This is a genomic window from Psychrobacter coccoides (assembly GCF_017498085.1).
Taxonomy (GTDB): Bacteria; Pseudomonadota; Gammaproteobacteria; order Pseudomonadales; family Moraxellaceae; genus Psychrobacter; species Psychrobacter coccoides.
The window spans coordinates 81,704-139,374 of record NZ_JAGBKM010000003.1; the positions used below are offsets into that span (position 1 = coordinate 81,704).

General features: G+C 45.6%; 43 protein-coding genes and 1 other RNA gene. 23 read left to right on the forward strand and 21 right to left on the reverse strand.

The window, feature by feature from the left end:
• The first annotated feature begins 125 nt into the window (after window positions 1-125).
• On the forward strand, window positions 126-302 hold the full coding sequence (locus tag J3492_RS02805) for a hypothetical protein (RefSeq protein ID WP_207989624.1): 177 nt from the start codon (window positions 126-128) through the stop codon (window positions 300-302).
• 52 nt (window positions 303-354) lie between these two features.
• Here J3492_RS02805 and J3492_RS02810 read toward each other — a convergent pair whose 3' ends face one another.
• A complete protein-coding gene (locus tag J3492_RS02810) occupies window positions 355-1,035 on the reverse strand; it encodes a YoaK family protein (protein ID WP_207989626.1) in 681 nt (226 codons plus the stop codon).
• Window positions 1,036-1,156: 121 nt separating this feature from the next.
• Entirely contained in the window at window positions 1,157-1,963 is an 807-nt protein-coding gene (locus tag J3492_RS02815) for an enoyl-ACP reductase FabI (RefSeq protein ID WP_207989628.1), read from the reverse strand.
• 284 nt (window positions 1,964-2,247) lie between these two features.
• Here J3492_RS02815 and folE point away from each other — a divergent pair, with 284 nt between their 5' ends.
• On the forward strand, window positions 2,248-2,856 hold the full coding sequence (gene folE / locus J3492_RS02820; RefSeq protein WP_207989630.1) for a GTP cyclohydrolase I FolE: 609 nt from the start codon (window positions 2,248-2,250) through the stop codon (window positions 2,854-2,856).
• Window positions 2,857-3,120: 264 nt separating this feature from the next.
• Here folE and J3492_RS02825 read toward each other — a convergent pair whose 3' ends face one another.
• The 10 genes from J3492_RS02825 to ffs form a co-directional block, all read right to left on the reverse strand.
• Window positions 3,121-4,833, reverse strand: a complete 1,713-nt coding sequence (locus J3492_RS02825; RefSeq protein ID WP_207989632.1) for an ABC transporter ATP-binding protein — start codon at window positions 4,831-4,833, stop codon at window positions 3,121-3,123.
• A gap of 1 nt (window position 4,834) precedes the next feature.
• Complete coding sequence (locus J3492_RS02830; RefSeq protein ID WP_207989635.1) at window positions 4,835-5,908, reverse strand: ABC transporter permease; 1,074 nt, start codon at window positions 5,906-5,908, stop codon at window positions 4,835-4,837.
• Window positions 5,909-5,911: 3 nt separating this feature from the next.
• On the reverse strand, window positions 5,912-6,982 hold the full coding sequence (locus J3492_RS02835) for a microcin C ABC transporter permease YejB (RefSeq protein ID WP_207989637.1): 1,071 nt from the start codon (window positions 6,980-6,982) through the stop codon (window positions 5,912-5,914).
• A gap of 42 nt (window positions 6,983-7,024) precedes the next feature.
• Complete coding sequence (gene gloB / locus J3492_RS02840; protein ID WP_207989644.1) at window positions 7,025-7,804, reverse strand: hydroxyacylglutathione hydrolase; 780 nt, start codon at window positions 7,802-7,804, stop codon at window positions 7,025-7,027.
• A gap of 236 nt (window positions 7,805-8,040) precedes the next feature.
• Window positions 8,041-9,873 carry an extracellular solute-binding protein gene (locus tag J3492_RS02845; RefSeq protein ID WP_424108375.1) on the reverse strand — a complete coding sequence of 611 codons (1,833 nt, stop codon included), beginning with the start codon at window positions 9,871-9,873 and terminating at the stop codon, window positions 8,041-8,043.
• A 390-nt stretch (window positions 9,874-10,263) separates the two neighbouring features.
• Complete coding sequence (gene serC / locus J3492_RS02850; protein WP_207989648.1) at window positions 10,264-11,373, reverse strand: 3-phosphoserine/phosphohydroxythreonine transaminase; 1,110 nt, start codon at window positions 11,371-11,373, stop codon at window positions 10,264-10,266.
• Window positions 11,374-11,568: 195 nt separating this feature from the next.
• Window positions 11,569-12,483, reverse strand: coding sequence for a hypothetical protein (locus tag J3492_RS02855; RefSeq protein WP_207989650.1), 915 nt, complete (start codon window positions 12,481-12,483; stop codon window positions 11,569-11,571).
• A gap of 121 nt (window positions 12,484-12,604) precedes the next feature.
• Window positions 12,605-15,547 (reverse strand): M48 family metalloprotease, encoded by a 2,943-nt coding sequence (locus J3492_RS02860; protein WP_207989657.1) that lies wholly within the window; start codon window positions 15,545-15,547, stop codon window positions 12,605-12,607.
• A 33-nt stretch (window positions 15,548-15,580) separates the two neighbouring features.
• Window positions 15,581-16,177, reverse strand: coding sequence for a LemA family protein (locus J3492_RS02865; RefSeq protein ID WP_207989659.1), 597 nt, complete (start codon window positions 16,175-16,177; stop codon window positions 15,581-15,583).
• A 223-nt stretch (window positions 16,178-16,400) separates the two neighbouring features.
• Window positions 16,401-16,497: signal recognition particle sRNA small type (gene ffs, locus J3492_RS02870), an RNA gene on the reverse strand.
• Window positions 16,498-16,910: 413 nt separating this feature from the next.
• Here ffs and J3492_RS02875 point away from each other — a divergent pair.
• Complete coding sequence (locus tag J3492_RS02875; RefSeq protein ID WP_207989661.1) at window positions 16,911-17,630, forward strand: SIMPL domain-containing protein; 720 nt, start codon at window positions 16,911-16,913, stop codon at window positions 17,628-17,630.
• Window positions 17,631-17,677: 47 nt separating this feature from the next.
• Here J3492_RS02875 and J3492_RS02880 read toward each other — a convergent pair whose 3' ends face one another.
• The gene (locus tag J3492_RS02880; RefSeq protein ID WP_207989663.1) at window positions 17,678-18,460 is read right to left on the reverse strand and encodes a DUF4124 domain-containing protein; all 783 of its coding nucleotides are present in this window, start codon (window positions 18,458-18,460) and stop codon (window positions 17,678-17,680) included.
• 239 nt (window positions 18,461-18,699) lie between these two features.
• Window positions 18,700-20,109, reverse strand: coding sequence for a type I glutamate--ammonia ligase (gene glnA / locus J3492_RS02885; RefSeq protein WP_207989665.1), 1,410 nt, complete (start codon window positions 20,107-20,109; stop codon window positions 18,700-18,702).
• A 681-nt stretch (window positions 20,110-20,790) separates the two neighbouring features.
• On the opposite strand from glnA, the gene J3492_RS02890 reads away from it, so the two are divergent.
• The 4 genes from J3492_RS02890 to J3492_RS02905 all read left to right on the forward strand — a co-directional run bounded on the left by J3492_RS02890 (window position 20,791) and on the right by J3492_RS02905 (window position 24,505).
• Window positions 20,791-21,414 carry an anthranilate synthase component II gene (locus tag J3492_RS02890; protein ID WP_207989667.1) on the forward strand — a complete coding sequence of 208 codons (624 nt, stop codon included), beginning with the start codon at window positions 20,791-20,793 and terminating at the stop codon, window positions 21,412-21,414.
• A gap of 242 nt (window positions 21,415-21,656) precedes the next feature.
• The gene (gene trpD, locus J3492_RS02895; RefSeq protein WP_207989669.1) at window positions 21,657-22,760 is read left to right on the forward strand and encodes an anthranilate phosphoribosyltransferase; all 1,104 of its coding nucleotides are present in this window, start codon (window positions 21,657-21,659) and stop codon (window positions 22,758-22,760) included.
• A 66-nt stretch (window positions 22,761-22,826) separates the two neighbouring features.
• Window positions 22,827-23,696: an indole-3-glycerol phosphate synthase TrpC gene (gene trpC, locus J3492_RS02900; RefSeq protein ID WP_207989671.1), complete on the forward strand. Its 870-nt coding sequence runs from the start codon at window positions 22,827-22,829 to the stop codon at window positions 23,694-23,696.
• Between the two features lie 80 nt (window positions 23,697-23,776).
• The gene (locus tag J3492_RS02905) at window positions 23,777-24,505 is read left to right on the forward strand and encodes a Smr/MutS family protein (RefSeq protein ID WP_207989674.1); all 729 of its coding nucleotides are present in this window, start codon (window positions 23,777-23,779) and stop codon (window positions 24,503-24,505) included.
• 128 nt (window positions 24,506-24,633) lie between these two features.
• Here J3492_RS02905 and J3492_RS02910 read toward each other — a convergent pair whose 3' ends face one another.
• Window positions 24,634-26,451: a mechanosensitive ion channel family protein gene (locus J3492_RS02910; RefSeq protein WP_243453065.1), complete on the reverse strand. Its 1,818-nt coding sequence runs from the start codon at window positions 26,449-26,451 to the stop codon at window positions 24,634-24,636.
• 598 nt (window positions 26,452-27,049) lie between these two features.
• Between J3492_RS02910 and J3492_RS02915 the strand changes: the two genes are divergently transcribed.
• The 10 genes from J3492_RS02915 (at window position 27,050) to J3492_RS02960 (ending at window position 43,662) form a co-directional block, all read left to right on the forward strand.
• Complete coding sequence (locus tag J3492_RS02915) at window positions 27,050-28,963, forward strand: TonB-dependent receptor plug domain-containing protein (RefSeq protein WP_207989679.1); 1,914 nt, start codon at window positions 27,050-27,052, stop codon at window positions 28,961-28,963.
• A 306-nt stretch (window positions 28,964-29,269) separates the two neighbouring features.
• Window positions 29,270-30,694, forward strand: a complete 1,425-nt coding sequence (ahcY, locus tag J3492_RS02920; RefSeq protein WP_207989681.1) for an adenosylhomocysteinase — start codon at window positions 29,270-29,272, stop codon at window positions 30,692-30,694.
• Window positions 30,695-30,702: 8 nt separating this feature from the next.
• The gene (locus tag J3492_RS02925) at window positions 30,703-31,554 is read left to right on the forward strand and encodes a methylenetetrahydrofolate reductase (protein WP_424108376.1); all 852 of its coding nucleotides are present in this window, start codon (window positions 30,703-30,705) and stop codon (window positions 31,552-31,554) included.
• Window positions 31,555-31,790: 236 nt separating this feature from the next.
• On the forward strand, window positions 31,791-32,678 hold the full coding sequence (locus tag J3492_RS02930) for a 16S rRNA (uracil(1498)-N(3))-methyltransferase (protein ID WP_207989684.1): 888 nt from the start codon (window positions 31,791-31,793) through the stop codon (window positions 32,676-32,678).
• Between the two features lie 318 nt (window positions 32,679-32,996).
• Entirely contained in the window at window positions 32,997-34,709 is a 1,713-nt protein-coding gene (locus J3492_RS02935) for a sensor domain-containing protein (RefSeq protein WP_207989686.1), read from the forward strand.
• Window positions 34,710-35,111: 402 nt separating this feature from the next.
• A complete protein-coding gene (locus tag J3492_RS02940; RefSeq protein ID WP_207989688.1) occupies window positions 35,112-36,905 on the forward strand; it encodes an acyl-CoA dehydrogenase C-terminal domain-containing protein in 1,794 nt (597 codons plus the stop codon).
• A 251-nt stretch (window positions 36,906-37,156) separates the two neighbouring features.
• Entirely contained in the window at window positions 37,157-37,579 is a 423-nt protein-coding gene (locus J3492_RS02945) for a CopG family transcriptional regulator (RefSeq protein ID WP_207989690.1), read from the forward strand.
• A gap of 55 nt (window positions 37,580-37,634) precedes the next feature.
• Window positions 37,635-38,948, forward strand: a complete 1,314-nt coding sequence (locus J3492_RS02950) for an extracellular catalytic domain type 1 short-chain-length polyhydroxyalkanoate depolymerase (protein ID WP_207989692.1) — start codon at window positions 37,635-37,637, stop codon at window positions 38,946-38,948.
• Between the two features lie 275 nt (window positions 38,949-39,223).
• A complete protein-coding gene (locus tag J3492_RS02955; RefSeq protein ID WP_207989694.1) occupies window positions 39,224-41,008 on the forward strand; it encodes an acyl-CoA dehydrogenase C-terminal domain-containing protein in 1,785 nt (594 codons plus the stop codon).
• Window positions 41,009-41,196: 188 nt separating this feature from the next.
• Complete coding sequence (locus tag J3492_RS02960; protein WP_207989696.1) at window positions 41,197-43,662, forward strand: site-specific recombinase; 2,466 nt, start codon at window positions 41,197-41,199, stop codon at window positions 43,660-43,662.
• 196 nt (window positions 43,663-43,858) lie between these two features.
• Here the strand turns inward: J3492_RS02960 and J3492_RS02965 are convergent, their stop codons facing one another.
• Both J3492_RS02965 and J3492_RS02970 read right to left on the reverse strand, forming a co-directional pair.
• Window positions 43,859-44,731 carry a DMT family transporter gene (locus J3492_RS02965; RefSeq protein ID WP_207989698.1) on the reverse strand — a complete coding sequence of 291 codons (873 nt, stop codon included), beginning with the start codon at window positions 44,729-44,731 and terminating at the stop codon, window positions 43,859-43,861.
• A gap of 14 nt (window positions 44,732-44,745) precedes the next feature.
• Window positions 44,746-45,450 carry an SDR family oxidoreductase gene (locus J3492_RS02970; protein ID WP_207989700.1) on the reverse strand — a complete coding sequence of 235 codons (705 nt, stop codon included), beginning with the start codon at window positions 45,448-45,450 and terminating at the stop codon, window positions 44,746-44,748.
• A 122-nt stretch (window positions 45,451-45,572) separates the two neighbouring features.
• Here J3492_RS02970 and J3492_RS02975 point away from each other — a divergent pair, with 122 nt between their 5' ends.
• Window positions 45,573-46,448, forward strand: coding sequence for a LysR substrate-binding domain-containing protein (locus J3492_RS02975; RefSeq protein ID WP_207989702.1), 876 nt, complete (start codon window positions 45,573-45,575; stop codon window positions 46,446-46,448).
• Between the two features lie 148 nt (window positions 46,449-46,596).
• Here the strand turns inward: J3492_RS02975 and J3492_RS02980 are convergent, their stop codons facing one another.
• The 3 genes from J3492_RS02980 to pdxA all read right to left on the reverse strand — a co-directional run bounded on the left by J3492_RS02980 (window position 46,597) and on the right by pdxA (window position 49,610).
• Window positions 46,597-47,433 carry a symmetrical bis(5'-nucleosyl)-tetraphosphatase gene (locus J3492_RS02980; RefSeq protein ID WP_207989704.1) on the reverse strand — a complete coding sequence of 279 codons (837 nt, stop codon included), beginning with the start codon at window positions 47,431-47,433 and terminating at the stop codon, window positions 46,597-46,599.
• 80 nt (window positions 47,434-47,513) lie between these two features.
• Window positions 47,514-48,377 (reverse strand): 16S rRNA (adenine(1518)-N(6)/adenine(1519)-N(6))-dimethyltransferase RsmA, encoded by an 864-nt coding sequence (gene rsmA, locus J3492_RS02985; RefSeq protein WP_207989707.1) that lies wholly within the window; start codon window positions 48,375-48,377, stop codon window positions 47,514-47,516.
• A gap of 141 nt (window positions 48,378-48,518) precedes the next feature.
• Complete coding sequence (gene pdxA / locus J3492_RS02990; protein WP_207989709.1) at window positions 48,519-49,610, reverse strand: 4-hydroxythreonine-4-phosphate dehydrogenase PdxA; 1,092 nt, start codon at window positions 49,608-49,610, stop codon at window positions 48,519-48,521.
• A gap of 557 nt (window positions 49,611-50,167) precedes the next feature.
• Here pdxA and dnaB point away from each other — a divergent pair.
• The 3 genes from dnaB (at window position 50,168) to argF (ending at window position 53,992) form a co-directional block, all read left to right on the forward strand.
• The gene (dnaB, locus tag J3492_RS02995; RefSeq protein ID WP_207989711.1) at window positions 50,168-51,571 is read left to right on the forward strand and encodes a replicative DNA helicase; all 1,404 of its coding nucleotides are present in this window, start codon (window positions 50,168-50,170) and stop codon (window positions 51,569-51,571) included.
• 233 nt (window positions 51,572-51,804) lie between these two features.
• Window positions 51,805-52,911, forward strand: coding sequence for an alanine racemase (gene alr / locus J3492_RS03000; protein WP_207989714.1), 1,107 nt, complete (start codon window positions 51,805-51,807; stop codon window positions 52,909-52,911).
• Between the two features lie 157 nt (window positions 52,912-53,068).
• Window positions 53,069-53,992 (forward strand): ornithine carbamoyltransferase, encoded by a 924-nt coding sequence (argF, locus tag J3492_RS03005; protein ID WP_207989716.1) that lies wholly within the window; start codon window positions 53,069-53,071, stop codon window positions 53,990-53,992.
• Window positions 53,993-54,313: 321 nt separating this feature from the next.
• On the opposite strand, the gene rpiA is transcribed toward argF, so the two are convergent.
• Window positions 54,314-54,973, reverse strand: a complete 660-nt coding sequence (gene rpiA, locus J3492_RS03010) for a ribose-5-phosphate isomerase RpiA (RefSeq protein WP_207989718.1) — start codon at window positions 54,971-54,973, stop codon at window positions 54,314-54,316.
• 483 nt (window positions 54,974-55,456) lie between these two features.
• Between rpiA and ilvA the strand changes: the two genes are divergently transcribed.
• Together ilvA and J3492_RS03020 are read left to right on the forward strand one after the other, a co-directional pair.
• Complete coding sequence (ilvA, locus tag J3492_RS03015; RefSeq protein WP_207989720.1) at window positions 55,457-57,010, forward strand: threonine ammonia-lyase, biosynthetic; 1,554 nt, start codon at window positions 55,457-55,459, stop codon at window positions 57,008-57,010.
• Window positions 57,011-57,085: 75 nt separating this feature from the next.
• Complete coding sequence (locus tag J3492_RS03020; protein WP_207989723.1) at window positions 57,086-57,526, forward strand: RNA-binding S4 domain-containing protein; 441 nt, start codon at window positions 57,086-57,088, stop codon at window positions 57,524-57,526.
• Window positions 57,527-57,671: the final 145 nt, after the last annotated feature.

Genomic DNA, 57,671 nt, shown 5'->3' on the forward strand with positions numbered 1-57,671 from the left:
CGATATTAAATAAAACGGATACGTTATTTCATAATGACTTGTACTTGCTACGATCAATATTAAATTAATATGTCCTAGAGTTATCTGTATTGACAGTCATCTAAAATCATAAACAGGAGTATCTTATGCCACGTAATAAAGTTGACTCAACCACCAAACTTGCCCCTAAAGACATCAACCAAGACGGCCTTGCTGAAGAAGATCAGCAGCGTACTGATGACTCTGCTCTTGATATGATGCAAGAGATGCATGGGCATGAAGAGCACAGTGATGACGAACTTGAAGAAGATGACGATAATTAAACTGATACTAAAAACGAGCTCATAAGCGCTTATCTATCCTCTGGTAAGCGCTTTATTGTTTTGGTTTGCGCATTTCAGGCAGATGCTCTGACGCAGAATTATAAATAAATGCAGCCAATAATACGATGGTAATGGGTACAAAAAAAGCCCCATAGCCAACTCTAGCATACAAAAACGCACCTACGACGCCGCCGCCACAAAAGCAGTACCAAATAATGGCTTGAAAACCAAGCGTGGGCTTACTAATCGAGCGCCCTGCTAACCAATTACCGATTGCGGCGCCCATATCTGACGTTAAACCCGTTAAATGCGTGGTACGAATCACAGCGCCACTATATGTTGCGACCATAGCGTTTTGTAACCCACAAGCCATAGCGGCTGCCAACTGCCCTAAATAATCATGCTGCTGATACAATAGATAGCTGATGAGTAACAGCGCCGCCTCAATATACAACGCACGGCCGTAGCTCCTGCCAAGCTTTAAGGAGCGCTGGCCAATCACAAAGCCACTGAGTATCGCTCCTGCTAAAAAGGACAATAATGCAGCACCAATAAACAGTATACTGCTGACATCAAAATGAGCCAAAGCGGCGGCAAACAAACTCACATTTCCGGTGACATGTGAGACAGACAGTCTAGTAAACCCCATAAGCGCCGCTGTGTTGACACAGCCTGCACTAAATGCCAGTACTGCCCCACCCCAAAATATCCACCTTGGAAGCTTGTTTATCATATGCGTGGCCCAAAACCCCATGATCAAAAAAGCAATTAGTATAACCAAAAAAGACAGCCTTTTGGCTGCCTTTCTTATAATTCGATATGTTATGAAGCATTACCTGTCAGCCTAACTGACGTTACTTAGGGTCATCAAGCATCATCAGCTGCTCACTAATGGCAACCGTATTAAAGCCTGCATCAACAAACATAATCTCACCGGTAATACCAGAGGCCCAAGGTGACAGCAAAAACAGCGCAGCGTTGCCCACTTCGGTCTGAGTAATATTGCGCTGTAGCGGTGCTATCTTTTCGCTGATGTCCAGCATCTTACGAAACGACTTGATACCACTGGCAGCGAGCGTACGGATAGGACCAGCTGAAATGGCATTCACACGAATGCCTTCGCCGCCCAATGACGTCGCCAAGTAGCGCACACTGGCCTCTAAGCTGGCTTTGGCCATACCCATGACATTATAATTAGGTAGTACTGAAATGCTGCCTTCATAAGTCAAAGTCAGCATAGAGCCATTACGCATCGCGAGCAGCTCACGGGCCGCTTTCGCCAGCGCTACAAAGCTATAGCTTGAGATATCATGGGCGATATGACTGCCTTCACGAGTCGTCGCACTGGTAAAGTCACCATCAAGCTGATCCATTGGGGCAAAGCCAATCGCATGTACCACCCCATCGATACCATCACCCCAGTGCTTATTGACTTGCTCAAAACAAGCAGCAATAGAGTCATCAGAGGCGACATCACATTTCAGCACTAAGTCTGCCTCAAACGCTTCTGCGGCCATGTCGACACGCTTTTTAATCTTATCGTTTGGATAGGTTAAGATTAAAGAGGCGCCTTCACGATGCAGCGCTTCGGCAATGGCCCATGCGATAGAGAGTTTGCTGGCGATACCAGTGACGACAAAGCGTTGTCCTTGCAGTAGCATAATATTTCCTTGTTGACCGATCGGATGTATGCCTTATACATTCGAGATAATAAATAAATACTGCCCCATAGCAGCAGAATAATCAGATGACTTATTATACACGAATCAACTTAAGTAAACAGTCGTAAACTCATGACATTTTACAGCGCCTGCCACCCTCAGCTAAATATTTAGTACTGAGTACAGCAGTATTAAACTGAGCCGATTTCGAGTATAATCACATCCTTTCAAAGCTTGCACATTTCTTGCACCCTGCTTGCACATTTTGGATGGCTGCCACACTTATGAGTAATACCCCAATAATCACATCAGAAACCACACCAAATCACCAACAAAGTATCGAATCTTATCGTCAACTGATCGCATCGACTGGCGAGAGTTTATTGCGTCCAGGCCTCGTAGATACGCCTATGCGGGCGGCAAAAGCCTTTGGGCATCTGACTCAAGGCTATCAGCAAAACCTAGATGAAGTCGTCAATGACGCCGTATTTCCATCGACCAATCGTGAGCTGGTCTTGGTACAAAACATTGAATTTTATTCATTATGCGAACATCATATGCTGCCTTTTCATGGCATTGCCCATATTGGCTATCTGCCTGATGGGCAGGTGCTCGGCTTATCTAAGTTTGCCCGTATCGTCGATATGTTTGCTCGCCGCTTACAGATTCAAGAAAACCTAAGTGAGCAAGTTGCCCAAGCCATTATGGACGTCACGGGCTGCCGCGGTGTGGCCGTGGTCATGGATGCTTCGCACATGTGTATGATGATGCGTGGCGTCAGCAAACAGCACTCTACCACTCGTAGCACAGCGATGCTTGGTGAGTATATGCATGACAATCAGGCACGCAATGAGTTCTTAAATGCTGTACCTAAGCGCCAGCCAGCGTTTTAATCCCTGTCTACTTATAGTCGATGCACTTTAAAAAGAACATAGCGCTACTGGGGTGCTTTCTGTTCAAAATATAGGTTGCGCAGCCTCTAGGGAGAGCAGCACGCAAGTAAAATTTATACCAGTAGCGCGTTTAAATCCATAACAGTTTTACATTCAGCTGACTATAATACCTCTGAACCCGCTTTGACGATAACACCCCATCAGCATCCCCTCAAAGGCGTACCAGCGTCCTTGTTTTTAAATGTATGACAGTTTTGACTCAAGCTAGGTGACACTGGCCTGCAATAGCTGCTTGGCATACGGATGCTCTGGGTGGTCAAAAACCTCTTCAGTACGACCATACTCAATACATCTGCCTTCTTTTAGCACCATGATGTGCTGGCACAGGGCACGCACCACTTTTAGATCATGACTGATAAACACATAACTGAGCTGTAGTTTTGCTTGAATCTCTCGTAGCAAACTGACCACAGTAACCTGTGTGCTACTATCAAGTGCAGAAGTTGGCTCATCTAATATCAATAGGCTTGGCTGCATGATTAGCGCACGGGCAAGCGCCACCCGCTGACGCTGACCGCCTGATAGCTCATGCGGATAGCGCTGGGCAAACTCACTCGGCAGATGCACTGTCGCTAAGCTCTCTATGACAGCGCTTTGACGTGTTTTTTTATCGACACCTTGAACCAACAGTCCTTCTTCGATGATTTGCATCACAGTCATGCGTGGGTTGATACTGGCAAAGGGGTCTTGAAACACCATTTGGATTTGTGAGCGAAATTGGCGGCGTTCTTTGTTGGACAGTGACGAGATGTCTTGACCGTTGACGATCACCTGACCATTGACACGAGCTTGATTGCTCAGCAGCTGAGTTAGCGCGAGGGCGATGGTGGTTTTGCCTGAGCCGGACTCACCCACGATGCCGAGCGCCTGTCCTTTTTGTAGCTGCATGTCGACATGACTTACGGCATCAAACCAACGTTTGGTAGCGCCAAAGAGGCTTTTTTCTATCGGAAACTGCACTTGTAAATGACTGACTTGCAATACGGTCGGTTGCTGACTTTGGTCATCCCCCCATAAATCTAGCGCTTGCCCAAAGTCTTGGGCTATGAGCGAGCGGGTATAGTCGGCTTTGGGTTGACTGAATACCGCTGCGGTTTGCCCCTGCTCTATCGTTTGTCCTTGACGCATGACGATGACTTCATCACTGTAGCGCCTAACCAAATTAAGATCATGGCTGATGAGTATCATCGCCATATTATGCTGACGCTTAAGGTTATTAAGTAGCTCAAGGATTTCATGCTGCAAGGTGACATCCAGTGCAGTCGTTGGCTCATCAGCGATGAGGATATCCGGCTGCTGCGCCAATGCCATGGCAATCATCACCCGCTGACGTTGTCCGCCTGACAGCTCATGTGGATAGCGATTTAGTTTATCAGCCGGATCAGTGATATTGACATCATTCAGTAAAGCGAGGCTCTTTTCATGCCAGTGCTTTTTGGCGACGCCGCTCAAATGCAAAGATTCGGCGATTTGCTTAGCGACGGTGTGGAGTGGATTGAGTGCCGTCATCGGTTCCTGAAACACCATACCGATGCGCTGCCCACGGATAGTGCGTAGCGATGCTTCACGCTGTTTATCCCTGATGGTCGATTGAGTAGATTGGGTGATAGGCAAGTGGATCATGCCAGCAGTTTCTGCGAGCTCTACTTCTCCTGTCACAGTCAAACTATCAGGCAACAGACCCAGTAACGCTAGGCTAGCAATCGATTTGCCAGAGCCTGACTCGCCGACGATGGCCAGTGTCTGAGCCTGTCTGAGCGTATACGATAACTCATCCACTAAGGTGACCCCTGTGGCAGTGACGATTTTTAGCTTATTTACCACCAGCATGGGTTGGTTGTGGCCACTACAAGCATGGTTATCTGTCCTGCTGGGAGCAACATCGATCAGGGTATTGTGTACGGTCGTTATGGTCATATTAAGAACGCCTCGGATCAAAGGCATCACGCAGCGCTTCGCCAACAAAAATAAGTAGAGACAAAATCAAAGTCAAGCTGAAAAACCCTGACAGCGCTAACCAGGGGGCATCGAGATTATTTTTGCCTTGTACCATCAACTCGCCCAGCGATGGTGAGCCAGGCGGTAGGCCATACCCTAAAAAGTCTAGCGCCGTTAAGGCGATGATATTGGCAGTCAAAATAAACGGTAGCTGCGATAAGCTAGACGCTAAAGCATTGGGCAGAATATGCCTGAGCATAATGCGTCGGTCTGAGACCCCAAGGTTGCGAGCGGCTCGCACATAATCAAAGTTACGGGCCCGTAAAAACTCCGCCCGTACCAAACCAACCAAGCCCATCCAACCAAACAACAGCATCATGGCAAACAACACAAAAACACTGGGACTAAACAAGCTGACTAAGATAATAATCATAAACAGCTGCGGCATACCGCCCCACACTTCCATAAAGCGCTGCCCCGCCAGATCCACCCAGCCTCCATAATAGCCTTGTACTGCTCCCACAATGATGCCAATCATGGCGCCTGCTAGCGTCAAGGCGATACCAAACAGTAGCGATATTCGCATGCCGTACAGTATTCGGGCCAGTACATCACGACCCAGATCATCTGTTCCCAGCCAGTTTTGACTATTGGGCGCTGCCGGATAAGGGATACCCAACTCTACGTTTGGGGTCTGATCAGCAAAGGGAATCAGCGGCATGACATAAAAACCCTGCTCATTAATTAAACGTTGCACGGCAGGATCTTTGTAATTGGTTTCAGTCTCAAACACCCCGCCAAAAGTGGTTTCGGGATAGGCTTTTAGCACAGGAAAATAGTAATCGCCTTGATACTGTACCAACAGCGGCTTGTCATTGGCAATCACGTTGGCTGCCATACAAATGACAAATATCAGGACAAAAACAACCAGTGATATAACCCCAAGACGATTGCGACGAAAGCGGCTTAGGCGTGCCTGCCAAATAGGGTTTAGGCGACGTTTTTTTTCTAGTGAAACAGAAGGTGCGGTTGAAGGTAATGGGTGACTTGACATTAATTAGCGCCCCTCAAAATCAATACGAGGATCAATGAGGTGATAACTCAAATCACTGATTAATTGTAATAACAACCCGACCAAGGTAAAAATAAACAGAGTGCCAAATATCACGGGATAATCTCGCTGCTGAATGGCCTCAAAACCAAGTAGACCTAAACCATCAAGCTTAAAGATAATCTCAATCAGAAAGTTACCCGCAAAGAAAATACCGACAATAGCCGCTGGAATCCCAGCGATGATAATCAGCATCGCATTACGAAATACGTGACCGTACAACACTTGACGCTCGCTCAAGCCCTTAGCACGTGCAGTAAGCACATACTGCTTACCCAGCTCCTCCAAAAAGCTAAACTTAGTCAGATAAGTCAAACCTGCAAAACCGCCAACCGTACTTGCCAGCAGCGGCAAAGCCAGATGCCAAAAATAATCTTTTACCTTACCCAAGGTACTTAACTGATCAAAGTTCTCAGAAGTCAGTCCTTGTAGCGGAAAGAGATTCCAGTAGCTACCACCGGCGAAGAACACCAGTAATATAACGGCAAAGACAAATACAGGTATCGCATGACCAATGGCCAGCAGCATGGCAGTGGCTTTATCAACTCCCGAGCCATGATGCATGGCTTTATAGACCCCCAACGGTATCGCTATCATATAAATCAGCAGCGTACTCCACAGCCCAAGCGAGATCGACACAGGTAGCTTTTCAATAATAAGATCGGTCACGGATTGACCTTTAAAAAACGACTCACCAAAATCAAGCTGGGCGTAATTCTTTAACATCAACCAAAAACGCTCGGGGGCGGACTTATCAAAGCCGTACTGAGCATTGATTGCTGCAACCATCTCCTCAGATAAGCCTCGTGTGCCTTGATAGGTGCTGTCATTGCCGCCAGCACTGCCTGCGCCGATATGACCACCAAGCGCATTGTCTTTTGCGCCTTGCTCGATAAGCGCCAACTGCTGCTCGACAGGGCCGCCGGGTGCGGCTTGGACAATGACAAAGTTCGCCAGCAATATCAAAAATAGCGTCGGTAATATCAGCAGCAATCTTTTTAAGATATAACGACCCATAATGACAGCTTCCTAGTTTAATCAAGTATGACAGCGTAGCGGTTAGAAGTTATCTTTTAGCTCACGTAAGGCAGCAAATACAGTCAACGGCTTGTCATCATCGATAGCAACCTGTGATTTTACACCTGCGATGACGGTCGGTTCTTGCGTGCGTAAAAACACATTGACTGCACGCTCATGCGCTAAGGTGACAGGCAGCGTAGGAACGCCTTGAGCCGTCTGCGCTTCTGCCTGTGCTAGCGTCTGCTGCATCACTTCATTGGCGGGCTCAATCGTTAGGCCAAAACGCAGATTGCTGGCGGTATATTCATGTGCAGGATACAGCAAGGTCTCAGCTGGTAGCCTGTTTAAGCGCTCAAAGCTGTCATGCAACTGCTCAATCGTTCCGGTAAAGACACGTCCACAGCCGGCACTAAATAGCGTGTCTCCACAAAAACAATGCTTTTGCCCATCGATATCTAATATATAAGCCATGTGACTGGCCGTATGACCCGACACATCCCATACTTGCGCCGCACAGCCCCAAGCACTGACTGTACTGCCGTCTTTAATCGTCTGGTCTTCATCTACTGTGTGCTCGCCATGGGCGACCAGATGTGTCATCGGATAAGCTTCTTGCAGCTCTGCGACCCCGCCGACATGATCATAATGATGATGCGTGGTCCATATTGAAGTCAGCTCTAGCTCATTGTCTTCTAAGTAGGTAATGACAGGCTCAGCTTGACCGGGATCGATAACAATGGCTTGTTTATTGCCTTCGTTGATAAGCGTCCAAATATAGTTATCATTAAATGCTTTAATTGGGTGAATACGAATACTCATATTAAATCCTTACTTGTCATTGTCTTTATCGCTACTATTTTGTTTGTCTGAGCGCTTTTAGGGCTTGTCCTCATTTTAAAAATGGAGATAAAAATGAGATAAATTGCCGCCAAACAAGGAAAATAGCGCAGATAATATCGGGATATTACCTAGCTATTTAACGCTGTTTGGCAAGATTTAGCCATTTTTAGCCCATTTAGGTATCCTTCGATTGAATTGAGGACATGCCCTAGTCATTACTGTCTTAAGTAGCTATCTATGCGTGCTTCTGCTTGTTTATCAACCCACCAATAGTCGATACCGACGGCATTGGTTGGTAGTTTTTTAGTATGACGGTATTGATTCCAATAAGCGACATTGGTCCCAGATTTGCCATATAACGGCACAACATAGTGCCCTGCTCGCAGCAGTCGATCAAGCACCTTGGTATACAGTATAATCTCGTCACGATTCTCAGCGTCGCCTAGCGCCGCTACAACCTCATCGATGACAGGGCTTTTGATACCGGCTGTATTTCTATTGCCAGCTTCATCAGCGGCACTACTGCCCCAAAATGCCGCTTGTTCAGCCCCCGGTGATAGGCTTTGGGCAAATACATCCACCACCATATCATAATCAAAGCGGCGCATACGCTCATAATATTGTGGCCCGTCTACTTGGCGTAGGGTCGCATCGAACCCCAAGCGCTTGAGATTACGAATATAAGGCAGTAGCACTCGCCCCATGGTCTCACCTGTCATCAGCATCTCAATCCGTGCAAGCTGTCCATTGGGCTGATACAGTTTCATGTCATCATAGTAAAACCCAGCATCGAGCAACAGCCGCCTTGCTTTTAGCAGTCCATCACGATTAAAACCACTGCCATCGCTGGTTGGCAGCTGCCATTTCGCCAATACTGCACGGCGCTGTATCGGTTCAAGACTAGGCAACAAAGGGGTCAGCACCTGCATCTCAGCAACAGATGGCGTGCCCGTAGCGGCAAGCTCTGAGCCATGAAAGAAGCTTTGAAGGCGCTCATATTGATTGTGAAATAGCGTTTTATTCATCCATTCAAAGTCATAAGCGGCCGTCAAAGCTTGGCGTACGCGAATGTCTTGAAACAATGGTCGGCGCATATTCATGACCAATGCTTGCATCGGTACGGGGTTTTGACTGCTGATGCTTTCTTTATTGATAAGGCCCGCCTTTACTGCTGGGAAGTTATAACCCGTTGCCCAGTTAGAGGCTTTGTTTTCTGGACGAAAGCGATACTGACCAGATTTAAAGCCTTCAAAAGCAATCTCATCACTTTGATAATAGACAAACTTAATCCTATCAAAGTTATATCTGCCCCGATTAACCATCAAATCACGTCCCCAATAGTTGGGGTCACGTATATAGTTGACCGAGCGCCCCGCATCGACCCGACCTAGCTGATAAGGGCCGCTACCCATCAATGGCGTTAAGCTGATCTTTTCAAAGTCAGCCTCGATAGAAGATTTGGCAAACACTGGAAACTGTCCAACGGTGAGCAAGATCTCTTTGTTATCAGCAGAAGCAAATACAAACTTCACCTGATGCTCGTCGATGACTTGTACCTCTTGGATATCGCTTAAGTAACTGCGAATATACATCGGTCCTTTAGTCAGAATGGCATCATAAGTGGCTTTGACATCATGGCTGGTCACAGGCGAGCCGTCCCAAAATCGAGCCGCAGGATTGATATGATAGACAATCCAGCTGGTGTCATCAGGGTCATAAGTCACCTTGCTTGCCAGCTGTGGATACATGGTAAAGGCTTCATTGAGTGAGCCTGTCATTAAGGTATCATACAGATAGTCGGTACCGACCATCGCCACCCCCGTGGTCATCCATTTATTGGCCGCATTAAAAGTGCCACGTGCGTCCAGTGAGAGCGTGCCACCTTTAGGCGCCTGTGGATTGGCATAAGGCATAAAAGGCACGTCAATATACTCAGTCGGACTATTATGACCAAGCGCCGTCGTGGTAATAGGTGCGGCTATGCTGGCTGGGATCCAACTGATAGCAACAGCAAACAATACCGCATTTAGCATGGCATTTTTTATTATCATGAGCCTATTCTAACCCTCTATAGTCGATACACTCTAAACATGTCATAGCGTTACTGGGATGCTTTCTGTTCAAAATATAGGTTGCGCAGCATCGAAGGTACGCAGCACGCAAGTAAAATCTATACCAGTAGCACGTTTAAATCCATAACAGTTTTACATTCAGCTGACTATATAACACCACTCTTTTGGGCAGCAAAAATTGAAGTGTTGACTAAAAAATAGCCATATCGCAAAATTTTATCATAACAAACTTCAGTTTTTTAACCTAGCGGTTTGCAGTGTTTAGATTGCGACCGGCGGCACGATTGGTCTGCGCAAACGCCAATACTCATAAAAAAAGACGCAACTTGTAAGAGCGGCGTCTTTTATTTCCAAGCCTATGATGACTTAAGCATGCTTCTTTTCAAACGCAATCATAAAGTCCACTAGCTTTTGTACCCATTCAAGCGATACGGCGTTGTAAATACTGGCACGCATGCCGCCCACATCACGATGACCTTTTAGATTCATTAAACCTGCTGCCTCTGACTCTGCTAAAAACACCTTGTCTAGGCTGCTGTCGGCCAGCGTAAAGGGCACATTCATGATAGAGCGATATTCAGGTGCCACTGGGTTGTTATAAAAGCTGCTGTCATCAATCGTCTGATACAGCAAATCCGCCTTTTGCTGATTCACTTTATAAATGGCTTCAACCCCGCCCTGCGCTTCCAACCAATCAAACACCAACCCTGCCAAGTACCAAGAGTACGTCGCTGGCGTGTTTGACATGGATTCTTTTTCGGCCTGATGCTCATAATTCATCAGCAGCGGGCACCATTCGCTCGCCTGCCCCAACAAGTCTTCACGAATAATCACAATAATAAGACCGGCAGGGCCGATGTTTTTTTGCGCACCGGCGTAGATCATGCCAAACTTCGACACATCTATCGGTTGTGACAATATGCAAGAAGACATGTCGGCTATCAAGGGCGCATTCACCTGTGGCGGCTCAAATATCTGTAGACCATGAATGGTCTCATTGGCACAGTAGTGAAAATATGCCGCATCTTCACTAACGCTCCAATCACTTTGGGCAGGCACATCTGTAAAATTACTGTCTTTACCAGTAGCGACCTCATTAACTGTACCAAGACCTAGGTCGGCATAACGTTTGGCTTCTTTGACCGCTTTACCAGACCAAGCCCCTGTCGTTAGATAATCTGCACGCCCATCCTTTAATAGGTTCAAAGGTATGGCTGAAAACTGTAAGCTGGCGCCCCCTTGCAAAAACAACACTTTATAATTATCAGGAATATCCATCAATGAGCGCAATTTAGCTTCAGCGTCTTCGGTGATGGCCACATATTCCTTACTGCGGTGGCTCACTTCCATCACTGACATGCCCCGTCCTTGCCAGTCGAGAAGCTCGTTTTGCGCACGCTCAAGCACGGCGGTCGGGATGGTGGCAGGTCCTGCTGAAAAATTGGGAACACGGTTAGCGGTGGCATTAGTCGTCATAGTCTTTATCCTAAATATGATGAAGTCATCGTTGTTATACCTGACTTTCAACTGCTTATACTACGTTGAGAGTCAGGTTTGTTTTATAAGCGTTAACGGCGCAGTTTTGAACCTGCAGCTGTAAAACCCTTGTATGGCAAGTCATCTTTTTTTTATCGGTTTTAATACCTATATATGTAAGCTTTGGCTTGAGCTCTAACTCGATATCTGCTCCCACAGTTGCCGCTTAAGATGACTATCAGCAAGCATCTCATCCAATGTGGGTACAGCTGTCAGCTTAGGGTGTTCAAGACCTTCAGGCAATGCTGTTAGTGCTGCCACTTGGCTGTCTTCGCTGCGAGATATTTTAAATACATAACCTGCAAAGCTGGCATTGGCCAACTCAGCGGTGTCCATGCCAGCGCAGATAGGAAATGATGTCGTCTCACAGGCGATAGATAGCGCTTGGGTGATGTTGTGCCATAGCTTCTGACTGGCTTGATCCAACACCTGAATATCGACCAATATGACCCAGTTGCCGTAGCGCCCACCCTGCAGATCAAAAGGCGCTACTTTTTTGGCATCCATATCAAGATCATGCTTGGGCGGCTGAGCAGATGGTGTCGCTGTTACCGTATCCACCAGCGGTGCAACGGCCTGTTTGATGGCTTTTGATGCCTGTTGGCGCTCATCTGGTGCGTCATTGGCGCCGTGATTGCTCAAGCTATCAAAATTATAGCTTACTGGACTTGTTGATGTTGGGCCACGGGCGGTATAGCCATCACTGTCTGCCGTCTCATCGGGGTGGACTACTGTATGGCTCTCGAATTCATAAGGCTCAGTGACACTTTCAGGGGTATTACTTAATGTGTCAGGTAACGCACGAGATGCATGCTCATGGCTTGGGTGTTGACTGCTTGTATGACTGTCGCCTTGATTGGATGAGTGTGCTTGGTGGTCATTCACAGTAGAATCAATAGCAGCAGAGGCTATATCAGCTGTAGCTATGTCGCTTATAGTGAGTGTCGCAGTATCAGGACGCACCCATTGATCGATGCCCATCATCGCTAGGATTTGGCGCTGCTGCTTACGGCGTTGCAGTATAATTAGCGGGTCTTGGATATCACTCATGCGGCTCTACTACCCTACTTATCTAAAAATGAGTTTACCGTTTTTGTCAACACCATCCCTTAACAACATCAACAACCCGTTAAGGCATTGACGCAGGACGATCATCAGTCCATATATCGCATCAAAAAAGCTGACGCACACCCAGCCAGCACTCTGAAAGCATCATGAGACAGTCGTATTCATCTTGACTGATTATCGTATCGTGTAACATCACGGTATGCAATGTACCTAGCCATTGCCGATACTTATTATAGTCCATTTGCCAGTCATACGGTGGCTTCTGTCGACAATTCTCTTTAAATGGCGTCTCTTTAGTCTCAGCCTTGACTGCAGGTATAGTATTAATAACAGCCAGCAGCTGTACGCTGTTCAGACGTTGTGCGGTCAATAGTAGCCAGTGTAGATTGACATCACTGACGATCGCCAAATCAATATCAATCAGGCGTGCATGTCGGCGTAAATCTGTCACATAGTGCGCAGCGCTGTCATTATGATAACCGAGCACCGAGCTATAGACCCGGTTATCTGCGGCCAATACCATCTGACCTCTGACATCTTTTGACAATCGATAAGCAAGCAGCGTCAATATGACCCTATGGGCCCCATCAAGGCCATCAAAAACCTGTCCTGAAGGATCAAGCTGCACCCATATGTCATCCACGCCTGCCTTTAATAATGGCTGCCACATTGACGGCTGCTCGGTACAATCATCACCTAACACCTCTGCAAGCACAGGCAATAACTGCTGCAACTGCAGCGCCTGCCATAGGGGTAATATTGATGAAGGCTGATGCGTTAAGCGTGGTGCATGACTCACAGCAGTCGGTACTGATGGCGCATTAACCTTTGAAGGTTTTTGGTCTGCTAGATTATGGGCAAAGCCGAGCGTCAAATCAGAGGACAAATGCTGGCGAAACAATTCTAAGATACCTTGTTGATAGCGCAGCAGCATCGTGCGGCATCGTTGTTGCTGCTTATAGGATTGCTGAGCTTGACTGCTGTGGCTGTGCTCACTTTTGAGACGTAACTCATTGATAGTACTTTTTGATAGCTTATGCTGGCGTAGTTGTTTGAGGGCAAATGCTATCAAAGCGCTGTCCAACCGCCGATCTAGACGGGCCACTTCTATTAACAGCTTAGAATCTATAGTGTGTGCTAAAACCTGCTGGCTTCTGACCGTATCTGCTTTTAGACGAGCTTCAGTGCTGTTAGTAGATACGCCATTATCTGTCATACCCATCCAAATATCTTGTAGATCATAAGTCGCAACTGTAGACAGCGCATGCCATTGATGACACAGCATCACCGCCTCAATCAGCGCCTGTACTCCTAATGGGTGATGACTGTGATTGAGTATACATTGTGATAGTGTGACCTTTGTTAGATCGTCAACGCTTATCAAAACTGCGGATGGCAAATCACTATCAGGCGCTGCTTGCCATGGTTTTAGCAGCTGATAAGTACCCCTGTCTTCTAGCTGTACCTGCAAACGCCCATCGATAACTACATCTTCCTCTACGACAAATTCAAGTTCTGCATCTGAAGCTTTATTGTCAATAATTTCATGAGTACTCTCGTTGCTCCTATTATCGGCAGAGTAATGAGCAGATGCGGGTTGAGCTTTGGATATATGAGACTGAGCTGTAACCGTTTCTTTTTCGCTGCTTAGGCTATTTGTTGTTATTACACCCCAATCACCCAGCCGACGCTGCTCATATATCTCTTTTATTTTTTGTTGATTAAGGCGTTTTTCTCGTGCCACCTGTACAGCGAAATCATGATAAGCATTGGCACTGATGGCGCTCATACGCTCGCTTAAGCTAGGATGGGTGGCAAACCACGAGACATCACCTAGATCAGCCCCACTACTAGCAAAGAAGAAATGACTTAGCCCATTGATGTCAGCGATACCTGTCAAGCGTGAGCCAAGTGCATCTTGATGGATGGCCTTTAGGGTTTCGATAATCGCAGGCGAGCGAGTCAGCTGCACGCTGGTGGCATCAGCGAGCAGCTCACGCTGACGGTTAAAGCTGTGTTTTATCAGCTGTGCACTGGCCATACTCGAAAAGCTCAGCCCGTGTAACATTAGAGTCCAGACACTACGTGGCGCTTGCCGATCTATGACAGGCCCGCCATGTGACCATCTCGATTGACGCTTCGCTGATGACTGCTGAGCCTGACTCTGGGTTTGCCAGTATGCCACCCACTCACCATGTGTGGTAAAGCTTGCTGTTTGGCTTTCAGTGCGACGTGCATGATGGTCAATAGAGCCTTGTGACAGATAAGGCGACAACGTGCCTCGACTTACTGATCCAAAAGCACCATTAGAACGATTGCTGTGATTATGATGGTGACGACTGCTCGTGCCGATGGGATCACTCCAGTCATATAATATTTGTAAGCCGGCTAACACCACCATCAGCTGTAAATTAAACTTGGCATCACCATGCAAAATATGGCCATACTCATGACCGATAAGCCCATATAGGGCGTCATCAGAAAGCTTATCTAGCGCACCTTGTGTCACCACCAACACCATATCTTGGCTATGACGACCCGCCACAAAGCCGTTGATACCCTGCTCATCAGGCAGCACATAAAGAATCGGCAGTGGTAAACCTGATGCGATCGCCAACTGCTGAGCGATTTCATAATAACGCCGATACACCGGCGGAAAGTCTCGCTCATCACGTACCGCTATATGGTGGTCACTAAAGCGCACTTTTGGGATAGGCTCATGCTGATGAGCAATGCTGTGACTGTGCGCCCATACGTCTTGGCTCTGATCGATAAACAGACGTACCGCCCCTACACGCTGAGCGATCGCTCGACCACCAGCTCTCAAACGTCGATACTCCAAATAACTCCCACCGACAAAACTTGCCAATATCCAAACAACGACCAGTACCAGCGCCCAATAATATATACCACCTGTAAAGACCGTGAATAAAAGCCAAACGACAGCGAGCGCCACTGCCATATGCGCAAGGACAATAAGAAAAAACAGTCCATAAAGCAATAGGCTGCGCCGCCTGCGTATTCGCTGTTCAGCAAAAAAATCCATCAGCTTATCTCACTAGACTCTACGGTTACAACTTTAAGCCATATCAACGATGGGCGCTTGAGCAATGACTTCTCTATCTTCAAAAACCAGTGGGCTGAGAGGACGAAAACCAAAGGTAGTACTCACCAAGTTGTTGGGGAATATCTCCCGATCGTTATTGTAAAACATGACGCTGTCGTTATAGTGCTGACGGGCGAAGCCGATGCGGTTTTCGGTATTGGCCAGCTCATCCATCAGCTCTTTGATCATACTGTCTGCCTTTAATTCAGGATACGCCTCCACCACCGCTGAAAACTGCCCTAAAGCTTGAGACAGCATACTTTCTGCTTTTGCAAACAACGCCATATGCTCAAGCGAGTCTGGCTGATGCTGATTGGCGTCTTGCAAACTTTGGGCATGATTACGGGCGCTAATCACACGAGTCAGCGTTTCTTCTTCATGCGTCAAATAACGTTTGGCGGTCTCCACCAAGTTTGGAATCAAATCATGGCGACGCTTGAGCTGCACATCTATCTGCGCAAAACCGTTTTTTGCTTGATTACGTGACCGTACTAACTTATTGAATATCGATACGCCAAACACCACTCCCAATACAGCAATAATGATGAACAGCCAAACAAACATTTTCATAATAACACCCCAAAAACTTTTAGATGAATCGCCTTTATATTTTATACCTATGTTAACAAAGGTTGCTGTATTGTATTTTAACCTATATTTATAGCTTAAAACGTGAAAATCAGACAAAATACAGACCAAAAAAAACCCTTTATAAAAAAGGGCTAAAAATACATCTCGAGAATCTTTAATCTAATATAAAGGTGTTATCCAGTTTTTGGACAAAAAAAAGCGACTCCATCAGCACATCCTCGGCACACATTGGATCTATTACCGTTGCTACCTTCCGGTCCTGGCGGGATTCATAGTACAATGTTGCGAGGCTACCAATGGAGCCACCAGAGAAGATTATACAAGAATTTTTTGGTATTACAACCCCTAGCGCAAAACAGTTTGATTTATGGGATAAAGAACCCTGTAACTTAAGTGACAAAATTCTCACAGCAGCACGTCTAACTTTTGCTATTTTAGTTAAAGTGGGCTGAATAAAATGAGCATCAACCATAAGCTGAGCATGAGCATGAGCATGAGCATGAGCATGAGCATGAGCATGAGCATAGTCATATCAGTATAAAAACAAGCTCATCACTATAGTCAAGGAACTTTAAAATCGCTACCAGGCGATCGACCGCAGATAGTACACTAAGTACATCTAGGGTGGGTTATACCGTAGCGGTTTAAAAGTGCGCCGACTATCTATCCCCTCATATAAATATTAATAATATTATTCCCTTAGGAGACATTGATGAAAACCACTTTATTTAATAAAGCCACCTTAGCGACTGGGACAGCTGCTTTACTGCTGACGATGATAGGCAGCAGTGCGCACGCTGAGCCCACAGGCTACAATCAGCTGACGTTTCAGACAGAAGTAAAAGAAGAGGTTCAAAACGATGAGGTGCGTGCCAGCATGTATAAAAAAGCACAAGCCACCAATGCTAAAGCACTGGCCACGACACTTAACACCGCTATCAATAATGCTATGAAAATCGCCAAGCGCTATCCTAGCGTGACGGTTAGTACAGGCCAGCAGCGCACCTACCCTCGCTATGATAAAAACGATAAGATCATTGGCTGGACTGGACAAGCCAGCATCGACCTAAAAAGCACCGACTTTACCGCAACCAGTCAGTTGATTGCCGACCTACAAGAAACACTGGTGATGCAGAATTTAAACTTTGGGGTCTCAGATGATAAAAAAGACGCCCTTGAACAAAAGCTAATGGCCGAAGCTTCACGCGCCTTTCAACAACAAGCCAAAAACCTAACTCGTGCTTGGGATGCCGACGGCTATCGTGTGGTCAATGTCAACCTAAATACAGGCAGCAACTACCCTCGTCCCATGTATAGCAGTATGAACATGAGAGCAGAGGCAGCGGATGCCTCAGTCCCTAATCAAAGCTTTGAGTCGGGCAACAGCACTATCTCTGTCACTGCCAATGGGACGATTGAGCTGAGCAAGTAGCTTCTGAACAAATAATTTTTGAGCCAGTTATTTAAGAGCAGTTCAGGCTAGCGTGCAACTTTTTTAGCAAAAGCATCGTTAGTCACAGGTTGGCTGTGCTCTGTTTTTTGCTCATCATTGTCTTTTTGCTGCAGTTTGAGTATCAATTTTTGGTGCCAAGGCAGACGCTCATAAGCCAAAAGCTGTTGGGCAATTTTTTGATTGTTTTGCAGGGTTTGTGTGTTTTGAATGACATAAACCGTCTGCTCGACTTGCGCAAGCGTTTGCTCTGCCTTATCTTTAACGATGGCCTGAATGCTGTGTGCACCTGGCATGATATCTACGGTGGCGATCGAGGCGCTAAGCCCTTGCGCTACCTCTGCATCATCTAAATAAATAACCACCCTATCATCAGCTTGTAGCGCAGGTTGTATTTGCAGCTTTACGTCGATGCTTTGTGCGGGTCGGCGATAGGCACGCTCTTCACTCGGTTCGGTCATGGTCAGCTGATAATTTACGCTCTGTATGTCGGTGGTCGAGGTGCTTTCTATCGATTTCGTCACGGCTGCGGACGTTGTCATTGGCATCGGTTCTGACGCAGTATGATGACTGGTCACATCCGTTTGACTGACGTGCTTGCCAGACTTCTGCTCGTAGTTTTGCGGACGGTCGGTAAAGGTCACATGGCCGGTTTTTTCATCGACGACTTTGTAGATAGGCGCAGCATGGACCATAGGAGCACAAAGGCTCGCTATACCGATGACCAAACCTAGCCATGGCCCGGTTAGCTTATGCTTGTTCAGTGGCAGTATGGGCCAGTTTTTTATTGCTGTTTGGCAAGTTGGATACATAGTCAGTCAACCTAATCAGTGCTTATTATTGATCAATATAATGTTATATATGATAATACTACAAATACCATTATGCGGTATTTAACTTATGAAATCAGTAACTCTGTCCTAAAAAACTGATGACAAAATCTGATGATCACCCCTACCCCACTGTGTTTTTGGAAGCACAAAAAAACCAGCTAAGCTCAAAACTTAGCTGGTTTTGTGACACAAAACAATAGCGTGTTTTAACGATACAACTAGCAGCTATAGTACAAGTCAAACTCAACGGGATGTACGGTGACATTCACACGTCGAACCTCTTCTTCTTTTAGCGCAATAAACGCTTCTAGCATCTCTTCAGTGAACACATCACCTTTTAATAAGAATTCATGATCATCACGCAATGCTTGTAAAGCAACTTCTAAGTTTTCTGCAACCGTTGGGATTTGTGCTTCTTCTTCTGGCGGCAGGTCATACAGGTTTTTGTCAGCAGCATCGCCTGGGTGCATTTTGTTTTGGATACCATCAAGGCCAGCCATCAGCAGCGCAGCAAACGTGAGGTAAGGGTTCGCCGCTGGATCTGGGAAGCGTGCTTCAACACGTACCGCTTTTGGACTGCTAACGTGTGGAATACGAATCGATGCTGAGCGGTTTGATGCTGAGTAAGCCAGCTTAATTGGCGCTTCATAATGCGGTACCAGACGCTTATAGCTGTTGGTCGATGGGTTGGTAATCGCATTTAAGGCACGGGCGTGCTTGATAATACCGCCGATAAAGTAGAGCGCCGTCTCAGACAAACCCGCATACTCGTCGCCAGAAAAGGTATTAACGCCATCTTTTGAGATGGACATATGGACATGCATACCTGAGCCGTTATCGCCAACGACAGGCTTTGGCATAAAGGTGGCGGTCTTGCCAAACTGATGCGCCACATTGTGTACCACATATTTTAGCTGCTGCACTTCATCGGCTTTACGTACTAAAGTGTTGAATGCCACACCAATCTCGGACTGACAAGGGGCGACTTCGTGATGATGTACCTCGACACTGCCCTCACCAATGATCTCTTCGATACGCTCACACATGACAGAACGCATGTCCTGCGAACTGTCGATTGGTGGTACTGGGAAATAAGCGCCCTTCACACGTGGACGGTGCCCCATGTTGCCCCACTCATAGTCATTGTTAGTCGACCAAGCGGCCTCTTCAGCGACAATCTTGTGACTAACACCTGACATCTCAACCGACCATTTTACTTCGTCAAAGACAAAAAACTCAGGCTCAGGACCGAAGTAAGCGGTGTCACCGATACCCGTTGATTTCAAATACTCTTCAGCACGGCGAGCGATAGAGCGTGGATCACGGTCATAACCTTGTAAGGTTGATGGCTCAATGATGTCACACGTGACTACCACAGTAACAGAATCAAAGAAGGGGTCAATAAAAGCCGTCTCTGGATCAGGACGTAAGATCATATCTGACGCTTCGATGCCTTTCCAGCCAGCGATAGAGGAACCGTCAAACATTTTGCCATCTTCCATGACCTCTTCATCTACGCTATGTGCCGGAAAGCTGATGTGCTGCTCTTTACCGCGAGTATCGGTAAAGCGAAAATCAACCCATTTGGCATTCGATGATTCGATAAGATCCAATAATTTATTCGACATGAATAGTCTCCGTTGTGGTTATGATGTTATGACAGTTTAAGGTGCTATACGTACACCGTGCTGGCGCTATTTTAGCAATATCTGAACCATAATGCTGAACTGATATCCGTTTAGTGCCTGTCGATGGCTATCAGCGCTTACAAAAAACAGGGTGCAATCGGTATGCCAAAATATCTGCGTAAATGCTTTTCGTCAGCTGTATCTTTGTTATGAGCTTGATAACTATCAATAAAATTGGATAAAACACCATTGCCAATCAGTAACGCTTAACATTCATGCACGATAACACGCCTTTATCTGGATAATTTTGCACCAGATAAGTGCAAACTATTTTTTGTTGCACATAATTGGTGCAATACAATACTTCTAGTAGTTGACTGAATAAAGACTGTTACAGACCTCTGCTATTGTCTCTTTTGTCAGATAAGACGTTGACAGCGCATTGTTGACAATAGTATTAATGAGCCAAAGCCAGTCTGCGTCTCATTTTAGTATCGATTGGCGTATGACATCGGTTATCTGGTACATTTGATTGCGTTTGTCGTTTTGCAAATTTGCTACGGTGCAAAATAGTGTTAAGATACCAAACTTAACGCTTATCGCTGTTTGGCTATAGCCGCAAGCGTATACGACAGTGAACCTACATTTAAAACATCGCCACTTCAATAGGTTGAAACCATAATGATTCTGATGATCGATAATTACGACAGTTTTACGTACAATATTGTACAGTACTTCGGTGAATTACAGCAGGACATCACCGTCTGGCGTAACGATCAGGCCACTATCGAACAAATCAAAACCTTAGCGCCTGATATCATTGTCATTGGTCCAGGACCTTGTGATCCAGATCGTGCTGGTATCTCATTAGAGATAATTGACACCTTTAAAGGCGTCATTCCTATCTTAGGGATTTGCCTTGGTCATCAAGCGATTGGCCAAGCATTCGGTGGCAAGGTGGTCAAAGCTGGCGCAGTCATGCATGGCCGCCTATCTGACGTTTATCATAATGGACAAGGCATGTTTGCTGACTTGCCCAATCCATCAAAAGCCACTCGCTATCACTCCTTAGTGATTGACAAGCACAGCATACCTGATTGCTTTGAGATAACCGCTTGGACACAAAACGCAGACGGTAGTATTGAAGAGGTTATGGGGATACGCCACCAAAGCTTTGCTATTGAAGGTGTGCAGTTTCATCCTGAATCTATCCTGAGTGAAGCCGGCTATCATTTGCTAAATAACTTTTTGCAAACCCACAGATTGGCAGTATTAAGCTCAGAGGAGCTACCACAGGTGGGCTAACTATTGAGCCACCCTAAATCGCTATAGTCGATACTAAATAAAATGGATACGTTACTTAATAATGCGAAACTGGTATAAATTTTTCTAGCTTGCTGTGCCTACGCCGACAGAGGCTGCAAAACCAACATTAAAAAACTAAGCATCCCAGCTCCGCTGTATCTTTTTCATATTAGACTGACTATAACACTCATCCAAACATATACCGATAAATACAAGAGATAATAACAAGCGAGACCATAATAATGACTACTATGACGCCAGAGGATATTGCGCAACTTTCTGATGAAGACATACACAAGCACCTGACCACAGCATTAAGCAGAATTTTTCAAAACATCGACTTGACCTTTGATGAGATGTATCAAGTCATGCTGATTATTATGCAAGGCAAATGTAGTGACGCCATGATGGGTGCTATCTTAACGGGTCTACGCATGAAGGGCGAATCTATCGACGAGATTACTGCATCAGCCAGTGCCATGCGTGACTTAGCAGCCAATATTACCCCCAAGGACTGTCACTATCTGGTCGATATCGTTGGTACTGGCGGTGACGGTGCCAACTTGTTTAACGTCTCTACCGCCTCAGCCTTGGTGGCTGCTGCTGCTGGGGCGCAAGTCGCCAAGCACGGTAACCGCGGTGTCTCAACCAAGTCTGGCAGCTCGGACTTGCTCGAGCAAGCAGGCATCAGTCTGGCGCTCAGTCCAGAGCAAGCCAAAGCATGTATCGAAAATGAAGGCATTGGCTTTTTGTTTGCGCCCAATCATCATAGCGCCATGCGCTATGCCAACCCTGTACGCCGCGAATTAAAGTCACGTACTATCTTCAACATATTAGGCCCACTGACCAACCCTGCCAATACGCCCAATCTGGTTATTGGGGTCTTTACCGCTCAGCTGTGTGAGCCACTGGCCAAGGTAATGAAGAACTTGGGCGCACGTCACGTCATGGTCGTCGGTGCCAAAGATGGCTTGGATGAAATCAGCCTAGCGACTTCAACGACTGTTGCTGAGCTAAAAAATGGTGAGATATCTGTCTATGAGCTGATGCCAGAAGACGCCGGTATAGAATCGCAAACGCTTATCGGGCTTGATGTTGACTCGCCTGCGCAAAGTCTTGAATTGATTCGTACGGCGCTATCAGGCGAAGACACTTACGATCGCTCAGTACTCAAAGCTCGTGACATGATTGCCCTCAATGCAGGGGCAGCGATATATACGGCTGGGCTTGCCAGCAACTATCCTAATGGCGTGAGCCGAGCGCAAAAGATTATCCAAAACGGCGATGCGCTCGCCAAGCTCGAGTCTTTAGCGCACTACACCCAGCAGCTGGCGCAACACACTTAAGTTTTTCATACAGCTATCGCCCACTGACTTTTGACCTTTTACCTTTAGACACATTCGGACACCAGTATGGCCCATTCAGATATACCCTCAGTACTACAACGCATTGTCAAAACCAAACAAGAGGAAGTACAGACTGCTCGTGCAGCACTGTCTCTTGAAGACTTACAAGCAAAAGTCGCTGCTGATAGCAAACCACGCCGAGGCTTTGCCGCAGCTCTACGAGCTGCCAGTGATCAAAAAAGCGGTATTGGCATTATCGCTGAGATAAAAAAAGCCTCACCTTCTAAAGGCATCATCAATCATAACTTCGCCCCAGCACTATTTGCTCAGCAGTATGAGCAAGCGGGAGCCAGCTGCTTGTCGGTATTGACCGATCGTGATTACTTCCAAGGTGATGACAGCTATCTTATTGCCGCATCTAATGCCGTCAGCTTGCCTATACTGCGTAAGGATTTTATGATTAATGAGTATCAAATATATCAATCTTATCTGATGGGTGCAGACTGCATACTGCTTATTATGGCGTGTCTTGATGATCGTCAAGCACATGAGCTGCATGCGCTTAGTATTGAATTAGGCATGGATGTATTGATCGAAGTCCATACGCAGGCGGAGCTTGAGCGTGCCCTAAAACTCCCACGCTCAGCGCATAACATCTACGGTATTAACAATCGTGACCTCAATACCTTTGACGTTGACCTGCAAACTACGCTCAATCTAAAGAACTTTTTGCTCGAAGCATTGGCTACTGATGCTGATGACACAGAGAAAAAACCACTTATCGTCACCGAAAGTGGGATTCGTAACAGTGATGATATTATCTTGATGCTAGATCAAGGTATTCAACACTTTTTGATCGGTGAGCAGTTTATGAAGACCGACCACCCTGGACAAGCGTTACAATCCTTACTTGCAGGCGCAGCAACAGACGAGTAAAGTAATTAAAAATGACGTTAGGAGCCGTATAGCCCTTATTGTTCACAACCCATTCATCAACCAACGATACCTTAACTTTTATGTCAAACTCTCTATTTTCTAAAGAAATGCAAGACCAGCTCAAAGAGCTTAAAGGCCAACTCAGCAAAGGGCGTGATACCAACTCGCCTGATGGTGAAAACCAAAAGCCAACAGAACCTGTATCACTACCGACCCAAAAACAGGTCAAAAAAACAGTCAAGCAGCTAGACAGTGAACATATCGATGACGATAAAGTCTTGTTTATGCAAGCCATGCACGGTGTCAATCCACTAGAAGACAAGAACGTACGCTCACCAGTAAGCAGCAAAAAAACCAAACCAGATGCTGCCACATTATCTAAGCGTGCGGCGGCTCAAGGTGGCGATGAAACAGATCTGGGTGCGGGTTTGTCAGATATGCAAGCGCTACTCAATCCTGTCGCTGGTGAGGCGTACTTGTCTTATAAGCACCCTACCCTGCAAAACAAGATTTTTGATCAACTCAAAAAAGGCCAGTTCCGTTGGTATGATGCGGTCGATATTCATGGCTGTACCATTGAAGAGGCTCGTGTGGCGATGACACAGCTACTGAGCCAAGCCAAAGCAAACAATGAGACAGTGGTAAAAATCGTCCACGGCAAAGGACAAGAAGCCATTTTAAAAACGTGCGTGAATGGCTGGCTACGTCAAATCCCAGAGGTGCTAGCGTTTTGCTCTGCACCGCCAAAGGACGGTGGTAATGGCGCTGTATTGGTCTTACTAAAAAAACGTAAAGCAGAAAGCAAGTAGTCTTTGTTGGGTTAAAAGTTGAATTAAAAAAAGGCCTGAGCTCTGTATGATACAGTGCTCAGCCCTTTTAGTGATTAGAGCCTGTTCAATGGCTTTTTATGATGTCATTATGAGCACCTCAACACGCCCTATGGCTGATTCCAAATAGACAAGTTAATGTTTTTGGTGACACGGCGAAACTTTCTTTTTGCCAAAGTATAGTTGCGAGATTTTTTTCTGTGTGTTTTTCGTCGTACTGCCTTGACCGCTTTAGGTTGAGGCTCTCCCTCTGAGGTACTGGCGTCTTCTGGCGACTCTGTAGGCGCATCATCACTGTGTTCGGTAGCGTCTGATGCCTCATCGATCGCATCAAGAGCCTCATCTTGATCATTGTTTTCTTTAGCATCATCAGCTTTACCCTGCTCAACGATCAGCTGCTGTGTTGGTAAGGCATGCTCGACTTTATACTTTTTCACTTTGTTTAATATATCAACCAACAAGGTGTCTTGTTTGCCATAAAACTCTATAACATCAACAGAATTGACGTAAGCCCTCAGTTGAATAACATAGCAGTCTTGACGCAGCTCTAAGATATTGGCCTGATTCCACTCTTGGTTGGTCAGCTCATGCTCCTTTAACAACTTATCTAAAGCACCTACCATTTTAAACACTTCGTCGATATCAGCGCTCCGCTTGATATACAGCATATGCAAAAACTGAAACATATCACGTGAGGCGAAGTTTTCAATTTGCATAGATGAAAAGTCCCCATTGGGCACAGTCACCACAGTACGGCTCAGTGTACGCACCCGTGATGAGCGAATACCGATATCGATGACTGTACCTTCTTGATCACCAAACTTACAGTAGTCACCAATCCGTACGGGAGAATCAGCCACCACCACCACACTACCGACTAAGTTTTCGATGGTTTTTTGTGCACCCAACGCCAATGCTAAACCACCCACCCCTAATGCGGCGATACCAGTGGTCAAATCAAAGCCTAAATTGCCAAAAATAACAATGACGGCAAATATTAATAATAGCGCCTTTACAATCTTACGTAGCAAACCTAAGATCGATACTCGTTCAGTGTAGTTCTTTCTATAGCTTAGATTGACCGCACGGGTAAATATGGCATCAATTACCCGCAAGAGCAGCCAAGTGACGGCCAGCCAAGACGCAATCTCAGTGATGCGATTGATCGGCTCACGTATGGTGACTGACACGCCAGCAGAGACCATAATCTCAGAGAGCATCAATGCCATCACCACCACGGTAAAAGGCAAGATGACTTTATTTGGTAGTGGCAAAGGGACACCGCGCACCCGTGGATAAGCGATTCTGAGTAAATGATACGCCAGCCACACCACAATATAAGTCAGTACAAACACACCGACAATCATGATGATCGCAGCCGCCAAGTCTGCCAGCTGATAGCCAAATAGCTTTTTGCCTTCTAGAGAGTCAATGCTATAACGTGATACCAGAGTCGGCTCGGTATTTTCGATGACCTCTGGTACTAGGCTGAGCGTCTCGGAAGAAAACTGCCAGTATTGCTCACCTTGCTGTGAGACGACACGCTCAAGTATCAGCGGTATGCTGGTGTCACCCACCTTGATACGGCCGACATTCTCTTGACTGGGCGGCAGCTGATCGGTCAAATTACCTTCCTGTGCATTACTGATCTGTAGATCAGGTTGAAACCGCCCACCAGCATCAAGCGCTTGCTTGAACTGGCGTACTGCTGTGGTTGGGTTATCGGACTTGGATAAGTTTAGATAATTACTTGCCAGCAGATAGTCGTTTTCGCCTAGCGCACTGATAAACCCTTGTACCGTCTGTCTTGGTGTATCTCGGCCAAACGAGTCTGGTATCGATTCGCGTACGACCTCGCCACTATCATCATTATTATTAAGGCCTAACGCACTCACTTCAGCAGCAATGGCGGTGTTTGGTAAAGCCATGCTGCATACCAGTACTACTAAAAGCGCAGTTAGCATTAGCGGTACTTTTATAAATGGTATCAATACTGATGGCGCTGTACTGGGGTTAGAATAACGCTGGATAGACAAATCAAACCTCTTAGCTGTTGTATAGTCAGTTGAAAAAAACTGTCATAAGTTCAAAAGCGCCACTGGTATAAATTTTACTTGCGTGCTGTTATTACAGAGGCTGTGCAACCCATATTCTCAAACTAGCATCCCAGTGGCGCTGTAATGCTTTTAAATTGAATCTGCTATGGTGTGGCCACTACTCATAAAACCTGCTTATGATAACAATTATTTATCTCCCTAGTGGCTTTGATTGCAGGTTTTTATAGCCATACTTGTGCTTCCTTTTTACGTTTAGTTTGCAACAATCATAATAAACCGCTGACATAAATAACAGTCATATCAGTGCTCAAATCCATGGATGGCAATTCGTCATGAAAATAACTCAGCTTACCGTGAAGAAACATTAAGTTAAATGAGTTTATAAAGGGGCAACTTTTATAGATAATAAGCCCTGCTTTACTCGTTTGTTTCTTTTGGTAATTCTGGCTTATTAATTCTTGGATGCTTTATGACCTTTTTACGTTCTTCTTCGACCATTTATCTTCGCTTAAGTATCTTAAGCGCATTGGGACTATTTGCTGCTAATACTGCAATGGCAACTACTGCTAATGCCAGCGACCTGCCTCAAGTCGAGCTTGATAAAATTGTGGTCACTGCGACACGTACACCAACTAAAATCAGCAATACCATCGCCCAGACTCGCGTCGTCGATAGCGAAGAATTAAAGCGTTATCAAGGGCAAACGGCATTAGAGGTTCTCAAGCGCCAGCCGGGATTTAGTATAAAGCAAGATGGTGGTATGGGTAGTAGCAGTAACTTTTATCTACGTGGTTATGATAGCAAGCGTGTATTGATATTAATTGATGGCATACGCTATGGCTCAATGTCAACCGGTCAGCCTGCTTTAGCTTTATTACCGACCGACCAGATTGATCGTATTGAAATATTATATGGGGCATCAGGCTCTAGTATCTATGGCGCTGATGCCATGGGCGGTGTCATTCAAATATTTACTAAAGGTAATGATGTTGCGCAAACTAACTTTTCTGTGACCGCTGGTGTTGGTTCAAACGACCATTATGTCTATGGTGCAGCCGCTCAGTTTGCCAATGAAGCAGGTGCTAAACTCAGTCTCTCTGCCAGTCGTAACCAAACCGATGGTATCAGTGCTATTAAATACCAAACAGGTAATAACAAGGACGAAGATGGCTTTGAAAGTAACAACTTTGCTATCAATGCTAGCGTGCCTTTAACTGAAAGTGTCAGTATCGGTGCCACTGGTCTATTTGCCAAGTCAACCTCTGAATTTGACGACTATACCAATAAGCCTAACGCAGAAATCGATCAAGAAAATGGTGCAGTATCAGCGTTTTCACAATATGAAAATGATAAGCTGACAGTTAGATTATCGGCAGGTCAGAGTTTGGATAAGCTTGATAATAAGGTTGGTGATGCGTTTGAAACCAAACAAAAACAAGCAAACTTACTCAGTACTTATCTCTTACCGTCAGGACAACTACAAGCGGGGGCAGAATGGTTAAAGCAGAAAGTAGATATTACTGATAATACACCTAATAACGGTAACGACACTTACAAAATAAACGACCGTACTATAAAAAGTGGCTTTATTGGTTATCAGCTCAACAAAGACACTTATGATCTGCAAGCCAACGTTCGTTATGATGATAACTCACAGTTTGACAACGAAACGACCTATAGTTTAGGTTACGCTGTAAGATTGGCACCTAGTTTACGTCTTGGTACCAGCTTTGCCACTGGTTATAGAGCACCGTCACTTAATGACTTATACATCGAAAGTAGTTATTATGTCCCAAATGAAAATTTAGAAGTCGAAAAAAGCAACAACTTAGAAGTGTTTATCGAATCCAATAGTGAGTTCCAAACCACTCGTCTAACAGGGTTTAACAGTCGTGTCGATAATCTAATTAACAATGCTTATGATCCAGCGACTTTCAAATACCAAGCAACTAATATTGATGCAGCAAGATTATCAGGCTATAGCCTTACGTCAGATTGGCAACTCAGTAATGTTTTATTTGGTGGTCAATATACTTATACTGATGCAGAAGAACGTTCAGGCGAGAATAAAGGCAAGCAGTTGGCTTATCGTCCCGAGCATACTGGACTTATCTATGTAGGCTACCAAGCTTTAGACTTTGACGTTCGCGCCGAAGCAGAATATGTTGGCAAGACTTATAATGCTCCTGATAACAGCACCTCTATAGACAGCTATACGTTATTTAATATTAGTGGGAACTATTATATCAACCCAAATCTTACGCTGAGCAGCCGTATTGAGAATTTAACCAATGAAGACTACACAACCAACGAAGGTTTTGGCACTCGCTATAACCAAAACGGCACCAACTTCTTTACCTCACTTACCTATAACTGGTACTAATCTTACTTAGCAGCACTCAAAACTTAAGTTGTAAATAATTAAGGCTATCGATTGATAGCCTTTTTTGTGCCAGTAAATATCATAAACACTTACTATTTATATCATCCAATAGTGACAATCAACGCCTCATCTATTACAATATCCCTCCCGAGAGGTGTTGCACCGCTGCTGATATTAAGCTGCGTTAGGCTCGGAAAGTTGTCAAAGACCTATTCAGTATAGGGTAATCAAAACCATCTTTGACAGCACAAACAACGGCACCTGCGTTTTTATTCTTTTTATCATCATCAACGATAGGAGCATATTATGGACGCAGTGTCGAACATTCCATCTGTCCATACGATCGACCCCACTTTCACTGACTATAAAGTTGCCGACATCAGTCTTGCTGACTATGGTCGCCGTGAAATCACCCTTGCCGAAGCCGAAATGCCTGCCCTCATGGGTTTGCGTCGTCGCTATGAAGCTGAGCAGCCACTCAAAGGCGCCAAAATCGCTGGCTGTATCCACATGACCGTTCAGACTGCCGTACTCATCGAGACGCTCATTGCGCTAGGTGCCGAAGTACGCTGGACATCATGTAACATCTTCTCAACCCAAGACCATGCTGCAGCAGCGATTGCGGCGGCTGGCATTCCTGTGTTTGCTTGGAAAGGCGAAACTGAAGAAGAGTACGAGTGGTGCCTTCGTCAACAAGTCCACGTCGGCGGCGAAGAGTCAGGCCAGCTATGGGACGCCAACTTAATCTTGGATGATGGCGGTGACTTGACGGCTTTGATCCACAATGACTATCCACAGCTACTTGATAACATCCACGGCATCTCAGAAGAGACCACCACGGGCGTCCATCGCTTGGTTGAGATGTTAAACCAAGGCACCCTTAAAGTACCTGCCATCAACGTTAATGATGCCGTCACCAAGTCCAAGAACGACAACAAATACGGCTGCCGTCACAGCTTAAACGATGCCATCAAACGTGCTACCGATATGTTCCTTGCAGGTCGTCGTGCACTTGTCATTGGCTATGGTGATGTCGGTAAAGGCTCAGCACAAAGCTTACGCCAAGAAGGCATGATCGTTCGTGTCTCAGAAGTCGACCCCATCTGTGCCATGCAGGCTTGTATGGACGGCTATGAAGTATTGTCACCATATATCGATGGCGACAACACGGGCGGCGCAGACAACATCAACACTCGCCTACTTGAAGACACTGATCTCATCGTCACCACCACGGGCAACTATCACGTTTGTGACAAGCATATGCTCGCAGCACTAAAGCCTGGGGCTGTCGTTTGTAACATCGGTCACTTTGATACCGAAATCGACACCCAGTTTATGCGTGACAACTGGCGCTGGGTTGAGATCAAGCCGCAAGTGCATCAAGTTTTCCGTTCAGACGATGAAAACGACTATCTGATTTTGCTTGCTGAAGGCCGCTTGGTCAACCTAGGTAACGCAACCGGTCACCCATCACGCGTGATGGACGGCTCGTTTGCCAACCAAGTATTGGCTCAGATGTATCTGTTTGACGAAAAGTTCGCTGACTTACCTGTCGATGAACGCTTTGACAATTTATATGTCAAGGTGTTACCGAAAAAACTTGATGAAGAAGTCGCCGCAGCTATGGTAGCTGGCTTTAATGGTACGCTGACTAAGCTGACTAAAGAGCAAGCTGACTACTTAGGTGTGCCAGTCGAAGGGCCGTTTAAGCCTGACGCTTATAAATACTAAGGAGCGTGATTGTGAGCAAGCCTGCTTTTTCTTTTGAGTTCTTCCCTGCAAAAACTGAGCAGGGCGGTGAAAAGCTACTGAGTACTTATGATGCGCTCAACCAATTGTCACCAAGCTACTTTTCGGTAACCTACGGCGCTGGCGGCTCAACCCGTGAGCGCACCTTGGGCATCGTCAAAGCCCTAATCGAGCGTGGAGATACTGAGGTTGCGCCGCATATGTCCTGTATCGGTGATGACAAGGTAGAAATCGCAGGACTGCTCGATCACTATAAAGCATTGGGCATCAAGCGCTTGGTAGCGCTTCGTGGCGATCTACCCTCAGGCCAAGTTGGTATGGGTGAGCTGCCATTTGCATTAGATTTGGTCAAGTTCATCCGTGAGCATTCAGGCGATCACTTCCGTATCGAGGTCGCCGCTTATCCTGAGATGCACCCCCAAGCACGCAGCTTTGAGTTTGATGTCGACAACTTGGTCAACAAGTATCAAGCGGGTGCCAACGCATCGATTACGCAGTTTTTTTATAATGCCGATAGCTATTTATATCTGCGTGATACGTTGCATAAGCGTGGTATCGATACTGTAGCACAGCCTTTGGTAGCAGGGATTATGCCTATTACCAACTCTAGAAATCTACTACGCTTTGCTGACAGCTGCGGGGCTGATATTCCACGTTATATCCGCAAGCAGTTGATGGATTTTGGTGATGATCGCACGGCCATACGTGAGTTTGGCTTTGACGTGGTTTATCGTTTGTGTGAACGCCTCATCGCTGAAGGCGTGCCTGCGATGCACTTTTATAGCATGAATAAGGTCGAGCCAAACAAACGCTTGGTTGAAGCCTTGGGATTGACTGACTAAACGAATCTTGAGTTTATTTATACACGACTGGCGCTCTTAGGAGTGCCAGTTTTTTATTGCTACCTGATTTATCACTTAAGAGCAATCATTCAAAACCAGTCACTCAATATTAAGTCAATCATTCTGACGATGATATAAATGACGCTAATACTAATAACAATACTTTTACCCAATCAATGCATAGTCTGCTACACTATATAAGTGGATTATTGTTGGGAATATAGGACTGAAATACTGTGCGACGTTTTTTTTATGCAACAAGCAATACCATTACCAATAACAAGAATAACAGCACCAACCACCCTCAACTAAGCAGCTTGCCTATTGGTTCAAGTATCTATCTGACAGAGAGTATCGTACATCACTGGTGCCGTGTACTGCGTGCAAATGTCGGCGACGAGGGTATCTTGTTCGACGGCTTTGGTGGTGAATATCAAGTACAGCTGCAAACGATCAGCAAAAAACAAGCCACTGCCACCTTAGTTGCGCATTTAAGTGATGATCGTACTGCTGAAATAGTCAGCAAAATCGGTCTGGTGATGAGCCGTGGTGAGCGTATGGATTATGCGATCCAAAAGTCCACCGAGCTTGGTGTGACAGCCATTCAACTGCTGACCAGTCAGCATGGCGAGGTCAATCTAAAGCCAGCACAAGTTGAGAAAAAACTATCACATTGGCAACAAGTGGCGATAGCCGCTTGTGAGCAGTGCGGACTTAATCGGCCACCACTCATCTTTGCGCCTATCTCTATCAATGACTGGTTGGAAACAGCTGCAGAGCATGGACAGCAGCTGACGGTTAGTCCTATCGTGGCTGAGCTGAGTCAAGAGCCCTATTACCAAGCCCTGCAGCGACCCATTGATTTACGTCTACAGCTGAGTGTTCCGGCACCAAACCAGCCTGCCATGCCAGCGGCTCTACTGAGCACACTAAGACAGCCAGCGCCTTATATCGAGCTGTTGATAGGCCCTGAAGGCGGACTGAGCGTCGATGAGTGCCAGCAAGCCGAGGCCGTTGGCTTTCAGCCTTGGCAGATTGGCTCAAGAGTATTACGGACTGAAACGGCACCTGTGGTTGCTTTGGCCACTTTGCATGCGCATTATCAATCTCAGCAAAGTCGCTAATAAACGATTTCTTTATAGTCAACACACGCTAAAAATATAGCACGGCTGGCAAGCTGTTTTTAATATCAGCTACGTCACCTTTGACAACGCAGCACGCCAGTAACGTTTATCTCAGTAGCAGCTTTACATTTATCTCACAGCTTGATGTTAACTGCCTATAGGTTTTGCAGCTATAGACAAGGAATTTTAAAATCGCTACAAGGCGACCGACCGCAGATAGTACACTAAGTACATCTAGGGCGGGTAACACCGTAGCGGTTTAAAAGTGCTCCGACTATATCTGACTTTGGGCCCCATATTTTATACTTGAGCATTATCATGACCACCTTTACCCCGCTATCTTTGTCTACCAAACAGCAGCTGCTCTCCGAGTTGTGTGAGCATCTAGAAGATGCTGTATTTATCTTAGATGCTCACTTAAGATACCTAACCATTAATAGCGCCTATAAAGAGATATTGGGTTATAAACAGGAGTTTTTAATTGGGCGGCCACTAGGCATATATGCCAAAGAGTTTCTGTCAGAAAAAGAAAGCGCTTTGTTCAAACATATCTCTGATACTCTAACCACTGAGGGCTATTATGAAAACAAGTTTGTGTTGGCCACTCGCTACGGTCAAAAGATTAACTGTCATATTAAGTTTCATAAGACGACTGTGGATGGCAATACCTATTACTTAGCCATCGTTCGTGATATCTCTTCCACTGTGAAAGATCGACAGCAGTTGAGTCACTTGCTCAATTACAACCAACTGACAGGCCTGCCCAACCGCAAGGTTTTTTTGAGTCAAAGTAATGACTTACTAATAGCGACTGGGCAAAGCGTGGTTTTTACTCGTGCCAATATAGATCGCTATCGTATTCTCACCAATAGTCTTGGGCAAGACTTGGTCAACGAGCTCATGATAGAGTTTGTCGATCGGGTCAATGAATTAGAACTAAAAAAGTTAATATGTTTTGCTCACTTTGGTGGTGATGATTTTGGCCTGCTGTTTGAGGATAATGATACCACTATGATTCATAGTGAGATTGAACGCATTCTACAGATCTGCGAGCGGCCTTATAGAATAAAGAACAAAAACATCTATCTACAGATATCTATTGGTATCAGCCATTATCCTCGAGATGGTCATGAGGCCACTAACTTAGTTAATAAAGCCGAAAAAGCCTTACATTACGCCAAACAACAAGGCGGTCAAGAAGTTCGTCAGTATACGGATAAAATGAATCATATCGCAGTAGATAACTTGCAATTAGAGACTGAGTTGCGCCAAGCCATCAATGGCAATCAATTTGAGCCACACTATCAGCCAAAAGTAGATTTAGACACCGGCGCTATCGTCGGCTTTGAGGCATTGGTACGTTGGCGCCATCCAAGCCGTGGCCTGCTCTCACCAAAACACTTCATCGACGCCATTGTCAAGCATAAAATGTCCTTTGATCTTTTTTGTCAGATGGCTCTACAAATAGCTGAGCAGCTGTCTGCTTGGCAAAACATGGGCTTTACGCAACATGTCTGTATCAATGCCGATGCGACTGAGTTTGGTAATCCACGTTTTTTTGACGTCGTCGACCAGCTCTTTACTCAGTTCCCTATCCATCCTCATCAGCTGCATATCGAAGTCACTGAATCCTCTTTGATGCTGCGCCATATCAATATCAAAGAACAACTGTCTGCACTTAAGACGTTGGGGGTTTGCTTGGCGTTAGATGACTTTGGGACTGGCTATGCCTCATTGAGTTACCTACAAGAGTATCCTTTTGATTTTATCAAAATAGACAAAAGCTTTATCGCTGACATGGTCGACAATCGTACTCAAAAAGCAATCGTTCAAGCAATCTTAGACTTGACTGTGGCTCTCGATATGAGTGCCATCGCTGAAGGCATCGAAACTGAACAACAACGTGACTTGTTATTACAGATGGGTTGTCAACACGGTCAAGGTTACTGGTTTGGCCGACCTGTCGCCGCTGATGTGGCCACCAAACTGCTGACCGAGCCCCTCGTTAGTAAACAGACACCTGAACACTAATGTGACTTTTCTTATTTATCCAATCCCAAACACTAAATAAAATGGTGCACCATACTATGGCATCTACTATTAGATGCCATGTCTATTGGTATAGACCACCTACCTAAAGTAATTTTTGTCCTACAACGCTGATCGAATAAGGATGCAAGAGGGGTTCATGACTTATCAGTATTATGACTAAACTTGTATAATGCTTAGTGAAAGCCTATCTTTTGTCATGAATCTACGAGTTACAAATACCGTCATCATTCTGTTATCTCTTCTCAGCATTACCTCATATGACAGATGGTATTGTCTGCCACGAGTGCAGGTAATGACATCAAAAAATGATGAGCGACTTAGACAGTTATTACCCTTATCAGGCTGTCGTTATCAATCATATCTAAAAAAGGACAGAAAGTTATGCAGTACAAAGCCCCACTACGTGATATCCAGTTTGTGATGCATGAGTTACTTGACAGTGAAAGCCATTATAAGCGCTTGCCAAAATTTCAAGAAACCGATCGCGAGCTCATGGACAGTCTGTTTGAGATGGCGGCAAGCTTTGCTGAAAATGAATTGTCACCACTGAACCAAAGTGGGGATGCTGAAGGCTGTCATTTTGACAATGGTACAGTCACGACCCCTAAAGGCTTCAAAGAAGCATACAAGCAATACTGTGAGCTTGGCTTCCCTGCACTCTCTGCTGAAGAAGCATTTGGCGGTCAAAATATGCCATTTTCGCTCTCTACTGTCATCAATGAGATGGTCGGTACTGCCAACTGGTCGTTTTCTATGTACCCTGGCCTGTCGCATGGTGCCATTCAAACCATCGAACATCATGGAACTGACGAACAAAAACAAACCTACCTAGAAAAAATGGTCACTGGCGAGTGGTCAGGTACCATGTGCCTGACAGAGGCTCACGCCGGCTCTGATCTAGGTATCATTCGTACCAAAGCAGAACCCAACGATGATGGTACTTATAGCATCACCGGCCAAAAAATATTTATCTCAGCGGGCGAGCATGATCTGGCAGAAAACATCATCCATATCGTCTTGGCTCGTTTACCTGGCGCTCCAGCTGGCACCAAAGGCATCTCGCTATTTATCGTACCAAAAGTGGTGGTCAACGAAGACAACAGCTTAGGCGAAAACAATAAGGTGACCTGTGGCTCTATCGAGCACAAGATGGGTATCAAAGCCTCGGCGACCTGTGTGATGAACTTTGACGGTGCAACAGGCTATCTCATTGGTCCTGAAAACCGTGGTCTACAGTGCATGTTTACCTTTATGAACGTCGCTCGTATCGGTACTGCGGTTCAGGGTGTGACTGCTGCAGAGTACGCGTTCCAAGGATCGCTGACCTATGCCAAAGAGCGCTTAGCCATGCGCTCACTATCAGGTGTCAAAGCACCGGACAAAGCTGCTGACCCTATCATCGTCCATCCAGCAGTTCGCAACATGCTATTGACCGAAAAAGCCTTTGCTGAAGGCGGGCGGGCGCTGGTTTATTACCTCTCTCACTTTGCTGATACTGTCGCAAAAGGTGAAGGCGATGAGCTAAAGTTTGCAGATCAGATGCTGTCATTATTGACACCTATTGCCAAAGCTTTCTTGACTGAAACTGGCCTTGAAGCGGCAAACCATGGCGTACAAGTGTATGGTGGTCATGGCTTTATCAGCGAATGGGGCATGGAGCAAAACGTGCGTGATACGCGCATCGCTTGCTTATACGAAGGTACGACCGAGATTCAGGCACTTGACTTACTAGGTCGTAAAGTACTGGGCTCACAAGGCAAAATGCTGGCAAACTTCATCAATGTCATCCAAAAATTCTGTGAAGAAAATATAGACAATGATGACATGGGCCAATTTGTCCGTCCCCTTGCCAAACATCTAAAAGAGTGGAGTGATCTGACCGCACGTATTGGTATGCAAGCCACTGAAAACCCTGATGCTGTTGGCGGTGCTGCCGTTGACTATCTATATTTTAGTGGCTATGTGACCCTCGCCTACTTATGGGCCCGTATGGCACTGGTCGCTCAGACAGCCATTAATGAAGGCCGTGGCGAAAAAGCATTCTACGATGCCAAGGTGAAAACAGCGCAGTTCTACTTCGCTAAGCTACTGCCACGTACGACTACCCACGTGCAGCGTATCAGCACGGGTGTTGAGCCATACATGAGCATGGATGTTGATCAATTTGCTTTTTAATTAAATGTTTTAACGCTTGATTCAGTACTTAATCTTTTAATTGATTGAGAGTTTAGCAACAATATACCTATCGGCAACATACTTCGGTGTGTTGCCGATTTTTTTATACGGGGTTGTTAATGATATGCATATTTAAAATTATTTTAAGCCGTTCATGTTTATCTTTATTAAAAACACGAGATTATACTCCATTTGGATTCCATTTGGAGTATAATTTCAATTATTAGAGGTTTTCTTATAAGGAATATACGATGGCAAATAAGAGTACAGCGCCTATTCGCACTCGTGCAGGCGAAACAGAAAAAGTCACTATCAATCTAGGTTATGTCGATCTTGGGCAGGTAGATTTGATGGTGCAAGAAGGCTTTTATTCTAATCGTACTGACTTTATTCGTACGGCGATACGCAATCAGCTCACCAACCATGCTGATGTGGTACGTCAAACCGTTGCTCGTAAAACCTTAGAGTTAGGCTTACGTCATTACACCCGCGCCGATCTTGAAGCGGTGCAAGAGCGTAATGAAAAACTACACATTCAAGTATTGGGCCTAGCGACCATCGCTGCTGACGTGACCCCAGAGCTTGCGGAGGCGACGATCGAAAGCATTACCGTATTAGGTGTGCTTCAGGCAAGCCCAGAGATAAAAGCCGTATTGGCCAACAAAATGAGTTAAGTATCTGCTTTGACAATTACCCTCAAAACTTATAGACATATAACGGAAAACACCCATGGATTTTTCAAAATTTAACATCACACCACCGCACCTTAAAGAAGCGATGGAACTGATGAAATCAGGCCGGCTAAAAGAGGCCACTACCCTTATTCAAAACAACTTAAGCGGCAACGTATCAGACAGCACTACTCCTGACAACACCAGTAATGCCAACACGATGAAAGATGTCACGCCTGATAGACCCACGCTACAAGATAGCGCAACCACAAAAAAATCAAAGCCTACAGAAAAAGCAAAGTCTACAAAAACAGAAAATAGGACTACCCCTGAAGAGCGTGCTAATCAATCACCCAACAAGCTGCCTGATAGCATACAAAGTCTTACTGATAAGATTAAGAATTTTAAGATAGACTTGCCATCGATGATAGATATAAATGGCATGAGTGCTGGACTTAATACGCATATCGAGCCGACTATTCCTGAGAATGCACAGTTTTTGCAAGGCACGTTTAAGTCCTCTCAAGGCAGTCATGACTACCGACTATATATCCCCGCAAGCTATACACAAGCGGTAGAACAAGGCTTACACGTGCCTTTGATAGTCATGCTACACGGCTGCACCCAATCCCCAGAAGATTTTGCAGTGGGCACAGGCATGAACGAGCTGGCAGAACAGTATCAATGTCTGATTGTCTACCCGGCGCAGCCAGTGTCTGCCAATCCCAATCGCTGCTGGAATTGGTTCAAACCCACTGACCAACAGCAAGGCCAAGGCGAGCCTGCATGGCTTGCAGAGCTGACTCAATCCATTATCAAAGGCTATGCAGTAGACCCATCACGGGTGTACATTGCAGGGCTATCTGCTGGCGCTGCCATGGCGGTGATTATGGCTGAGACTTATCCAGAATTGTATGCTGCTATTGGCGTTCATTCGGGTCTGGCTTATCGTAGTGCGACCAACCTACCCTCTGCATTGATGACCATGCGCAAAGGCAGCACCTCCTCTCCAAATCTGGCGCCGAACCAAAAGTTTGTGCCTATGATTGTGTTTCATGGCGATCAAGATCAAACGGTAAATATCCGTAATGGGGAGCAGATTGTTGAGCAAGCCAAGCTGCGATTACAAGCACAAAAGATGACATTAGACCGTCAGCAACATGAGATTGGCTCTAAAAAAAGTTATCGTATTACTCAGCTGAAAGTCATTGACGATAAGGGCCTGAATCAATTAGAGTATTGGAAGATTCATGGTGCTGGGCATAACTGGGCAGGTGGTAGCAGTGCTGGGTCATATACAGACCCTAAAGGACCTGACGCTTCGAAAGAGATGATGCGGTTTTTTTTGCAGCATGAACAGACGACTGGTTAAGTAAAAGACAAACCCGATGGGATAAACCAATAGTATTATTGTTTAAAAGTAACAAATGCTTCTATCAAAACTATATCCCTCTTGATGCCGTACTTGTCAGACAAAAGTGCTAATATAAACCTGCAAGTATTTGGGTTAACTTTTGGTGTACGCATGATTCACTAAGAGATACACAAGATTATTCACTAATTTGCTAAACTTCGTGAGTCATTTACAAAAATACCGTCTCATTAAAAATAAGTTAGTTTTTTTACAGTAAACTCAAAGGAATGTTTATGTCTGTCTATAATGCCCCGCTCACTGATATGCGTTTTATCCTTAATGATGTGTTTAAAGCGCCTGAGTTTTGGCAAAATAACGAAAGCTTGTCCCATGTCGACATAGAAACGGTCGATATGATTTTGGAAGAAATGGCGAAGCTGTCAAAAAATATTTTATTGCCTATCAATCGCACAGGTGATGAGGAAGGAGCAACCTTTGAAGGGGATGGTGTCGTCACGACGCCGACAGGCTATAAAGACGCCTATAAACAGTATGCTGAGTCAGGTTGGGTTGGCCTAAGTGGCGACCCAGAGTACGGCGGTCAGGGCTTTCCTAAGATGGTGACCATGTTGGCCGAAGAAATGGTCTTCACTACCAACCAATCTTTTGCTCTCTACCCCAACCTTACCGTTGGTGCAACCATCTGCTTAAACGCTGCTGCCTCTGAAGAGCAAAAACAAACCTATCTAGAAAAAATGTATTCAGGTGAATGGTCAGGCACCATGTGCTTAACTGAACCTCATGCTGGTACCGACTTAGGTATTATCAAAACCAAAGCCATACCTAATGACGATGGCAGCTACGATATCTCTGGTACCAAAATCTTTATCACTGGCGGTGAGCACGACCTTACTGACAATATCATTCATTTGGTACTTGCCAAAACGCCAAATGCGCCAGAAGGCTCAAAAGGCATCTCGCTGTTTGTGGTACCAAAGTTCTTGGTCAATGAAGATGGTAGCTTAGGCGAGCGCAATACCTTGGCAGTCGGCTCTATCGAGCACAAAATGGGTATCAAAGCCTCTGCGACTTGTGTGATGAACTTTGACAGTGCCAAAGGTTGGATGGTTGGCGCTGAAAACACTGGCTTATCTTCAATGTTCATCATGATGAACTATGAGCGTGTCACCATGGGTCTGCAAGGGCTTGGTGGCTCTGAGCTTGCTTATCAAAATGCAGCACTGTATGCCAATGAGCGTGGTCAAGGGCGTAGCGACACTCAGATTCAAAGCCCAGAAAAGCCCGCTGACGCTATCATCCATCATGCTGATGTGCGCCGTATGCTATTGAACGCAAAAGCCAATACTGAAGCCTCTCGTTGTTTTGCCATGTATGTTGCCAAAAACCTTGATGAAGAGAAGTTTAGTACCGATCCTGAAGCGGCACAAGCGGCAGCCGCTCGTGTTGCGCTGCTAACGCCAGTGGCCAAAGCGTTCTTAACGGATAAAGCGCTAGAAGCGACCATTGATTGCCAGCAAGTGTTTGGCGGTCATGGCTATATCCGTGAATGGGGTATGGAGCAGATCGTTCGTGATACTCGTATCGCCCAGATTTATGAAGGTACCAACGGTATTCAAGCGCTTGACTTATTGGGTCGTAAAGTGGCACGTAATAACGGCAAATATGTCACTCATTTCTTGGGTGAGATTCGTGATTTTGTCAATAATATGCAAGCAGAGCACGGTATCAAACAAGCCACGCTAGATGCTGCTGATACCATTGAAGAGCTTACCACCACTGTATTAAACAACATCGGTGAGCGCAAGAGCGAAATCAACGGCTGTGCTGTGGACTATATGCATGCCTTTGGCTACCTCGCCTACTCATACATGTTTGCGTTGATGGTAGAGGCCGCTAACGGTAAAGAAGGTGAATTTTATACCAACAAAGCCAAGCTCGCTGATTATTTCGTTGGCCGTATCTTGCCACGTATTGATGCGCATGCTCAGATGGTTAAAGCGGGTAGCGATCCGATGATGAACTTTGATCTTGATTACTTTGATGTGCCTGCCAGCTAATAAGTGATAAATTAACGCTGTATACGTTTAAGCAAAAGGACAGTTCTATACTGTCCTTTTTTTTGCCAAAATGACGCTCACAATAACTGCTAACAAAATAATTAACTATCCATGCGTGGTTATGATTAGAATAAGCCTGTAAAACTCTTATAACCGTCCGTTAGAGTACTAATAACAAAGGGTACAATGTGTCAGATATAAAACGCATTTTACAGCAAATCACTGCCTTAGCTGATGTGCCAGATCCAGCGGTGCTCAAGCGCTTAATATATGAGCTGCGAGCGACAGAAAAGCAGCCTGCCCTTGCCAATCAAAAGATTCAAGCGTTGATTGACATCATACGCCAGCATCCAGAATATGGCGATGGCCTCGCCAGCTTTGTCTTAAAGCTCATCATTCAATATCGCCAAATCGCCCTTTATACCGATACTGGCATTATGTCGGACGAGGGATTTTTTAGTAGCTTACGTCGGCTGGTGGGTCACAGGTTTTTGCCCTTACTACCGCAAGATGACTCTGTGGTCGAGTTGGTCGGCTACCTATTTGACAAGCCGCAAGATGAGCGGTGGCTGGCAAATGTCGAAAAAGATAAATGGGATACGCTGGTCAATTTGCTAAAAGTACAAGAAGAACACCTGCATCTGGTAGCGAGTGCTAAAAACAATATTTTGAATGCGATTGTGATTTTGTCTTATCGTATCAGCGGGATTGGTCTGCACCCAGACCTGATGGAAGCCTACCCACAGATACTCAACTACTCTGCTTCTTTTGTCGCTCAAAACCAAGAGGCAGTATTATTTGTCAACCAATATCGGCAAGCCCATGAGCTTGATACCTTAACGGACATTACGCCAGAGCACGCTGTCGATCCAGCACCTCTATTAGTCATGCTAGAGCAGTGTGACGATATCGTCGCTACAGTACGTAAGCGTATCTATAAGACCGGTATCTCGATTCGTCTGACCAACATGATGCTGCGTCTCGATCAAAGCTTACAGCGTATGCGTATCTTGACGGATTTGGTCGCTGACAAAAGCCCTAATCGGGATAAAGCCATCATAGAGCTGATTCAAACCATTATTACAACGGCTAATCGTCGTTATAGTATTGGTTATTTGATAGATAATAATACCAAGCTACTGTCACGAAAAGTCACTGAAAATGCCAGCCGTGTCGGTGAGCACTATATCAGCACTGATAGAGCTGGCTATCAAAAAATGTTCAAAAAAGCTTCGATTGGCGGATTCTTAATTGCCTTTATGGCAACGCTAAAAATACTGGCTTACCACTTAGCGCTTGCTCCGATGGGACGGGCATTTGTGAACAGTATGATTTATGGTTTAGGCTTTGTGTTTATCCACATCGTGCACGGTACCGTCGCAACCAAACAGCCAGCGATGACTGCCGCTGCTATCGCCTCCACCATATCAGATGGCTCTGGCAAGAAATCACATCAACTGACCAAGCTATCGGAGCTGGTAGTCGATATCCTGCGTACTCAGTTCATCGCCATCATGGGTAACGTCATGCTGGCCGTGCCAGTCGCCCTGCTCATCTCTTTTGCTTGGATGCAGTACACAGGCGCACCCATGATCGACAGCACCATGGCCGAAAGCCTCCTGCATGACCTTGACCCTTTTTACTCTTTAGCACTCCCTCACGCTGCCATTGCTGGCGTCTATTTATTCTTATCTGGCCTCATCGCTGGCTATTACGATAATTTGGCGGTATACAATAAAATTGGCGCTCGTATTTATCGCCATCGATTACTGCGATATATGATGCCTAGGTCATGGCTCCAACGCTTAAGTCGTTTTGTAGAGGCCAATCTTGGCGCTATCATGGGTAACTTCTTATTTGGGGTTTTTTTAGGAAGTACCGCCACCATAGGGTTTTTATTTGGCTTACCTATCGATATACGCCATATTGCCTTTGCTTCAGCCAACCTAGCACACGGACTCTTTAACCTATCAGCATCACAGATGAGCTGGCACTTAATCTTGGTGTCTATTCTTGGCGTTGTGCTCATCGGTCTCGTCAACCTCATGGTGAGCTTTTCACTGGCTCTAATCGTCGCCTTACGCTCCAAAGACGTGCGCTTCTTTGAGTGGGGTCGCCTTACCAAGCTGGTCTTCGGTCATATTGTTAGTCACCCCTCCGACTTCTTTTGGCCACGTGACAAACCGATGAAATACTCACGTATTGACAGTCAAGGCCATATGATATTTGACGATACGTCAGCGAAGAAAAACAAGATTTTACCTAGTAATTACGTAGTACGACGCTTGTCTGATGTAAAAATACTGCCTGAGTCTAAGCAGTCCCATGCACAAAACATTGAAACTGCCACTGACATATATTATGACAATCAGCCCAAAGGACAGCATGAACAAACTCAAGCGCCTCCTACTAAAGTGGCAGCGCTGGATGAGGCTTCGATAAAGGACGAACTGACCAATGACACATTGGTAAATGAAACGCCCGATAGCATGCCGTACACGGATGATATCCAATATGACAAGATGACCAAAACACTTGGTGCCATTGGCAACGACAGCCACAGCAATGACGATCGACAGCCTGACACCAAGCGTACAGGAGATGCCAAAACACCACTACCAAAACCAAAAAAACCGCCTAATCTGCCGAGTTAATACGGCCATTTTAGGGTCTATTGAGCCCAATTAAGGTATCTTCACAACTCCTACCTCACTCAGTAATTTCGGTATCCTATTAAGGAGTTGAGCGTTAAGCTCTAGGCTACATGACTTAAGAAAGTAACATAAGTTTTTAGATTAAATCAGTATGCCTCTGAGTGTATCCAATATTGCAAAATCACGCTGGCTCATTCTATTTCTTCCTGCCTGTCTGAATGAGTAACACGCCACCCAAAATAAGTAGTAAGGCGATAATCTCTACATAAGTGATCGCCTCTCCTATAATCGCACCAATAACTACAGCAACAATAGGCGCAATATACGTCGCACCAGCGGCACGTACAGAACCTAGCGTCTCGATGATAAAGTAGTAAATTAAGAAAGCAGCACCCGTACCTAATATACCCAATCCTAGCACGGTTCCCCACAGTGCTTGGGCATCTGTCGCTATATGAGTAATACCATCAAAATCAATGAGCACGGCAAGCGTCATCACCGCAAGTCCAATCTGCCATGTGGCTAATGCCAATGGGGATAGTTTTAGATGCGATAAAAAACGCCGCGCATACACGAATGATGCCCCAACGCTCAAAGAACCCGCGAGCATCCATAAAACGCCTATAAGGGATATACTCATGCCGCCTTGCCATGGACGCGTACTCAATGCAATACCTGCAAGCCCTAAGGCAACCCCTAGCGCCATCTGTTTGGTAGGTCTCTCATCTGGCAAAAAAAGCGCCGCTCCTAAAAAAGTAAATATCGGTATCGAACCACTCAATAACCCTGCAATACTACTAGGTAACAATGCAGTACCAGCAATAAACCCATAATAGTAGAAGGAGGTTGCAAGCACAGACATGACGATAAAATGCGGCAAATACGCAAGCTGCTTCCGAGTAATGACTTTATGACGCCATGCGATTAACGCTAAAGGTATAAACCCAAACAACACTCGCAGAAAGACAGTTTGAGAAGGCGTTATCACAGCGGTGGCCCACTTCATAAAAATAAAGTTAGACCCCCAAATCACACCAAGTAATACTAGCGCTGTATAGGCTCTAAACATAGTATTGGCCTTTATCAGACAGAGTGCGTCACACCGCCATCAACGCGTATACTCTGACCCGTAATATATCCAGCCGCTTCTGATAATAAAAAGGCAATCGTTGCAGCAACTTCCTCAGCTTTACCATAACGTTCCATCGGAACATTCTCACGGCGCTCATCAACCTCCGGTAAGCTATCAATCCAGCCAGGTAAGATATTATTAATGCGAACACCTTGTGACGCATAGTCATCAGAGAAAATCTTAGTAAAAGCACCAAGACTGGCTCGAAACGCTGTCGAGGTTGGGAAGGTGGCTGTCGGCTCTGATACCCAAGTCGTGGAAATATTGACAATAGCGCCGCCGCCTTGTGCCACCATAATTGGTGTCACAAGGCGGATCGGACGCACCGCACTGAGAAAATAAACCTCCATCCCTTGATGCCAATCGTCATCGGTAATCTCTAAAATAGGCGCACGTGGACCGTGACCGGCAGAGTTTACCAGCGCATCGATACGGCCCCATTTCTCCATTGCTAGGTCAACTAAGCGCTGTACATCAGCATCGACTAAGTTAGAACCGGTGACACCAACGCCGCCCAGCTCTTTTGCTAAGGCTTCCCCTCTGCCTGAGGACGATAAGATTGCGACCTTATAGCCATCTTGAGCAAGCTTACGCGCTGCCGCTGCACCCATACCTGAGCCACCTGCCATAATAAGCGCAACTTTTTCTATAGTCATGATTTTCTCCATTAGTGATTGACTTATCTATCATAACTAATGGCTGTAGATATCTCGCATGATATTAAAAGGTGTTAGACTGTAGAAAATCTATCGTCAAATATATTGTCTAAGGAATGACTATGACAAGCGCTTATCGCACTTTACCCTCTTTAAATGCCTTACGTGCATTTGAAGCAGCAGGGCGTCATTTGAATTTTCGTGCGGCTGCCGATGAGCTTTTTGTGACCCAAGGAGCTGTCGCTCAGCAGGTGCGTGCCTTAGAAGAACACATGGGATTTGCGCTGTTTCAAAGGCTGCCAAAGGGTGTAGCTCTGACGGCTCAAGGCGCAATCTACTTTGCAGAAGTCACACGGGCGTTTGATATTTTAAAAAAGGCCACCACTCAAGTACTCAAAGAACCTAAAACAGTAACCATTAGCGTGACACCGACATTTGCTACTAAGCTGTTACTGCCCAATCTTTCGGCGCTAACAACTGCGGTTCCTGACGTTGACTTACGTACTGTCGCTACTGAATCTATTGCAGATTTCGACCGTGATCAGGTAGATATAGCGGTACGGCTCACCCGTCCACCATTTTCTTCCTCTTTTGATACGCAGTTATTGTTCAAACAAAAACTGGTCGCCGTGGCCAATCCTTATTTTGTCGCTGACATCACGCTTCCTATGTCGCTTGAACAATTAAAAGAGATGCCACTGCTACATGATTCACATAACCATTGGCCACGTTTTCTTAACACGACAGATAAGCTGCCAGGCGCCGTATTTAACCAAACTGCGCTGGCGTTAGATGCGGCTTTAGCAGGACAAGGGATTGCGATTGCTTGTCAGGCGTTTGTAAAAGCAGATTTGTCTGCGGGGCGTTTGCTACAAGTCAGTGAATTAGAGTTAACCGTTGAGCCTGATTACTACCTTATTCGTAAACGCACATCGGTATCACGACCTGCTGTCGATGCGGTATGGGAGTGGTTTATTGAAAACTTAGCTATTGGTTGATTAGTCTGTAATGACTATAACCTAAAAGAACCACCTAAAAACCTCTAAAAATCAATTAATAGACCACTCAAGATAGATTGCTATAACAGAACTACTTAAAACAGTCCATTTATCTAGCCTTATATATCAAGGTCAGCTATAAACATCATTATGAGTTTGGACAATGCGCACTTGAGCTAATCACTTTACCATCGCTTAGACGGTATGCTAATAAAGCATTGCCCCAAACACAGCCACCATCTAGCGCCTTTGCATTTGGTAGGTCCACTTGACCTCTTAGAGCTGCCCAATGACCAAATAATATCTTGCGTGAGCGTGGTACCTGCCAAGCAAACCAAGGCAAAAATCCCTCTGGCATATGTTCATCTAGACTTGAAGTAAAGCTAAACTCAAGCGTGCCATCCTCTTTACATAAGCGCATGCGGGTGAAATAGTTAGATATTGCCCGCAGTTTAGTGAAACCGTCAATATCGTCATGCCAGTGATCAGCAGTCTTGCTGTATAGATTCGGTAGCAGTTTATCAAGCTGTTTTAAGCTGCCTTGTAGCTGAGCCTCCAACTGACGGGCATACTGTTCGGCCTCGTCAATGCTCCAGTGCGGCGGTATGCCCGCATGCACCAATACCGTGTGCTCATCAGGATAAGCTAAAATCGGCTGCTGGCGTAACCACTGTAGGAGGGCCTCGCCATCATCAGCAGCAAAGATAGCCGCCGTCTTGTCTTTTTTCTTAATCTTAGCGGCGCCGCGCCATACGGCCAACAAGTTCAAATCATGATTACCAAGCACAGTTGCGGCAGCGCCCTGCTCACATAACGCTTTGACATGGCGTAACGTACTTAACGAATCTTCACCACGAGCGACTAAGTCCCCAGCAAACCATAATTTATCTTGCTTGGGATCGAAGTCTATGGTCTTAAGAAGCTTTTGATACGCAGCATAACACCCTTGCAAGTCACCGATGACATATTGGTGGCGAAAACTCATAAACCCTCAATCTTTACTTAAATAATCTATTCAAAATCTATTAATTGCTATGACTGTTATTCACAGAAAGTAAGCAAAACCTAAACCTCGACACGCTTAGACTGATTGCTTAGTGCCACAAAGTCACTGACACTGAGCGTCTCAGGACGTGCCTGCGGATCGATACCGCACGCAGCAAAATCTTCTTCGCTCAAAGTTGGCAACAGTCCTGATTGCTTAAAAATAGCACGCAGTGTTTTGCGTCTATGATTAAAGGTCTCACGCACCACGATAGCAAAGTAATCTTCATCTTCTGCCACGATAGGTTTATTGACATGCGGCGTCAGTCGAAACACAGCACTGGTGACTTTTGGCGGTGGATTAAAGGCACCACGAGGCACTGTCAGTAGATAGTCAGTCTCACAGTGATACTGCATAATTACTGATAGACGGCCATAGGTTTTACTCCCGACATCAGCAGTAATGCGTTCGACCACTTCTTTTTGTAGCATAAAATGCATGTCTTGAATGACATCAGCGAAGCTCAGTAAATGAAAAAGTATGGGTGTTGAGATATTATAAGGCAGGTTTCCCACCACTCGTAGCTTGCCACGATCGCTGCTATAAAACTCACGATAGTCGACATTCATGGCATTGTCTTTGACAATGGTAAAGTTGGGATGACTGTTTGCACCGATACGAATGCGTAGGCTGTCTGCCAAATCACGATCCAGCTCGACGACTGTCATGGCATCAACTTCTGCCAATAGCGGCTCAGTCAGGGCACCCATACCAGGTCCGATCTCCAACAGATTGTCATCTCGATTAAGATGAATACTATCGACAATCTGGCGAATCACACTGCTGTCATGCAAAAAGTTTTGACCAAAGCGTTTTCGCGGTTGGTGCTTGGCAGTTCGCAAGCTGGCAGCCAGTTTTTGGGCATCAAACGAGTTTGTGGACATAAAATATTCTTAATCAATGAAAAATTAAATACAGTCAAAGCGACGTGCTAAGGCGTGCCAGATTATACCATAGCTGGTGTTTGGCTGTATTATCACATTAGGTCATATTGATAAAAACCTAGCGCCTATTTACGTCTAAACTTACGCCTTATCTGCCATCTCATTTGCCATGACCAGCGCTTGATACAAGCTACTCGCACTCGCTCCGCCCTTACCAGCCAAGTCTAGCGCCGTACCATGATCAACTGAGGTACGAATATAAGGCAACCCTAGAGTTAAATTGACCGTATCACCAAAGCCGTGTGACTTGAGCACAGGCAGACCTTGGTCATGATACATGGCGATGACGGCATCACAGTTTTTTAGATGCTGGGAAGTAAACAAGGTATCGGCTGGCATCGCTTCAGAAATATTCACACCTTTAGCGATAAACTCATGCAAGACTGGATTGATAATCTCAATCTCCTCTACGCCCAAGTGCCCCCCTTCACCAGCATGCGGGTTCAGGCCACAGACCAATATCCGTGGTTGTTCTATACCAAATTTTTCTCGCATCTCATCAAGGACAATCTGCACCGTCTGTCGCACATTATCTTTAGTCACCACATTAGGCACTTCTTTTAGGGGCACGTGGGTCGTGACCAAGGCGACTTTCATGGCTTGATTGGCCAGCATCATCACTACTTTATCGCAGCCGCTTTTTTGCATAAAAAACTCGGTATGACCACTAAACATGGTGCCATCGAGCAGCTTAATATTGGCATCGATGAGCGCTGACTTTTGTAATGGCCCTGTGACGATAGCGGCGACGATACCTCTAACCGCCAGCTGATGTGCAATCTCTAACTGCCTGGCCACCATGATGGCATTGTTGATATCAATACGACCTGCGACCACAGGCGCACCGCAATTTACCTCGAGCAAAGTAAAGGCATCAGGAGAATTGCCGTTTTCATTATCAACCTTTTTATCAGCAGTCGTTTGATCTGTCATTTGCCGAGCAAACTCGTCAATATCCATAGGCGCCGCTATGGTTTGCCAAGTAGGACGGTTTTTTAGCACACCAGCAGCAACAAGCTCATCGGCTCGTGCCGACATGGCCTCATGCTCAGCAAGCACCCAGATAGGCCGAGCGAAGTCTTGCAGTTTGTCTTCTGCTGCCAGTAGTAGCACCACATCCATACCGATACCAGCAGGCTCACCTGTGGTGATTAACAAGGGTTGTTGTTTCATTTTAACTAACTTCCTTATTTTAGTCTTAGAATCTGATTAAACATCAGATATTATTATGTTTTTTATAAGAGACAGTGTGGTTAAGTATAACATCTCAATAGTAGATAGCACTTGAAGCCCTGCTGATCTGTACACAGATAATACAGACAGCGTGACTGATGCGCTGATGATTGTCACTAAAAAAATGCCGGAATGTGCTACACTTTCGCATCCGATTGCAGCAGCAACTGATATCTTAATGGGGCTTTTTTGTCGCTGCGATTTAGACCGTGTGAGCCGCAGCCCGTTTAAAAGACCGCTTTACTAGGGCCTGTCCTCATTTTAAAAATGGCGATAAAAATGAGATTAATCGCCGTCAAACAAGGAAAGTAGCGCAGATAATATCGAGATATTAGTCAGCTATTTGACACCGTTTGGCCAGATTTAGCCATTTTTAGCCCATTTAGATGGCTATCGATTGAATTGAGGACACGCCCTAGCGTTCGCACGTCTTATGAGCAACCGCTCGTATCAATGTTGACATACCCTATACCGACTTTTGGAAAATCTAAGCACTCATGGCAGAATCAAGCACAACCGAAGACATACTCAATCAGCAGCCGCCTCATAATATTGATATTGAAAAGGCACTCCTGGCTTCTTTGATGAGTATCGAAGAAGCCTATGACAAGATTGCTGACATCGTTACCAAAGATGACTTTTACGCTGGACGTCATCAGCATATTTTTGATGCCATTGCGCACTTAGCAGCGGTCAATGAGCCTTACGACACTGTTATGGTACATGATTGGCTGGAGGCACAAAAGCTCCTTAAATCTGCAGGGGGTGACAGTTACTTGGCAGACATTTTAAGCCAAAGCCCTGCGACACTCTTTAACTTGACCGCTTATGCTCAGCGGGTTCGAGAGCTGTCTACCCTGCGCCAGCTTATTACCACTGGCAATGATATGCTGAGCTTGGCATACAACCCTAAGGACCAGACAGTCAGCGATATCTTGGATAACGTTGAGGGCAAAATATTCAGCATCAATGAGCAGCATAATAAACGTGCCGAGCAGCGTGGTCCTGTGGGGATTACCTCGGTATTGACCAATGTCATTGATCAGATTCAGGAGCTTAAATCCAATCCTGATGGTATGATTGGCTTGCAGACGCCATTCGTTGAACTCAACAATAAAACCCAAGGCCTGCAAGCCGGCGACTTAATCATCGTCGCTGCCCGCCCTTCTATGGGTAAAACCACCTTTGCCATGAACTTGGCTGAAGGCGTTTTATTTAATGAAGATTTGCCTGTGGTGGTGTTTTCGATGGAAATGCCCGCAGAGTCTATCGTCATGCGTTTGCTGTCATCTTGGGGCGCCATCAACCAAACCCACTTACGTTCAGGACAAATGAACGAAGATGAGTGGGCAAAAATGATGAATGCCATTCAGCACCTACAATCTAAGCACTTATATATTGATGACAGTACGGCATTGCCACCGTCTGAGCTACGCTCACGCTGTCGCCGCATCGCCAAAAACCATGATGGCAAGCTGGGTGCTATCGTTGTCGACTATTTGCAGCTGATGAAGGTTCCTAGTCTCGACGGCAACCGTGTGGGCGAGATTTCTGAGATTTCCCGCAGCTTAAAAGCATTGGCACGTGAGCTTGAATGCCCTGTTATCGCTCTATCACAGCTCAACCGCAGTCTAGAAAACCGCCCTAACAAGCGCCCCATCATGTCAGACTTACGTGAGTCAGGAGCGATTGAGCAGGACGCTGACTTGATTATGTTCATCTACCGTGATGAGGTCTATAATGAAAACTCAGACCTAAAAGGCGTGGCTGAAATCATTATTGGTAAACAGCGTAACGGCCCTATTGGGACGGTGCGTTTGGGCTTTGAAGGGCAGTTTACTCGCTTTATCAACCTAACCCCTGAATACTATCAAAATGTCAGTTTTGAAAATGATGAATAAGCAAAGCTTGGTATAATCAGTAAGACATAAAGTCAGTCCAATATAAAACAGACACAGTGAAACCGGTATAAGTTTTACTGGCCTGCTGTGCCAACGAGGACTGCATAATCACAACTTAAAAAAGCAGCCCAGTCCTGTGGTACTGTTAAAGTGAATGAGCGCCACCTCTTTACCCTAACCATTTGCTAACCATTTGTTTTATTACAACAACCTTGCCAACACAGAACCCCATTATGCGTACGATTACCATCAAACCAGAAGCTTTAACCCATAACCTCACTCAAGCCAAACAACGGGCCCCAAACGCTAAAGTACTCGCTATGGTAAAAGCCAACGCTTATGGCCATGGCGTGGCGATGGTGCTGCCGGCTTTGCAGCAAGCAGACGGGATTGGGGTGGCCACTATTGATGAAGCTTTAGAAGCAAGACAGCTTGGCTGGCATAAAACCATCGGTTTAGTCGAAGGCGCATTTAGTGCTGATGAATGGCAAACCGCCATTACACACGATATCAGCTGTGTGATTCATCATGCGCCACAACTAGACTGGGCCCTAAGACTTCTGCCGCCTACCGACAGTGCTGCAGGTGTGGTTTGGCTAAAATACAATACTGGTATGAATCGTTTAGGTTTTGACGACAATGCGATTGTAAAAGCGGCGCAGCGTTTACATGATGCTGGTTACCAGCTCATTCTCACAACACACTTTGCCAATGCCGATGATCGCAGCCACCCTTTAAATGCGATACAGATACAGCGGTTTTCAGACATGCTCAATCATTTGCAGAGTCATGTCAGTCCCGATATTCAGGGTTCGTTGTGTAACTCGGCTGGCCTCGTCAACTTCCCAGAGCATCATAATGATTGGGTGCGCCCAGGCATCATGCTTTATGGCAGCTCTCCTATCATTGATCAGTCAGCTGAGGACTTAAACCTACAGCCTGCGATGGAGTTTTGCGCACAGATTATGGCCATACAGACGGTCAAGGCCGGTGAAGGCATTGGTTATGGTAGCCGCTGGATCGCTCAACAAGACACCAAGACGGCGCTGGTAAGTATTGGTTATGGCGACGGCTACCCTCGTGTCATCAGTGATGATGCTTATGTCTGCGTCATCGATACAACAAACCACAGCAGCCATGCCTGCCCAGTCCGAGGGCGGGTTGCGATGGATATGATCGTCATTGATTTGAGCGCGGTGCCAGTAGATGTTGCCCTTGATAGTACAGTCGTGCTTTGGGGCAGCTCGCCTACTGTCGACGAAGTGGCCTCTCATGCCGGTACGATTGGTTATGAGCTATTATGCAGGCTCAGCCAACGCCCCACACGCAAACTTGGTTAAAACACTTAAACTATTTTAGAAAATTTGGCGTTTACATTAAAGGTAATTACGCTATACTAAAAGTTTGTTGTCGCCATGGCTTAGTAGCTGTTTATCACTAATGAGCCATTGACGGCGGATAACGTTTCATTGACCGTGATCGACTGCTAGGATTGCTATGAGTTTGCGCCACTTTTTAACCCTATCTGATTTAACCAAACAAGAATTACAAAACCTTATTAAACGCGCAAGCGAGCTGCGTAAAATGCAACATGCAGGCGAGATCTATCAACCTTTTGTTGGACGTACGCTTGGCATGATTTTTGAGAAATCATCGACCCGTACTCGTATCTCATTTGAAACCGGCATGGGACAGTTTGGGGGCAGTGCGATATTTTTGTCACCTAATGATACTCAGCTTGGACGTGGCGAACCATTAGAAGACTCCGCTCGTGTCATCTCTAGTATGGTTGATATCATCATGATTCGTACCTTTGGTCATGAAAAAGTCGAAACCTTTGCAGAATACTCTAGCGTGCCTATTATCAACGCTTTAACCGATGATTTTCACCCCTGTCAGCTGCTTGCTGATATGCAAACCTATCACGAGCACCGAGGCAGTATCGAGAATAAAATCGTCACCTGGGTCGGTGATGGCAATAACATGTGTGCGTCTTTTATGCAGGCAGCAAATCAATTCGGTTTTGAGCTGCGTGTGGCAGCGCCTTATGGCTTTGAGCCTGACCCAAAACTGATGGAGCGCTTCTCTCACTGCGTGAGTTTGGTCGAAAACGTACAGGATGCGGCAAAGGATTCTAACCTGATTGTCACTGACGTCTGGGCAAGTATGGGACAAGAGTCTGAGCAAAATACCCGTGCTCGCCGGTTTGCCCCTTATCAAGTCACGCCATCTTTACTCGACAAAGCAGATCCAGATGTGCTGTTTATGCACTGCTTGCCAGCGCACCGTGGTGAGGAGATTTCGCACGATATGCTTGATGATCCACGCTCTGTCGTCTGGGATGAAGCCGAAAACCGCTTGCATGCACAAAAAGCACTGATGGAGTTTTTGCTAAAAGATAAGATCAAACTGCCTGCTTAATAAGCTATCGCTGTTATACAGAAAGGCAGATTACATGTATAGGGCGTGTCTTCAATTCAAATGATGATATCTAAATGGGCTAAAAATGGCTAAATTTTGTCATACTGCGTCAAATAACTGGTTAATATCCCGATATTATCTGCGTTATTTTCCTTGTCTGACAGCAATTTATCTCATTTTTATGACCATTTTTAAAATGAAGACACGCCCTAAGTAATCTGCCTTTTTATATGCTCAAGATTTAAGATTATATCAAACCCAGCTTTTGTAGGGTGCGCCCAGCGCACCTGAAAGTCTGCGAATGGTTTAATAATAATTACTCTAACGCATGATTGTCTCAACGCCATTATCGCCAGCTTTTAGCAGCACATCAGCTTGGTTGGCTGCAAAAATACCATTGCACACCACCCCAACGATATTGTTGAGCTCTTTTTCTAATGCGATAGGATTACTCACATCCAAGTCATAGACATCTAAAATGACATTGCCATAATCAGTGACAAAACCTTCACGATATACTGGCTCTGCACCCATTTCCGCAAGTTGCCTTGCCACGTAAGAACGTGCTTGTGGCAACACTTCAATTGGTACTGGAAAATTTCGGCCCAATATATCGACACGTTTGCTATTGTCCACCATACAAATAAACTTTTTGGAAGCGGCAGCGACGATTTTTTCTCGAGTAAGCGCTCCACCACCACCTTTGATCAATTGTAGGTGTTCATTGACTTCATCTGCGCCATCAATATAGACATCAAGCGTGCCAGCAAAGTTTAAATCAACCACATCAATCCCAAGTGCTTTTAGTCTATCTTCAGTGACTTGCGAGCTGGCAACCGCACCTGCTAGCTTGACGGTTGGTAACAGCTCAATCAAACAGTTCACCGTGCTACCCGTCCCTACGCCCAGTATCATGCCATCTTCGATGTACTGTAGGGCTGCTTTGGCAGCAGATTTCTTTTGTGTTTGCTGATCACTCATTATAAATCCTTGGCAACGTAAAATATTAAGGCGTGTCCTCATTTTAAAAATGAAGATAAAAATGAGATAAATTGCCGTCAAACAAGGAAAATAGCGCAGATAATATCGGGATATTACCTAGCTATTTAACGATGTTTGGCAAGGTTTAGCCATTTTTAGCCCATTTAGGTATCCTTCGATTGAATTGAGGACACGCCCTAGAGCATGCTGAATATTAAGGTCTATGTATGACCACTTATAGCGGCCATACCTGCTATTAATGCGCCGCTATTATAACCGATGGCCCTCATGGTGTCAGCGCTGTATTTTGACAAAAAGACATCTGACTTTATCTAGAGTGTTTTCTATGAATTCAACCGGGATTCATGCTCTGTTATAAAAACCACTGTAAAATTTGCAATTGAGCCTTGCAAGATAAGCAAAATCAGCATAGGCTAATCTATTTCATTTTTATCTCCACTTACTGCCTATTTAGGAATTATTATGCTATCACGTTGGGTACGAGCCATCTTACAAGCCACTGTCTACGACGTTGCCATTCAGACGCCACTTGAAGCGGCCCCCAAGTTGACCCAACGTTTTGCTAACGACATTCGTCTAAAACGTGAGGATCTACAACCCGTCAAGTCTTTTAAATTGCGTGGCGCTTATAACCGCATCAGTCAACTGTCCGATGAACAAAAATCTCGTGGGGTCATCTGCGCCTCAGCCGGTAATCATGCGCAAGGCGTCGCCTACTCAGCTCGCAAGCTTGACCTTAATAATATTATCGTCATGCCTACCACCACACCAGACATCAAGGTCAATGCTGTCAGAGCGCTGGGGGGCAATGTCGATCTGCATGGTGATAGCTTCGATGAAGCCAACCGCTATGCCATCGAGCGTGCTGAACGTGAAGGCTTGACGTTTATCCCTCCTTATGACGACGAGCTGGTCATTGCAGGCCAAGGCACGATTGGTCTTGAGCTGACTCAGCAGTGGCGCAACATGGATTATGTGTTTGTCGCTGTCGGTGGTGGCGGTTTGATATCAGGTGTGGCGGCGTTTTTGGGAGAAGTGGCGCCACATGTCAAAGTCATTGCTGTAGAAGCTGAACAAGCCGCTTCCTTAAAGGCCGCTATGGAAACAGGCACACGTGTCAAACTTGAGCAAGTTGGGTTGTTTGTCGATGGGGTTGCCGTTGCTCAAATTGGTGCGCTGCCATTTGAGGTTCTTCAAACGCAAAAGAGCGATGGCTCGGGTACTATCATCGAACCTGAGGTGGTAACTTGTACCAACGATGAGGTCTGCGCGGCCATAAAAGATGTCTTTGAAGAAAACCGTAGTATTGTTGAGCCTGCTGGTGCGCTATCTATTGCTGGTATGAAAAAGTATATTCACGCCAATAATTTACAAGGCAAAAACTGCGTCGGTATTGTCTGCGGTGCCAACATGAACTTTGATCGTCTGCGTTATATCACTGAACGTACCGAGATTGGTGAGAAAAAAGAAGCCATCTTTGCCGTGACTATTCCAGAGCAAACAGGTGCATTTTTAGACTTTTGCCGCAGCCTACAAGGCCGTAATATCACTGAATTTAACTATCGAGCAGACAATCAACTGTCACCTGATTCGATGGAGCCTGCTTCGATATTTGTAGGTATCGGACTCAAAGAAGGCGATAAAGAGCGTCAAACCATCAGTGATCAGCTGGCCAAAGATGGCTATACGGCTTATGACTTAACTGATGATGATATTGCAAAATCACATATCCGTCATTTGATTGGTGGCCACGCTCATGTGGAAAATGAGCAATTACTAAAAGTGGTTTTCCCTGAGCGTCCAGGTGCCCTACTGAGTTTCTTAGAAAAGCTGGGTGATGATTTTAATATCACATTATTCCACTATCGCAACCACGGTGCTGCAGAAGGCCGAGTACTGGTGGGGTTACAAGCTTCTGAGCAAAACTCACGTCAATTGCAAGATGCCCTGCTGGATATTGGTTATGATTGTACGATGCTCAATGACAATATTGGTTATCAGCTGTTTTTAAAATAAGCAGGCGCTGCAACCTTTTAATTTACAAAAAAACCGCCATTACTATCTTATATAATTGATACCTATGAGGTTTTGATGAAAAAGGTAAACAAAAACCACAATCAGCCCAGTCATAGTCAGCCAGATACTGTACGTATGCGTCTGGACAAATGGTTGTGGGCGGCACGGTTTTATCGTACTCGCACCCTAGCCAAAGAAGCGATCGAAAGTGGCAGAGTGCACTATGCAGGTAGCCGGGTAAAGACCAGCAAAGAGATTGCCGTGGGCGATGAGCTCGATATCCGTCAAGGCTCTGCGACAGCGATGACCGAAAAAACCGTTATCGTTGAGGCTTTATCTGCCCAACGTGGCAATGCCACTGCTGCCCAGCATCTCTACTCAGAGACTCAGGAGAGCATCGAGCGCCGCGCTTACTATGCTGAACAGCGTAAGCTTGCTAATCTTGCTCGTCCTGATCATAGACCCAATAAGAAACAGCGCCGTGACTTACAGCGCTTTAAAAACAAGCAAGGGTAAAACACAGTTAGCATCGCTACGTTTTTGAGCATTTAAAACCTAATGACTACTGACTGCGTGATGAGCCCCAACATTTAAATGCATCCCTTGTTATTTACACCATTAAACGTTACGCTAAACCTTTAATGCTATATGCCTGATACGC

Bases quoted from the DNA above. Each gene is read 5' to 3' on its own strand.
- J3492_RS02910 (WP_243453065.1), bottom strand. From the start codon at position 26,451: ATGGCTTTACCAAACACCGCCATTGCTGCTGAAGTGAGTGCGTTAGGC.
- J3492_RS02815 (WP_207989628.1), bottom strand. From the start codon at position 1,963: ATGCTACTGCAAGGACAACGCTTTGTCGTCACTGGTATCGCCAGCAAA.
- J3492_RS02905 (WP_207989674.1), top strand. From the start codon at position 23,777: ATGTCAAACTCTCTATTTTCTAAAGAAATGCAAGACCAGCTCAAAGAG.
- J3492_RS02970 (WP_207989700.1), bottom strand. From the start codon at position 45,450: ATGACTATAGAAAAAGTTGCGCTTATTATGGCAGGTGGCTCAGGTATG.
- J3492_RS02875 (WP_207989661.1), top strand. From the start codon at position 16,911: ATGAAAACCACTTTATTTAATAAAGCCACCTTAGCGACTGGGACAGCT.
- argF (WP_207989716.1), top strand. From the start codon at position 53,069: ATGAGTTTGCGCCACTTTTTAACCCTATCTGATTTAACCAAACAAGAA.
- J3492_RS03020 (WP_207989723.1), top strand. From the start codon at position 57,086: ATGAAAAAGGTAAACAAAAACCACAATCAGCCCAGTCATAGTCAGCCA.
- serC (WP_207989648.1), bottom strand. From the start codon at position 11,373: ATGACGACTAATGCCACCGCTAACCGTGTTCCCAATTTTTCAGCAGGA.
- J3492_RS02880 (WP_207989663.1), bottom strand. From the start codon at position 18,460: ATGTATCCAACTTGCCAAACAGCAATAAAAAACTGGCCCATACTGCCA.
- ilvA (WP_207989720.1), top strand. From the start codon at position 55,457: ATGCTATCACGTTGGGTACGAGCCATCTTACAAGCCACTGTCTACGAC.
- dnaB (WP_207989711.1), top strand. From the start codon at position 50,168: ATGGCAGAATCAAGCACAACCGAAGACATACTCAATCAGCAGCCGCCT.
- J3492_RS02860 (WP_207989657.1), bottom strand. From the start codon at position 15,547: ATGGATTTTTTTGCTGAACAGCGAATACGCAGGCGGCGCAGCCTATTG.
- J3492_RS02915 (WP_207989679.1), top strand. From the start codon at position 27,050: ATGACCTTTTTACGTTCTTCTTCGACCATTTATCTTCGCTTAAGTATC.
- alr (WP_207989714.1), top strand. From the start codon at position 51,805: ATGCGTACGATTACCATCAAACCAGAAGCTTTAACCCATAACCTCACT.
- trpD (WP_207989669.1), top strand. From the start codon at position 21,657: ATGACTACTATGACGCCAGAGGATATTGCGCAACTTTCTGATGAAGAC.
- J3492_RS02965 (WP_207989698.1), bottom strand. From the start codon at position 44,731: ATGTTTAGAGCCTATACAGCGCTAGTATTACTTGGTGTGATTTGGGGG.
- J3492_RS02835 (WP_207989637.1), bottom strand. From the start codon at position 6,982: ATGGGTCGTTATATCTTAAAAAGATTGCTGCTGATATTACCGACGCTA.
- glnA (WP_207989665.1), bottom strand. From the start codon at position 20,109: ATGTCGAATAAATTATTGGATCTTATCGAATCATCGAATGCCAAATGG.
- J3492_RS02935 (WP_207989686.1), top strand. From the start codon at position 32,997: ATGACCACCTTTACCCCGCTATCTTTGTCTACCAAACAGCAGCTGCTC.
- rsmA (WP_207989707.1), bottom strand. From the start codon at position 48,377: ATGTCCACAAACTCGTTTGATGCCCAAAAACTGGCTGCCAGCTTGCGA.
- J3492_RS02950 (WP_207989692.1), top strand. From the start codon at position 37,635: ATGGATTTTTCAAAATTTAACATCACACCACCGCACCTTAAAGAAGCG.
- J3492_RS02980 (WP_207989704.1), bottom strand. From the start codon at position 47,433: ATGAGTTTTCGCCACCAATATGTCATCGGTGACTTGCAAGGGTGTTAT.
- trpC (WP_207989671.1), top strand. From the start codon at position 22,827: ATGGCCCATTCAGATATACCCTCAGTACTACAACGCATTGTCAAAACC.
- J3492_RS02865 (WP_207989659.1), bottom strand. From the start codon at position 16,177: ATGAAAATGTTTGTTTGGCTGTTCATCATTATTGCTGTATTGGGAGTG.
- J3492_RS02810 (WP_207989626.1), bottom strand. From the start codon at position 1,035: ATGATAAACAAGCTTCCAAGGTGGATATTTTGGGGTGGGGCAGTACTG.
- gloB (WP_207989644.1), bottom strand. From the start codon at position 7,804: ATGAGTATTCGTATTCACCCAATTAAAGCATTTAATGATAACTATATT.
- J3492_RS02890 (WP_207989667.1), top strand. From the start codon at position 20,791: ATGATTCTGATGATCGATAATTACGACAGTTTTACGTACAATATTGTA.
- J3492_RS02855 (WP_207989650.1), bottom strand. From the start codon at position 12,483: ATGAGTGATATCCAAGACCCGCTAATTATACTGCAACGCCGTAAGCAG.
- J3492_RS02940 (WP_207989688.1), top strand. From the start codon at position 35,112: ATGCAGTACAAAGCCCCACTACGTGATATCCAGTTTGTGATGCATGAG.
- J3492_RS02825 (WP_207989632.1), bottom strand. From the start codon at position 4,833: ATGACCATAACGACCGTACACAATACCCTGATCGATGTTGCTCCCAGC.
- J3492_RS02955 (WP_207989694.1), top strand. From the start codon at position 39,224: ATGTCTGTCTATAATGCCCCGCTCACTGATATGCGTTTTATCCTTAAT.
- ahcY (WP_207989681.1), top strand. From the start codon at position 29,270: ATGGACGCAGTGTCGAACATTCCATCTGTCCATACGATCGACCCCACT.
- folE (WP_207989630.1), top strand. From the start codon at position 2,248: ATGAGTAATACCCCAATAATCACATCAGAAACCACACCAAATCACCAA.
- J3492_RS02945 (WP_207989690.1), top strand. From the start codon at position 37,157: ATGGCAAATAAGAGTACAGCGCCTATTCGCACTCGTGCAGGCGAAACA.
- rpiA (WP_207989718.1), bottom strand. From the start codon at position 54,973: ATGAGTGATCAGCAAACACAAAAGAAATCTGCTGCCAAAGCAGCCCTA.
- J3492_RS02975 (WP_207989702.1), top strand. From the start codon at position 45,573: ATGACAAGCGCTTATCGCACTTTACCCTCTTTAAATGCCTTACGTGCA.
- J3492_RS02830 (WP_207989635.1), bottom strand. From the start codon at position 5,908: ATGTCAAGTCACCCATTACCTTCAACCGCACCTTCTGTTTCACTAGAA.
- pdxA (WP_207989709.1), bottom strand. From the start codon at position 49,610: ATGAAACAACAACCCTTGTTAATCACCACAGGTGAGCCTGCTGGTATC.
- J3492_RS02805 (WP_207989624.1), top strand. From the start codon at position 126: ATGCCACGTAATAAAGTTGACTCAACCACCAAACTTGCCCCTAAAGAC.